58 protein-coding genes and 2 tRNA genes are annotated in these 56,897 nt (G+C 41.1%); 3 read left to right on the top strand and 57 right to left on the bottom strand.

Going from position 1 to position 56,897, the window contains the following annotated elements:
• Positions 1-330 precede the first annotated feature (330 nt).
• The 16 genes from lysS to spoIIE form a co-directional block, all read right to left on the bottom strand.
• On the bottom strand, positions 331-1,830 hold the full coding sequence (lysS, locus tag ACSR9O_RS25465; RefSeq protein WP_202190663.1) for a lysine--tRNA ligase: 1,500 nt from the start codon (positions 1,828-1,830) through the stop codon (positions 331-333).
• Positions 1,831-2,017: 187 nt separating this feature from the next.
• Positions 2,018-3,016 (bottom strand): tRNA dihydrouridine synthase DusB, encoded by a 999-nt coding sequence (gene dusB / locus ACSR9O_RS25460; protein WP_101225932.1) that lies wholly within the window; start codon positions 3,014-3,016, stop codon positions 2,018-2,020.
• A 22-nt stretch (positions 3,017-3,038) separates the two neighbouring features.
• Entirely contained in the window at positions 3,039-3,251 is a 213-nt protein-coding gene (locus tag ACSR9O_RS25455) for a helix-turn-helix domain-containing protein (protein WP_101225931.1), read from the bottom strand.
• Entirely contained in the window at positions 3,203-3,730 is a 528-nt protein-coding gene (gene folK / locus ACSR9O_RS25450; RefSeq protein WP_101225930.1) for a 2-amino-4-hydroxy-6-hydroxymethyldihydropteridine diphosphokinase, read from the bottom strand. Before folK ends, ACSR9O_RS25455 begins: the two co-directional genes overlap by 49 nt.
• A 2-nt stretch (positions 3,731-3,732) precedes the next feature.
• Complete coding sequence (gene folB, locus ACSR9O_RS25445; RefSeq protein WP_101225929.1) at positions 3,733-4,092, bottom strand: dihydroneopterin aldolase; 360 nt, start codon at positions 4,090-4,092, stop codon at positions 3,733-3,735.
• A 1-nt stretch (position 4,093) separates the two neighbouring features.
• Entirely contained in the window at positions 4,094-4,930 is an 837-nt protein-coding gene (gene folP, locus ACSR9O_RS25440) for a dihydropteroate synthase (RefSeq protein ID WP_230178771.1), read from the bottom strand.
• 160 nt (positions 4,931-5,090) lie between these two features.
• Positions 5,091-6,017, bottom strand: coding sequence for a cysteine synthase A (gene cysK, locus ACSR9O_RS25435; protein ID WP_095394505.1), 927 nt, complete (start codon positions 6,015-6,017; stop codon positions 5,091-5,093).
• Between the two features lie 130 nt (positions 6,018-6,147).
• Positions 6,148-7,044, bottom strand: a complete 897-nt coding sequence (locus ACSR9O_RS25430; protein WP_491725296.1) for a peptidyl-prolyl cis-trans isomerase — start codon at positions 7,042-7,044, stop codon at positions 6,148-6,150.
• An 18-nt stretch (positions 7,045-7,062) separates the two neighbouring features.
• Positions 7,063-7,944, bottom strand: coding sequence for an Hsp33 family molecular chaperone HslO (hslO, locus tag ACSR9O_RS25425; protein WP_101225926.1), 882 nt, complete (start codon positions 7,942-7,944; stop codon positions 7,063-7,065).
• Between the two features lie 26 nt (positions 7,945-7,970).
• Positions 7,971-8,750, bottom strand: a complete 780-nt coding sequence (locus ACSR9O_RS25420) for a type III pantothenate kinase (RefSeq protein WP_101225925.1) — start codon at positions 8,748-8,750, stop codon at positions 7,971-7,973.
• A 159-nt stretch (positions 8,751-8,909) separates the two neighbouring features.
• Positions 8,910-10,970 carry an ATP-dependent zinc metalloprotease FtsH gene (gene ftsH, locus ACSR9O_RS25415; RefSeq protein WP_260358020.1) on the bottom strand — a complete coding sequence of 687 codons (2,061 nt, stop codon included), beginning with the start codon at positions 10,968-10,970 and terminating at the stop codon, positions 8,910-8,912.
• 117 nt (positions 10,971-11,087) lie between these two features.
• Complete coding sequence (gene hpt / locus ACSR9O_RS25410) at positions 11,088-11,627, bottom strand: hypoxanthine phosphoribosyltransferase (protein ID WP_101225937.1); 540 nt, start codon at positions 11,625-11,627, stop codon at positions 11,088-11,090.
• Between the two features lie 32 nt (positions 11,628-11,659).
• Positions 11,660-13,054, bottom strand: a complete 1,395-nt coding sequence (gene tilS / locus ACSR9O_RS25405; RefSeq protein WP_491725295.1) for a tRNA lysidine(34) synthetase TilS — start codon at positions 13,052-13,054, stop codon at positions 11,660-11,662.
• Between the two features lie 94 nt (positions 13,055-13,148).
• Positions 13,149-14,147, bottom strand: a complete 999-nt coding sequence (gene prkT / locus ACSR9O_RS25400; RefSeq protein WP_311735959.1) for a serine/threonine protein kinase PrkT — start codon at positions 14,145-14,147, stop codon at positions 13,149-13,151.
• Positions 14,113-14,850 (bottom strand): VWA domain-containing protein, encoded by a 738-nt coding sequence (locus ACSR9O_RS25395; protein ID WP_101225922.1) that lies wholly within the window; start codon positions 14,848-14,850, stop codon positions 14,113-14,115. The genes prkT and ACSR9O_RS25395 overlap by 35 nt, the downstream gene beginning before the upstream one ends.
• 183 nt (positions 14,851-15,033) lie before the next feature.
• Positions 15,034-17,508, bottom strand: a complete 2,475-nt coding sequence (gene spoIIE / locus ACSR9O_RS25390; RefSeq protein ID WP_101225921.1) for a stage II sporulation protein E — start codon at positions 17,506-17,508, stop codon at positions 15,034-15,036.
• Between the two features lie 327 nt (positions 17,509-17,835).
• On the opposite strand from spoIIE, the gene ACSR9O_RS25385 reads away from it, so the two are divergent.
• A tRNA-Met gene (locus ACSR9O_RS25385) sits at positions 17,836-17,909 on the top strand.
• 20 nt (positions 17,910-17,929) lie between these two features.
• Positions 17,930-18,001, top strand: a tRNA-Glu gene (locus tag ACSR9O_RS25380).
• 164 nt (positions 18,002-18,165) lie between these two features.
• On the opposite strand, the gene ACSR9O_RS25375 is transcribed toward ACSR9O_RS25380, so the two are convergent.
• The 30 genes from ACSR9O_RS25375 to metG form a co-directional block, all read right to left on the bottom strand.
• Positions 18,166-18,621: a S1 domain-containing RNA-binding protein gene (locus tag ACSR9O_RS25375; protein WP_101225920.1), complete on the bottom strand. Its 456-nt coding sequence runs from the start codon at positions 18,619-18,621 to the stop codon at positions 18,166-18,168.
• Positions 18,622-18,701: 80 nt separating this feature from the next.
• Entirely contained in the window at positions 18,702-19,088 is a 387-nt protein-coding gene (locus tag ACSR9O_RS25370; protein ID WP_101225919.1) for an FtsB family cell division protein, read from the bottom strand.
• A gap of 13 nt (positions 19,089-19,101) precedes the next feature.
• A complete protein-coding gene (gene yabQ, locus ACSR9O_RS25365; RefSeq protein ID WP_101225918.1) occupies positions 19,102-19,734 on the bottom strand; it encodes a spore cortex biosynthesis protein YabQ in 633 nt (210 codons plus the stop codon).
• Positions 19,731-20,039 carry a sporulation protein YabP gene (yabP, locus tag ACSR9O_RS25360; protein WP_101225917.1) on the bottom strand — a complete coding sequence of 103 codons (309 nt, stop codon included), beginning with the start codon at positions 20,037-20,039 and terminating at the stop codon, positions 19,731-19,733. Before yabP ends, yabQ begins: the two co-directional genes overlap by 4 nt.
• A 76-nt stretch (positions 20,040-20,115) precedes the next feature.
• Positions 20,116-20,379, bottom strand: coding sequence for an RNA-binding S4 domain-containing protein (locus tag ACSR9O_RS25355; protein ID WP_034316386.1), 264 nt, complete (start codon positions 20,377-20,379; stop codon positions 20,116-20,118).
• Between the two features lie 23 nt (positions 20,380-20,402).
• Positions 20,403-21,875 (bottom strand): bifunctional methyltransferase/pyrophosphohydrolase YabN, encoded by a 1,473-nt coding sequence (yabN, locus tag ACSR9O_RS25350; protein ID WP_491725294.1) that lies wholly within the window; start codon positions 21,873-21,875, stop codon positions 20,403-20,405.
• On the bottom strand, positions 21,868-23,490 hold the full coding sequence (locus ACSR9O_RS25345; RefSeq protein WP_491725293.1) for a putative polysaccharide biosynthesis protein: 1,623 nt from the start codon (positions 23,488-23,490) through the stop codon (positions 21,868-21,870). Before ACSR9O_RS25345 ends, yabN begins: the two co-directional genes overlap by 8 nt.
• Before the next feature lie 178 nt (positions 23,491-23,668).
• Entirely contained in the window at positions 23,669-24,205 is a 537-nt protein-coding gene (gene spoVT, locus ACSR9O_RS25340; protein WP_063235918.1) for a stage V sporulation protein T, read from the bottom strand.
• Between the two features lie 188 nt (positions 24,206-24,393).
• Complete coding sequence (gene mfd, locus ACSR9O_RS25335) at positions 24,394-27,930, bottom strand: transcription-repair coupling factor (protein WP_230178761.1); 3,537 nt, start codon at positions 27,928-27,930, stop codon at positions 24,394-24,396.
• A gap of 160 nt (positions 27,931-28,090) precedes the next feature.
• Positions 28,091-28,321, bottom strand: coding sequence for an anti-sigma-F factor Fin (gene fin, locus ACSR9O_RS25330; protein ID WP_034316319.1), 231 nt, complete (start codon positions 28,319-28,321; stop codon positions 28,091-28,093).
• Between the two features lie 105 nt (positions 28,322-28,426).
• Entirely contained in the window at positions 28,427-28,987 is a 561-nt protein-coding gene (gene pth, locus ACSR9O_RS25325) for an aminoacyl-tRNA hydrolase (protein ID WP_101225913.1), read from the bottom strand.
• Between the two features lie 258 nt (positions 28,988-29,245).
• Positions 29,246-29,884: a 50S ribosomal protein L25/general stress protein Ctc gene (locus ACSR9O_RS25320; RefSeq protein WP_101225935.1), complete on the bottom strand. Its 639-nt coding sequence runs from the start codon at positions 29,882-29,884 to the stop codon at positions 29,246-29,248.
• Positions 29,885-30,055: 171 nt separating this feature from the next.
• Positions 30,056-30,808 (bottom strand): ATP-binding cassette domain-containing protein, encoded by a 753-nt coding sequence (locus ACSR9O_RS25315; RefSeq protein WP_491725292.1) that lies wholly within the window; start codon positions 30,806-30,808, stop codon positions 30,056-30,058.
• A gap of 13 nt (positions 30,809-30,821) precedes the next feature.
• Positions 30,822-31,604: an aliphatic sulfonate ABC transporter permease SsuC gene (gene ssuC / locus ACSR9O_RS25310; protein WP_230178759.1), complete on the bottom strand. Its 783-nt coding sequence runs from the start codon at positions 31,602-31,604 to the stop codon at positions 30,822-30,824.
• Positions 31,570-32,742 (bottom strand): FMNH2-dependent alkanesulfonate monooxygenase, encoded by a 1,173-nt coding sequence (ssuD, locus tag ACSR9O_RS25305; RefSeq protein ID WP_491725291.1) that lies wholly within the window; start codon positions 32,740-32,742, stop codon positions 31,570-31,572. Before ssuD ends, ssuC begins: the two co-directional genes overlap by 35 nt.
• Before the next feature lie 12 nt (positions 32,743-32,754).
• Entirely contained in the window at positions 32,755-33,735 is a 981-nt protein-coding gene (locus ACSR9O_RS25300) for a sulfonate ABC transporter substrate-binding protein (RefSeq protein ID WP_491725290.1), read from the bottom strand.
• A gap of 312 nt (positions 33,736-34,047) precedes the next feature.
• Positions 34,048-35,001 (bottom strand): ribose-phosphate diphosphokinase, encoded by a 954-nt coding sequence (locus ACSR9O_RS25295; RefSeq protein WP_061440331.1) that lies wholly within the window; start codon positions 34,999-35,001, stop codon positions 34,048-34,050.
• A 15-nt stretch (positions 35,002-35,016) separates the two neighbouring features.
• Positions 35,017-36,390: a bifunctional UDP-N-acetylglucosamine diphosphorylase/glucosamine-1-phosphate N-acetyltransferase GlmU gene (gene glmU / locus ACSR9O_RS25290; RefSeq protein WP_101225909.1), complete on the bottom strand. Its 1,374-nt coding sequence runs from the start codon at positions 36,388-36,390 to the stop codon at positions 35,017-35,019.
• 637 nt (positions 36,391-37,027) lie between these two features.
• Positions 37,028-37,324, bottom strand: a complete 297-nt coding sequence (gene spoVG / locus ACSR9O_RS25285) for a septation regulator SpoVG (RefSeq protein ID WP_034316332.1) — start codon at positions 37,322-37,324, stop codon at positions 37,028-37,030.
• A 193-nt stretch (positions 37,325-37,517) separates the two neighbouring features.
• Positions 37,518-37,895: a RidA family protein gene (locus tag ACSR9O_RS25280; RefSeq protein ID WP_202190662.1), complete on the bottom strand. Its 378-nt coding sequence runs from the start codon at positions 37,893-37,895 to the stop codon at positions 37,518-37,520.
• Between the two features lie 10 nt (positions 37,896-37,905).
• Complete coding sequence (gene purR / locus ACSR9O_RS25275; protein ID WP_101225907.1) at positions 37,906-38,730, bottom strand: pur operon repressor; 825 nt, start codon at positions 38,728-38,730, stop codon at positions 37,906-37,908.
• Positions 38,731-38,791: 61 nt separating this feature from the next.
• Positions 38,792-39,661, bottom strand: coding sequence for a 4-(cytidine 5'-diphospho)-2-C-methyl-D-erythritol kinase (gene ispE, locus ACSR9O_RS25270; RefSeq protein ID WP_101225906.1), 870 nt, complete (start codon positions 39,659-39,661; stop codon positions 38,792-38,794).
• A 322-nt stretch (positions 39,662-39,983) separates the two neighbouring features.
• Entirely contained in the window at positions 39,984-40,160 is a 177-nt protein-coding gene (locus ACSR9O_RS25265) for a small, acid-soluble spore protein, alpha/beta type (protein ID WP_101225905.1), read from the bottom strand.
• Between the two features lie 151 nt (positions 40,161-40,311).
• Positions 40,312-40,563 carry a biofilm formation stimulator Veg gene (gene veg, locus ACSR9O_RS25260; protein ID WP_061440325.1) on the bottom strand — a complete coding sequence of 84 codons (252 nt, stop codon included), beginning with the start codon at positions 40,561-40,563 and terminating at the stop codon, positions 40,312-40,314.
• A 313-nt stretch (positions 40,564-40,876) separates the two neighbouring features.
• Positions 40,877-41,755, bottom strand: a complete 879-nt coding sequence (yabG, locus tag ACSR9O_RS25255; protein WP_101225904.1) for a sporulation peptidase YabG — start codon at positions 41,753-41,755, stop codon at positions 40,877-40,879.
• Between the two features lie 202 nt (positions 41,756-41,957).
• Entirely contained in the window at positions 41,958-42,836 is an 879-nt protein-coding gene (gene rsmA / locus ACSR9O_RS25250) for a 16S rRNA (adenine(1518)-N(6)/adenine(1519)-N(6))-dimethyltransferase RsmA (RefSeq protein WP_101225903.1), read from the bottom strand.
• Positions 42,829-43,392 (bottom strand): ribonuclease M5, encoded by a 564-nt coding sequence (rnmV, locus tag ACSR9O_RS25245; protein WP_137019647.1) that lies wholly within the window; start codon positions 43,390-43,392, stop codon positions 42,829-42,831. The genes rsmA and rnmV overlap by 8 nt, the downstream gene beginning before the upstream one ends.
• 252 nt (positions 43,393-43,644) lie before the next feature.
• A complete protein-coding gene (locus ACSR9O_RS25240) occupies positions 43,645-44,799 on the bottom strand; it encodes a ubiquitin-like domain-containing protein (RefSeq protein ID WP_491725289.1) in 1,155 nt (384 codons plus the stop codon).
• Positions 44,800-45,078: 279 nt separating this feature from the next.
• On the bottom strand, positions 45,079-45,846 hold the full coding sequence (locus tag ACSR9O_RS25235) for a TatD family hydrolase (RefSeq protein WP_101225900.1): 768 nt from the start codon (positions 45,844-45,846) through the stop codon (positions 45,079-45,081).
• A 208-nt stretch (positions 45,847-46,054) separates the two neighbouring features.
• Positions 46,055-48,016, bottom strand: a complete 1,962-nt coding sequence (gene metG, locus ACSR9O_RS25230; protein ID WP_137023445.1) for a methionine--tRNA ligase — start codon at positions 48,014-48,016, stop codon at positions 46,055-46,057.
• 609 nt (positions 48,017-48,625) lie between these two features.
• On the opposite strand from metG, the gene abrB reads away from it, so the two are divergent.
• Positions 48,626-48,910, top strand: a complete 285-nt coding sequence (gene abrB / locus ACSR9O_RS25225; protein ID WP_048689982.1) for a transition state genes transcriptional regulator AbrB — start codon at positions 48,626-48,628, stop codon at positions 48,908-48,910.
• 46 nt (positions 48,911-48,956) lie between these two features.
• Here the strand turns inward: abrB and rsmI are convergent, their stop codons facing one another.
• The 11 genes from rsmI to ACSR9O_RS25170 form a co-directional block, all read right to left on the bottom strand.
• Positions 48,957-49,841: a 16S rRNA (cytidine(1402)-2'-O)-methyltransferase gene (gene rsmI, locus ACSR9O_RS25220; RefSeq protein WP_101225898.1), complete on the bottom strand. Its 885-nt coding sequence runs from the start codon at positions 49,839-49,841 to the stop codon at positions 48,957-48,959.
• A 1-nt stretch (position 49,842) separates the two neighbouring features.
• A complete protein-coding gene (locus ACSR9O_RS25215; protein WP_101225897.1) occupies positions 49,843-50,103 on the bottom strand; it encodes a GIY-YIG nuclease family protein in 261 nt (86 codons plus the stop codon).
• The gene (locus ACSR9O_RS25210) at positions 50,090-50,833 is read right to left on the bottom strand and encodes a tRNA1(Val) (adenine(37)-N6)-methyltransferase (protein WP_101225896.1); all 744 of its coding nucleotides are present in this window, start codon (positions 50,831-50,833) and stop codon (positions 50,090-50,092) included. The genes ACSR9O_RS25215 and ACSR9O_RS25210 overlap by 14 nt, the downstream gene beginning before the upstream one ends.
• A 178-nt stretch (positions 50,834-51,011) precedes the next feature.
• Entirely contained in the window at positions 51,012-51,350 is a 339-nt protein-coding gene (gene yabA, locus ACSR9O_RS25205) for a DNA replication initiation control protein YabA (protein WP_397315131.1), read from the bottom strand.
• 50 nt (positions 51,351-51,400) lie between these two features.
• A complete protein-coding gene (locus tag ACSR9O_RS25200) occupies positions 51,401-52,231 on the bottom strand; it encodes a PSP1 domain-containing protein (protein WP_101225894.1) in 831 nt (276 codons plus the stop codon).
• 1 nt (position 52,232) lies between these two features.
• Positions 52,233-53,231, bottom strand: coding sequence for a DNA polymerase III subunit delta' (holB, locus tag ACSR9O_RS25195; protein ID WP_491725510.1), 999 nt, complete (start codon positions 53,229-53,231; stop codon positions 52,233-52,235).
• Positions 53,232-53,245: 14 nt separating this feature from the next.
• Complete coding sequence (locus ACSR9O_RS25190) at positions 53,246-53,686, bottom strand: YaaR family protein (RefSeq protein WP_491725288.1); 441 nt, start codon at positions 53,684-53,686, stop codon at positions 53,246-53,248.
• Positions 53,687-53,710: 24 nt separating this feature from the next.
• A complete protein-coding gene (gene darA, locus ACSR9O_RS25185; protein WP_034316369.1) occupies positions 53,711-54,040 on the bottom strand; it encodes a cyclic di-AMP receptor DarA in 330 nt (109 codons plus the stop codon).
• Between the two features lie 101 nt (positions 54,041-54,141).
• Complete coding sequence (gene tmk / locus ACSR9O_RS25180) at positions 54,142-54,783, bottom strand: dTMP kinase (RefSeq protein WP_230178754.1); 642 nt, start codon at positions 54,781-54,783, stop codon at positions 54,142-54,144.
• Positions 54,784-54,822: 39 nt separating this feature from the next.
• Positions 54,823-56,277 (bottom strand): aminotransferase class I/II-fold pyridoxal phosphate-dependent enzyme, encoded by a 1,455-nt coding sequence (locus ACSR9O_RS25175; protein ID WP_491725287.1) that lies wholly within the window; start codon positions 56,275-56,277, stop codon positions 54,823-54,825.
• Positions 56,278-56,502: 225 nt separating this feature from the next.
• A complete protein-coding gene (locus ACSR9O_RS25170) occupies positions 56,503-56,721 on the bottom strand; it encodes a sigma factor G inhibitor Gin (RefSeq protein WP_101225890.1) in 219 nt (72 codons plus the stop codon).
• Between the last annotated feature and the right edge of the window lie 176 nt (positions 56,722-56,897).

The raw sequence follows: 56,897 nt of genomic DNA, 5'->3' as shown, positions 1-56,897 counted from the left end.
GTCTTTCGGAACAGCTTATTTATAATAACATTTTCATTACTGCAAGTCAACAACTTTTTTAAAACTTTTTAAAGTTTGTAATCTGTTTGCAACTCGTTCGTAACGACAGATATAAATATAACACCATTACGTTAACTGCGCAATACCTTTTATAAAGTTTTTTTGAGATAATGTTGTTTTTCTTATAAACCCTAGAATCCACTGTATTGAAAGACATGAAATTATAATTAAAAAACAAAAACCGAATTGGACTTACCAGGATCAAGAGCTACGCCCATGATCCCGGCCATCCGAATTCGGCCCTGCAATCAAAACTCATTTTTGCTTATATTAGCGATGTCTCATTAAAGGGAATAACAGGACGTCACGTATAGAAGGAGAATTGGTCAATAGCATAACCAAACGGTCAACACCAATTCCCAGTCCGCCTGTCGGCGGCATTCCGTATTCTAATGCCTCCAAGAAATCTTCATCCATTTCATGAGCTTCATCATTACCTTGCTCTCGTTCTTTCAATTGAGCTTCAAAGCGTTGACGTTGATCAATGGGATCATTAAGTTCAGTGAAGGCATTTGCGTGCTCCCTACCTACAATGAATAACTCAAAACGATCTGTGAAACGGGAATCTTCCGGATTTTTCTTTGCTAAAGGAGAGATTTCCACTGGATGCCCGTAGATGAATGTAGGTTGAATTAACTTATCTTCGACCTTTTGTTCAAAGAATTCATTTACGATATGGCCGAACTCCATGGATTCCTTAACTTCAATCCCATTTTCTTTAGCAAGCTGCTGGGCTTCTTCTTTACTCATTTCAGTCCAGAAGTCCACACCAGTATATTCTTTTACAGCGTCAACCATGTGAAGTCGTTTCCATTCCGGTTTCAACTCTATCTCATACTCCCCATACTGGATGGTCGTCGTCCCAAGAACTTCTTGAGCTATATGGGCAATCAGGTTTTCCGTTAAGCTCATGATATCTTGGTAATCCGCATAAGCTTCGTACAATTCGATCAATGTGAATTCAGGATTGTGCCTTGTTGACACTCCTTCATTTCTGAAAACCCGGCCAATTTCATAAACTTTCTCCAATCCGCCGACAATTAAGCGTTTTAGGTGCAGTTCAATGGCGATCCTTAAATTCAAAGGCATATCCAAGGCATTATGGTGAGTAAGGAAAGGGCGTGCAGCAGCTCCACCAGCAACAGAGTGCAATAGCGGCGTCTCCACTTCAAGGTATCCATGATCGTCCAAATACCGTCTCATGGCTTGTACAATACGACTGCGCATGATCAACGTATTTTTACTTTCCTCATTTGTAATTAAATCGACATAACGTTTACGATAGCGTTCTTCAACGTCCTTCAAGCCATGAAATTTATCAGGTAACGGGCGAAGCGCCTTAGCAAGGAACACATACTCTTTAGCTTTAATGGAAAGTTCCCCGACTTTCGTTTTGAAGATAACGCCAGTTACCCCAACGAGATCACCAAGATCTGTTTGGTTGAAAATTTGGTAAGAATCCTCCCCTATATTATCCAAACGGACATAGATTTGGATTTGGCCGCTAATATCCTGGATATGGGCAAATCCCGCTTTCCCTTTTCCGCGCTTCGTCATGACACGGCCAGCAATCGTAACTTCAATTTCTTTTTCTTCAAGCTCTTCCTTTTCTAATCCACCATAAGCACTGATTATCTCCTGAGTGTTATGTGTGCGTTCGAATCTGCTCCCGAAAGGGTCTTGTCCATTATCAATCATGGCCTGCATTTTATCGCGTCTTACCTGCAGTTGGTCATTCAATTCTTCATGACTCACGAAAATCATCTCCATCTTTATTAATAAATGCCTTATATAATTAATCAAAAATTCTTTTGCATACATATTTATTCTTACATAAAGTAAAGGAATTCAACAGCTTTTTATCTTAAAACATTGTTTATATACATATAAAAACTGCCAGGATTACTGGCAGTTAAGATAAGCGTATTATAGGAAAATAGGAAGGTAATGTCAAACATCAGACCATTTGGATATTTTGTTGCTTCGCTTCAATATCATCAACAAGTCCATAAAGAAGATTTACAACATCTTCCCTTGTTTCACAAACATTAATTCCTTTGCGAGCCTGAGCATTCCCTTTAACACCCTTTAAATACCAAGAAGCATGCTTACGCATTTCACGAACTGCTACATTTTCATTTTTCAACGCAATCAGTCGATCCATATGAAGCACGCAAACGTCCATCTTTTCACGAACTGAAGGTTCATCCATAAGTTGACCGGTTTCTAGATATTTTACAGTCCTGTAAATCATCCACGGGTTACCTAGGGCTGCACGGCCGATCATGACTCCATCAACACCCGTTTCCTTCAGCATTCTTTCCGCATCCTGTGGAGTTTCCACATCACCGTTACCGATAAGGGGAATATTAATCGACTTCTTCACTTCACGGATGATGTCCCAGTTAGCTTTTCCTTCATACATTTGAACTCGTGTCCTGCCATGCATGGAAACGGCTTTACCGCCTGCACGTTCAACAGCCTGAGCATTCTGAATCGCAAAAACATGCTCATCATCCCAGCCAATGCGCATTTTAACCGTTACCGGCTTTTCAACGGCATCAACCACCGCTGAAACCATCTCATAAATTTTATTTGGATCGAGAAGCCACTTCGCACCCGCATCACATTTAGTGATTTTAGGAACAGGGCAGCCCATATTGATATCAATGATATCAGCATTTGTATTTTTATCTACAAATTGTGCAGCTTCGACCAAAGATTTCTTTTCACCGCCAAAGATTTGCAAGCTTAACGGCTTTTCTCTTTCATCTATATAAAGCATATTCATCGTTCTAGCATTTTGTAAAACGATTCCTTTATCACTGACCATCTCCGCACAAACAAGACCAGCACCAAATTCCTTGACGGTCAAGCGGAATGCCGAGTTGCAGACTCCCGCCATCGGTGCCAGCACTACCGGATTCTTCATTTCTATATCGCCTATTTTTAACACGTTGACCTCCTATAACATTCTTTCATTTATCGTCAGGTGGCTGAAGCTCCTCAATGGAAACATGAAGAATTTCCGCCACTTCCAGTAAAAATGCTTCTGAAGGGTTGCGGTTCCCTCGTTCAACTTCTCCCAGCAAGGAAACGGAAACACCTATTTCCCTCGCAAACCCTTCCTGGGTATAACCCTTTAACTTTCGAAAAGCGCGAATACGCCTTCCCCATTTTTCACCTTCCATAATCGAACTCCTTCTTTATCCGAAATCTGTTCAAGCAGGTCGCTCAAAGGTGCATCCATTTGCGGAAGTGATATATCAGGGTCCACTTCCATTAATGGCACGATAACAAAAGCCCTCTCGTGCATACGAGGGTGCGGGACTGAAAGAATCTCTGTCTCAATATTTTCTTGATTATATAACAAAATGTCAAGGTCTATAGTCCGGGGACCCCACCTAATCTCCCTTTTTCTTCCTAGATCTTGTTCGATTTTCATACACGCGTTAAGTAAGTCTTCGGGTTCTAAATCGGTTTCCACTTTAAGAACAGCATTTAAAAAACAGTCCTGGTCTTCATATCCTATCGGGTCTGTTTCATATAAAGAAGAGCAGGCCATCATCTTGATATGCGGATTCTCAGACAATAATTGGAAAGCTCTTTGGAATGTTTCAAGGCGATCCCCTAAGTTCGACCCTATTGAAAGGTAAGCAATATTTATCACAATCAGCGTCCCCTTACAATCTCTATAGCAACCGACTCATAGTGGCCTGCTATCGGGGGATCTGGTTTATAAACCTTCACGGTGCAAGTCTCGATGGAAGAATATTTATTAAGTAGTTCTGAGGCAATTTTTTCAGCGACAGCTTCCACTAACTTAAAAGGTTCTCCCTCAACAACACTTTTACACACTTCATATAACTCGCCATAGTTGATCGAGTCTTCAAGCTTGTCACTCTTCCCAGCCTTGGCTAAATCAGTCTGAACGATTAAGTCCACTTTAAACCGCTGACCAAGCTTCGTTTCTTCCGGAAAAACTCCATGATAACCATAAAACTCCATCTTATTCACATATATCTTATCCATTTCATTCACCTTTTCCTAATAGAGCGTCCATCATCTTTGCAGCCCGGGCCATTTCCTTCACGTCATGTACACGAACCATCTGACAGCCTTGTTGAATTCCATGGCAAATTGTAGCGGCAGTGCCTTCCATCCTCTCACTAGGCGGCAGGTCCAGAACATGGCCAATCATGGACTTTCTCGATGTCGCCAGCAGCACGGGATAACCTAATGATACCAGCTTATCAAGATTCCTCATCATTTCCAAATTAAACTTTAAATCTTTCGCAAATCCAATACCTGGATCGAGAATGATGTTTTCATCCTTGACTCCCGCATCTTTTACCAATATGATGCTTTCGAATAAATCTTGAAGTACATCCCGGACAAAATGTCCATACTCCATATTATCCCTGTTATGCATCAAGATAATCGGCACTTTATATTCCGCTGCAACCTTTGACATCAAGGAATCAGCTTTACCTCCCCAAATATCATTTAATATATGGGCTCCTGCCTTTACCGCCTCTTCTGCAACTCTTGATTTATACGTATCGACCGATATTGGAACCTCAATATTACGCGATATCGCCTCAATTATTGGGGCGACTCTCTCTATTTCCTCTTCATCCGATATCCTCTCATAGTTAGGACGGGTTGACTCACCGCCTACATCCAATATATCCGCCCCATCGTTGACCATTCGTTCGGCATGCTTCAAAGCAGCATCTATCCGATTATATTTTCCGCCATCCGAAAAGGAGTCCGGCGTAACATTCAAAATCCCCATGATTAAGGTTTTCTTGCTGTAATCCAATTCAAATGAACCGCATTTTATTTTTGGTGCTCCTGCTAATGACATCCAACGTTCTCCTTCGCCTAAAGAAATCTATATATACGAGTTTACCCATTTACATAGGTATAGTGCAAGCTCCATGAAAATCAGGGATACTTCTGCATACTTTGCTACAAAAAGAAAAGCAAAGCCCCATAGGAACTTCGCTTCTCATTTAGTGTCTGTCTTACTCAAAGTTATATAATGGTGTACTTAAGTAGCGTTCACCATTACTCGGTATGATGGCAAGGACCTTTTTGCCTTTACCCAGTTTGTCAGCCACTTTAATGGCAGCTGCAATTGCGCCTCCAGAAGAGATACCGCCAAGGATTCCTTCCTCTTTTGCTGCGCGGCGGGCATAATCAAACGATTCCTCTGTATTTACTTGAATGATTTCGTCATAGAGATCTGTATTCAAAATGCTAGGAACGAAGCCTGCTCCGATTCCTTGGATTTTATGGGGTCCTGGAGTACCACCCGATAATACTGGAGAGTCCGCAGGTTCAACAGCGTAAATTTTAATGTCAGGGAATTTTTCACGCAGGACTTCACCGGCACCTGTTATGGTTCCGCCAGTACCGATTCCGGCAACGAATGCATCCAGGCCTTCATCTCCAAAGGCTTCAACGATTTCAGGGCCTGTAGTGTTCCGATGTACTTCAGGGTTGGCTTCGTTTTCGAATTGCTGTGGAATGAAGTAACCTTTTTCTTTAGACAGCTCAGTCGCCTTTGCGATTGCACCCTTCATTCCTTCAGGCCCAGGAGTAAGAACTAATTCCGCCCCATATGCGCGAAGCAAGTTACGGCGTTCCAAGCTCATCGTCTCCGGCATAACCAGAATTGATTTATAGCCCTTTGCCGCAGCTACCATTGCCAAACCTATTCCCGTATTTCCGCTTGTAGGTTCAATGATCGTATCACCTGGCTTAAGGGTACCATTTTTTTCTGCCGCTTCGATCATCGCAAGGGCGATACGGTCTTTTACACTGCTGCCTGGGTTAAAATACTCAAGTTTCAAATAAATATCTGCACTGTTTTCATTTTGAAGCTTGTTTAACTTAACAATAGGTGTTTGTCCAATTAAATCGATTACAGAATTAGCTATACGTGCCATTTTCTCCACTCCCTTATCATTTCAATACCGAGTATGTTTATTGGTTTTATAATTTTAAAGTTACCAGTTTTAATAGTTCATTGTCAATGATTAAATACTATATTCTAAATTTTCTCACACAACCATTGACCTACTTTTCTTCCTTCAATCCATAAAACCATTCTACATCAAATTCGTCCCAGAAAATTTTCCCTGAGACCGGTGCCTGAATCTGTTCAAGAGCTATTTGGCGGTGAATCTTGTCTTTAACTTCTTCATATTCATACTGCTCGCCCTTTATTCTTTCATGCAGGTAGAGAACGGCCCAGCCATCCTCCGTTTGGATTGCATCACTCCACTTTTTCACCTTCAATTTCTCGGCAGCGGCAATGTATTCCTTGGAGACTTGCTCGTTATCCTGGGATATATAACCCATGTCGCCTCCTTGATTGGCAGTGAATTCATCAAGGGACTTCTCCATTGCCAAGACATCAAAGGAGACACCTTTCTCCAGTTCACGTATGACTTGGTCTGCCTGCTTTTTTGTAGAAGTGGTGATATGGGAAATATGGAAAGCAGTAGGAATTCTATAGATATCCTTATTATTATCATAATGACTCCGCATTGCCGATTCGGAAACCGAAACGTCCTTGGTGAGGAGCTTCTCGAGAAGGAGACTCGACTGAATTTCCTGCCTCAGTTGATCGTTACTTTTATTAAGGTTCTGACCGGCAGTCCCATACATCGTTTTCATCATTTTAAGTTCCCGATCAAGCTCTTCATCCGAAGTCTTCACTTTGTATTTTTCAGCTGCCTGTTTCACTACCTCTTTATCGACCATTTCCTCAAGTACATCTTCCCCATATCTTTTTTCGAGCTCATTAATCCATGCTTCCCGGGAAATATCCTTGGATCCAACCTTTGCGGCCGTTTCTTCCCCAATCACGGATTTTGAAATGATAAGTGGTTTTATGACAAAGATAATGATAGTCAATAGGTTCAACAAGGCAAGGCCAGCAATAATCGCCCGAAGCTTTTGTTTTGGCAAACCCTTATCCCCCGTAAATTATTTTTTTGTTTCTGCCTCTAATTTCTCGAGTTCTTCCTTCGAGAATTGGTAGGTCTGATTACAAAAATGACAATGCGCCTCCGCTTGTCCGTCTGTCTCAATGATATCCCGAATCTCAGCTTGTCCTAGGCTAATCAATGCATTCGCAATTCTTTCCCTGGAACATTGACAGGAGAATTGGACATCCATTTTTTCTAGTATATTCACATTGCCCTCACCTAAAATTTCGATTAGGATTTCTTCAGGAGTCATGCCACTTTGAATCATTTTGGAAACAGGAGTTATCGTGCTTAGTCGATTTTCGATTTTGGAAATCGTATCTTCGGATGTACCCGGCATCAACTGAATGATAAATCCACCCGCTGCAAGAATTGAATTATCCGGATTCACGAGAACCCCAACCCCCACAGATGATGGCACCTGTTCGGAAGTAACAAAGTAATAAGTGAAATCTTCACCTAACTCTCCCGATACAAGCGGTACTTGCCCCGAAAAGTAATCACGAAGACCAATGTCTTTAATAACAGTCAGCAATCCATCGGTACCCACCGCTCTCCTTACATCCAGCTTTCCCTGCTCATTCAAATCAAAGTGGGTTTGCGGGTGAGTGACATATCCGCGGACTTCTCCCTTTGCATTGCTGTCGACCAGGATGGAACCAATCGGTCCACCGCCCTCGATTTTAATCGTCAGCTTTTCTTCACCTTTTAACATTCCGCCCATCATAACGCCTGCCGTCATAGCCCGTCCAAGGGCAGCAGAAGCAGTAGGCCATGTATAATGGCGACGCTGCGCTTCTCCTACGGTGTCTGTTGTTGAAACAGCATAGGCCCGTACCTGTCCTTCATAGCCTAACGCCTTTATTAGATAATCCTTCATTTATTTTGCTCCTTTCAAGCTTTGTATTACTTCTTCACTTGCTCACGATTACGTTTATAAATCAACTGCAGCCCCTTTAAGGTCAAAAATGGCTCCACAACGTCAATAACAGTGGACTCATTGGCAATTAAGGTAGCCAACCCACCTGTCGCTATTACCGTTGGTTCTAGATTACTTTGCGCCTTAATTCGATTAACGATTCCTTCTACCTGCCCAACATATCCATACAAAATGCCAGCCTGCATCGCGGACACCGTATTTTTTCCAATAATCCCTTCCGGCCGGCTGATTTCTATTCTTGGAAGTTTGGCTGCTTTTGAATAAAGTGCTTCCGTAGAAATATTTATACCCGGAGCAATAGCTCCGCCCATGTATTGTTTATCCTCGTTTATGTAGCAATAAGTCGTGGCCGTGCCAAAATCCACGATAATGAGAGGGCTTCCATATTCCTGAATGCCTGCAACCGCATTAACGATTCGGTCAGCTCCCACCTCACGGGGATTTTCGTATTTAATATTCAATCCAGTTTTTATTCCAGGTCCAACTATTAGCGGTTTAATTCCAAAGTATTTTTTGCACATGCGTTCAAGCGCAAACATAATTGGCGGAACTACCGAAGAAATAATGATTCCATCAAATTGATCAAACGAAAGACCCTCATGTTGCAGCAAAGACTTTATGATCATTCCATACTCGTCTTCTGTCTTGTGACGGTTAGTCTCTATTCGCCAATGATATTTTAAAATATCTTCATCGTATACGCCTAATACAGTATTCGTATTCCCAACATCCAATACAAAAATCATCGTTTCATCACTCCGGTAAATTATTCTCCAACATCATAACACACTGTTATTTCCCACGCTATTAGTCGCACTTTTCGAAAGGTACCCCAAAAAACCTTATCATAAAAGTTAAGAAAAGGGTATTTCCGAGGCGGAAATACCCTTTTGAATTAAGTCAACTTAAGACTTTTTATTGTCATCTTCGTTCGGGAAGGAAAGCGGCTGATCTTGAGGTGCACCTTCTTTGATTGGAGGGGTATTCAAACCTTCCTCCGTTATTTCAAGGTCCTCAGGTCCTCTTTTATCCAATGGATCTAATAGGGCCTCTTTTTCTTCCTTCTTCTTATTGATGTTCACCTTGACATTCTCATCAGTGGTTAAATTCCCATTCAGTGCAGTATAATCACGTTCTGGCAATTTACCATTATGGAATAAACTTTTGATTTGTTCAGCATCAAGTGTCTCCACTTCAAGCAAGGTTTTTGCAACCAAATCAAGTTTTTCACGATTTTCAGTAAGTATCTTCTTACATCTTTCGTAAGCTTCCTTGATGATACGTTGAATTTCAAGATCGATTTCATATGCTATTGCATCTGAATAGTTTTGATCATTGTTGAAATCGCGGCCTAGGAAGACCTGACCTTGAGAATTACCGAATTGGAGCGGTCCAAGCTTACTCATACCATATTCCATAACCATACTCCGAGCTATGCCCGTTGCACGCTGGAAGTCGTTATGCGCACCGGTGCTCACTTCTCCGAATGTAACTTCTTCGGCTACACGGCCACCCAATAGTCCTACGATTTTATCTTTAAGCTCAGGTTCCGTCATGAAGAAACGATCTTCTTTCGGCAGCATAACTGCATAACCGCCAGCTTGACCACGAGGGACAATCGTAACTTTATGAACGACCTCGGCATCATCCAGAACCAATCCAATAATGGTATGGCCCGCTTCATGCCACGCTACGATATTTCTTTCCTTTTTGGAAATGACACGGTTTTTCTTGGCAGGTCCAGCGATAACACGATCCGAGGCTTCATCCAAATCGGACATGTCGATCTTCTTCTTATCTTGACGGGCAGCTACAAGAGCCGCTTCATTCAGTAAGTTTTCAAGATCGGCACCAGAAAATCCTGGGGTACGCTGAGCGATCGCTTTCAAATCGACCGTTTCTGCTAAAGGTTTATTGCGTGCATGCACTTTCAGCACTTCTTCACGGCCCTTGACATCAGGTCGGCCTACCGTTATTTGACGGTCAAAACGTCCTGGACGCAATAATGCCGGATCCAATACATCAGCACGGTTAGTCGCAGCAATGATTATGATTCCTTCATTACCACCGAAACCATCCATCTCCACCAGGAGTTGATTCAATGTTTGTTCACGTTCATCGTGACCGCCACCAAGGCCTGCGCCACGTTGACGTCCGACTGCATCAATTTCATCGATAAAGATGATACATGGTGCATTCTTCTTAGCATTTTCAAACAAATCACGAACACGGGATGCACCGACACCCACAAACATCTCAACAAAATCAGAACCACTGATTGAGAAGAAAGGAGTTCCGGCTTCACCAGCCACTGCTCGTGCCAGTAAAGTTTTACCTGTACCAGGAGGCCCAACTAAAAGTACCCCTTTAGGAATACGGGCACCGAGCTCGGCATATTTGCGAGGGTCTTTCAAGAATTCGACGACCTCGACAAGTTCCTGCTTTTCTTCGTCCGCTCCGGCAACATCATTGAAGCGCACTTTTTTCTTATCATCATTATACAATTTCGCCTTACTTTTCCCGAAGTTCATGACGCGGCCACCGCCGCCACCTTGAGCTTGGTTAAGTAAAAAGAAGAAGAGGATAAAAATGATTACAAATGGAATGATGGAAGTGAAAAATGTCACCCAGCCACTTGTCTTTTCTGGAGGTTCGACAGTGATGATGTCTTTATCCAGCTTGGTTACAGCGTCATTGATCCGGCTTTGCGAATACTCACTGAAAGGCACGTACGTCACAAAGAATTTGTTTTCCTCATAACCTTTGAGCTTTCCTGTGATTTCAAATACACTGCTTTCGGGCTGCATCGTAAGTGATGTAACGTCCCCACTCTCCAAATGCTTATAGAATTCATCTTGGGTCAATTTTACGTTTGGTTCATTGTTATTATTAAAAATGCTTACAATCCCAATGATGACCAAAAAGATCAGTAAATAAAATATGGTATTACGGAAGATCCGATTCATCCCTTACCTCCTCCCACGGGTAAACAAACTATAGTAAATACTATCATACAAAATTAATGAATTACAATAATTTAACACCGCTGTTTTTATCTGGTCTTCTCTTTCAAACAGGTACGATTAATTCGAGTAAATTTCAGGCTTCAATATGCCAATATACGGGAGATTACGATACTTTTCCGCAAAATCAAGACCATATCCGACAACAAATGCATCCGGTACGATGAACCCGGCATAGTCCGGAGTGATATCCGCTTTCCTGCCTGTTGGTTTATCCAATAAGGTAACGATTTTAATTGATTTTGCTTTTCGATAACGGAAAAGTTCCGCAAGATAGCTAAGAGTCAAACCGCTGTCGATAATATCTTCGATGATTAAAATATCCCGGCCCTCAACTGATGTATCAAGATCCTTGATGATTTTCACTTCACCGGAAGATACAGTGGAGTTACCATAGCTTGAAACATCCATAAAGTCCATTTCAAGATGTGTATCAACGCGTTTCAGTAAATCTGACATAAATGGCATGGCGCCTTTCAGCACTCCGATGGCCAACGGGAACTTACCTTGGTAATCAGCTTCAATCTGCGCACCCAATTCCCTGATTTTCTTTTGAAGTTCTTCCTCTGTTATTAAAACCTTTTCAATGTCGTTTTGCATGGTCATTGTAATTAATTGCCCCCCATGAAGAATTAAGCTTTTTTATATTCTAAGTAGATTAAAGATTTTTCATCAGAAATTATATCCGGCTCAACATTCGATTTCTTTAAACCAGGCAGCCAAATGACCGTTCCCGTTTGATCGATGATGACCGGCCACACATTTCTTTCTAGCATCGGGATCTTTTCATTAATAAAAATATCCTTTAACTTTTTAGTTCCACCTAATCCCTTGACGGCCATCCGCTCGCCTTCATTCCTGTTTCGGATTGTAAGAGGAAGCTGAACATCTGATTCGGGAAGTATAAAAGAATGATTTCCTCTAAGTACCGGAATTTCTTCTTTTATATAGTGCGCTTTAATCTTATATCCATTCGGAAGAATAGTCTCACCGGGAATTTGTAATTTATAGGAATATTTTTGGCTTTTTTGCCGGAAAAACCTAAACGTGCAAGTTTGATATGATTTTTCCGCAATAAGGCCCTCCGGAAGATGCAATTCTGCAGATGGTTGAGGATTCAAAAACAAAACTAAAAGTTGGTCAATATGTAATGCCGAAAGCGATGAAGGTCTCTCCAAATAAAGATAGTTTAATATTAGTTGAATCGCCCTTCTTTGTAAAGGTTTAGGCATCGCGAGAACCTTATCAATCTGAATAACCGCTTGATCTTTATCCTGTGTGATCCAAACATCGGACATTTTGCTTGAAACCAGGTTCAAAAAAAACTCTTCATCTTCATAAAGCTCTTCACTGAATCGTTGAAAATGCTCATGAACCTTGCCATTTTCTTTTTTTAAAAACGGAAGGACTTCATGTCTAAAACGATTTCTAGCATAGACACCGGTTTCATTGCTCGGATCAAATCTTGGTTCGATATCATGAAGGCCCGCATATTCGATTATTTGGCTTTTCGTGATTTCAAGAAAAGGCCTGATCAGATTTCCGGTATGGAAACGTCTCTTTATAGGAATACCTGCCCTTGCCTTCCCTGTCGCCCCTCTTGTTAAACGCATGAGCATCGTTTCGATTTGATCATCTCCATGATGCCCCAGGACAAGAGTGGAGGCTTGGTGCTTATCCATCAATTCTTCATAAAAGGCAAAACGCAGCTTTCTTGACGTTATTTGTGAACTTTCCCCCGTCTGTTTCATCCGGGCTGGAACATCGATCCTTTTTCCCTCAAATGTAATGCCCCACCGTTCACATATATGCTCGACATATTTATAATCCTCATAGGATTCTTCACCACGAAACATATGGTCAACACTCGCAACAATCATCTCGTAATGAAAAAGAGATTGAATTTCCTTAAGGATATGGAGAAGCACCAATGAATCCGGCCCTCCGGAAACGCCTATTAGCAACTTCGAGTTCTCCTTAATCAATTCGTTTCTATAAATGGTGCTCAGAACTTTTTCCTTTAACATACAATCTTCCTTCTTTATGAACAGGCATTAGTTTTATACGATTCAATCATGAAATGGTTTCAATTATTCCATGGCATTTCACCTAATAACTATATCATAACAACTGTTCATATATGTAAAGAACATAGAGCATCGATATGATGGCAACCAGCAAAAAAGTTTCAAAAAAACCGCCACTTTTCTTTTTTGAATGGTTTTGGGACCTTCTTGCTTGTCTCGTTGCAGGTTGAATTGTTTGTGACTGGCCGGTAGCTGCCTTGGTCGGACCCTTTTTCTTCGAGTGATTTTGCTTACTTAGCACCGTGACCAAATCCTCCCGCATTTGGAGGGCAGAATCATACTGCCCGTGAAGTGCTTTATCCAACATCTTTCTATATGGGTGCAATTCCTTTTTCTGCTTAATCAAGTCGTTAAGCTGTCTATACCCCTCCCCTTGCTTGTGGAAACGTCCAGGATAGGCCGAATTGATTATAATCATCGCCACAGCGAACAAGTCATATTGCGGATCTGCCTTTCTTGATCCAAGTCCCCAGTAACCCCTGTCAAAGAACTCGGTGAATTCTTTAACAGATCGCCCAATTAAGGTGGTTCCGCCTACATCCACGCACCTCACCTTATAGGCTGGTGAAGTCACGATCAAATTCTCAGGTTTTAAATCGCCGAACACCCAGCCATTGGTATGCAAGGCAGACAAGCTGGTTAAAAGCTGAAGCATTAAGACTCCAATCCATGATGACCCTTTCTTATCGATGAAACGCAAAAAATCGTGTCCGTGGATATATTCCATGACATAAAAAGGGAGCTGCTTTCCTGTTTTCATGAAATCATCCGCTTCCAAAAAGGAAGGTCCAAGGGTAGACCCCTGGACCTTTGAAAAGGATTTTAGGATATTCATCTCCGAAATAATGGACGTCCCATTATCACTGAGCTTTAAAGCATAATGACGATTTTTGCTTTCAACCAAATAGACGATCCCGTTCGCTCCACACCCCAATTCCTTAATTATTTTGTACTGGTTTTTATTCCATTTTCCAGTGACCAAACTGCCAGGCAGGAGTTTACATTGATTCCTCAAAGTATTGTTCATCATCATGTGATAACAATCCCCTCAATGAACGTTTTTTATTGAAATATGTTAAAGCTTCACGAATGGCTGGACCTGTTGGAGTGAGTCCCCCTGTACTAAGCTTAGGAAAAGTTGCCGTCAGGGCTTCAAGGTTCGGGGTCCAATCCAGCAACTTTTCAACATCATTTCTTTTCCCAGGAAATACGAATACGGAAAAACTGCTGTCACCCATTCTTGCATTCATGCTAAGGGAAAGATCTAATAAGGAATCTTTTACTGTAGGCAGTTTATGTTTCATGCTTGCACTGGTATCAACAAGAATCAGTACTTCGAGCTTGCTCGTTTCCCCAAGCTCATCGACCACCTCCATCACTTCTCCTCGTTTATCCGGCGGAAGATCCTCCATCGTTTTTGAATCTCCAAGTATTTGTTGAAGTTCGCGATTGATAACTCCCTGTATAGTTTGAGTCATTGCCTTTTGTGTCACCATTTGGACGGTTTGTGACAACTGCTGGGAATAGACTATTTGACTTACGCCACCTCCTGAACCAGCAATCTTCTCGATCTCCTTAAGACCCTTTTCATCTATAACATCATTTTCCATGACACCTATGACATTGATTGTTATGCCTTGCTTCCTTGCTAATTCAGCCATGGCAGACGGCTCCTCACCATGATTTGAACATCCGTCAGTTATAAGCAAAATCTGTTTTAATGTTCCTGCTTTCATGTTTTGCTCTCCCTTCCTATCAATTTGTTACCATAATTGACTAAAAAGGGGGAATTTATACGCTAAGACATCGCATCAAGTCACATCATGGAGTGGAGTGATTGAAAAGTCTCTTTACCTTTTAACCTTCTTCCATTTCACCATCTCATTTTTGGTTTTATTTATTATATATATATAAACGGCCTACTGGGCCTTTTTGCGTTTTGGAGAAACGGGAATGGATGCCCATTTCGGTGTGTTATGCTTGATTTTCGATGTTACCACTGTCATGTCATCATCTATGATCCCTTTTGTTCGGATGACCTCTTCCAATATTAAATCAGAGATTTCCTGCGGATCGTCTGTTTCCATTTCCTTGATTTTCCGTTTAAGCCAGAACTCGATATTTTCAACATGCGAGGGGCCATCGAACACTCCATCGCTCATCATGATTAGTATGTCCCCTGCCTTGAGCTCTTCTGATACAACATCAACATCGAAATCCTGGATGATTCCCATAGGGAGGTTACTTGATTCAATTTTTATTATCCTATCCCCCCTTTTAATGAAACTCGGTATTGAACAGATTTTTAAAAACTTAGCCTTTGCGTCCTGAAGATCAATCATTGCCAAATCAAGAGTCGAAAATATTTCATCGGTAGTGCGTAGAGATAATACGGAGTTTACGGATTTAATGGCTATTTTTTCTTCAATTCCCGATTGTAAAAATTTTTGAAGCAGCTTCAATGTCTCTGTACTTTCAAAATGGGCCCTTTCCCCATTTCCCATTCCATCACTAATGGCTATTGCGAATTTGCCGCAGCCAATTTCCATGGTCGTATGACTATCTCCTGATACAAGCCCTCCCCCCTTGGCAGCATGAGCAACACCCGTTTCGACCGTGAATTTTTTTGCTGACCTAAATATCACCTCACATTGCCCGTTTGGATACGTTGCACACTCTTCTGAATGAACGACTATCGTTTCCCCTAAAATGTCAGAAAGCATAGGTGCAATCAATTTTTCACATTCCCCTCTGCCCTGGCAGTATGGGACACTCATTTCTATATCAACATTCCCTTGTTCTAGACTGTATATTTCTACATACCCTATGTGCAGTCCAAAATCCTGGATGGCTTCCAAAATGGATTCTTCATGTACATGATGATTCTTCCTTTCCCTTTGAATTTCTTTCGCAAAATCATCCATTACTGCCGAAACTCCCCGCAATTGATCCGCAACTAGCTTCCGGCTTTCCTTCACCTGCCTTTTTAATTTTTGGTTGGCTTCAAAATAAGTAAGCTCCTGTGATATCGCCCCAATGACCTGAGGGCCGCGGCTACAATATTTCCCCCATTCCTTCGAAGTCTTTTGGGGAAGCTGACCATTATTTTCACTTAATTGAAGCATAATTTCCTGCATGCCGTCATAGGTTGTATTAAAGTTCTTGGACCAGCACTGTTCCTTTTTAAAACAAAGCTGGCACGTCTTTTCCGTTACATTACTTAAGAAGTAGTCGAATTCTTTCTCATCTTCCTCCAATCTCCCCCTTTCATCCACTTGGGAAAAGCTATTTGAGAGCGCCTCAAATACATGTGAGAATTGCTCCACCCTTTGAGCGGTGACATCCCTCACTTTCCGGGCATACTGCTGCTGTTCATCAGAATTCTCGACTGTTCCCGGTATATGTTTCGCTATTTTGTTGATTATGGATGACGGTGTCAATATAAATAGGGCCACAGCTATAATTGATTCATAGAGGGTCACCATAATATTGCCGGTGCCCTCACCATATAAACCTATCAGTAACGTAGCAATCATGAGGCCCGCGGCAACCCCTATCTTCCTTCCCTCCTTCAACAGACCGCCCAGAAGCCCGGAAAAAGCGAGAAGGCTCATTTGATAGAGACTAGCAATACTTGCCAGGCTGAATATCAATCCAGTAACTACACCTACAGTGGAGCCTATGGCGGCCCCTCCCGCCAGCCCGAAGAGGAGGACCAAGTATCGCGAGAATATATGGTCGAGTGATAGATCGTATATCATCCAGCCTATGGTTCCGGTCATCACCGAAGCCAGCAGGATGATGATGCTGACGATTTCCTCCGTCTTTAATGATTGGGACTTTGTCCGAATGGTCAGCAGCGGGATGGACTGTATGAAGATTAAGGTTAAGATCATTGCGAGTCCCGCCTCTACTCCTATCATCATTAAGTCGTACAGCTGAATCGTTCGGAATACCAGATATTGCTCGGCCAGGTTGACCAGGAATAGTGAAGCAAAAACGTACATCGACATCGTCTTGAATTGTCCTTCCACGGCGGGCTTCTTGATCTTATGAAATAACAGGAGCAGAAACGCCGATGCAAAGATGACTAAACTATTAGAATAGTGAACGGTCAGCCCACCTGCAATCAATCCGAATAAAGCAAGTGGTGCCCTGTCACGTCTCATGAGAAACACGGCTGCGAAAAACGGAAGTCCAAATGGTGCCAGCTGTGAAAGAATTAATGCCCGTCCTAATAAAAAACCAATAATTGCTAAAGAGATACCTTTTTTTATGAATATGTCTTCCGTCTTCATTTGCAGTTGTTGGATCCAATTGATGGCCCCTGCCTTCGCTTCTTTTAACTGAACATCACCAAGAGGTTCCATCATAGGTCTTTCTACTTTTTCCATTTCAACACCCCATTCGTATTAGTGATTTTTATTATATAGAGGGCTTGTTTATTTTTTTGTCAGAATTTTATAAGCGGATAAGAAAAACGTTCGACGAAATTCTTCTTGAACAATCATTTGTATACAGGTTTTTGTGCCTTTTTTTCCAATACAGAAACGGGTGTTCTTTTTTTTTTGAAGAAAAGCAAAGTTTTTAGGTTATTTTTGCGGAAAATAACACGAATAAATAATCAGGAAATGGAAACCGACAAACTTTATTTTTTTTGTTGACATTTATTCTTCACGAATGTAAGATATAACTTGTGCTTCAGTAGCACTTATCATTATGGCGGCGTAGCTCAGCTGGCTAGAGCGTACGGTTCATACCCGTGAGGTCGGGGGTTCGATCCCCTCTGCCGCTATCTTTTTTCATGAAAATAATGGCCCGTTGGTCAAGCGGTTAAGACACCGCCCTTTCACGGCGGTAACACGGGTTCGAATCCCGTACGGGTCATCAAATACAAAAGCGCCTCTTTACACTTAACTCAGTAAGTGTAAAGAGGCGCTTTTTTTATGTTGTTGATAATTAAAAGAAGACAAGCCGGCAAGCTTGCCTTTATCTACACTATGAATAATTTCACAGGAAAAGTTGCTAAACTATTATTTTCAGCAGCAGTTTTATCCGCGTCTTCCTCCTCGACCTCCCCGTTTCGTTTCGGTGCTACGTTTAAGGGTCGTTAAGCGGTCTTCGCTATCTTTTAAGAATTTAGCCATTTTTTGCTCAAAGTTTTCCTTCGGTTGGAAACCATTACCTTTCGAGCGGAAGTCTTTGGAACGGCTGTCATTCCCTCTTCCTTGGCGCGGACGTGGTGTGTATGCAGGTTTTTGCTCAGCTTCAGGACGGTCTATCGCTTTTTTTATGGACAAGCCAATCTTGCCATCTTTAACATTGATGACTTTCACCTCAACTGTATCGCCCACTTTTAAATGATCATTGATATCCTTGACATAGTTATCAGCCACTTCACTTATATGGACAAGACCGGTTGAACCTTGAGGTAGCTCTACAAATGCACCAAAATTAGTTATGCCTGTTACTTTACCTTGTAACTTGCTGCCTACTTCGATTGACATAAAAAAAATGTTCCTCCTTAGAAATGTTAAAAAATCTCTTCACTCTATATTATAACGAAAGTAAAAAAACAGTGTCAATATTAGTCACTATCTTCCTTCCCTTTTGGAAGGGTAAATATGATTTCGCCTTTTTCAGATAAGAAATAATCCCGTCTGGCTATTTTCGCTATATAGTCGTCGTCATTAAGCTTTACGATTTCTTCTTTAAGAAGGGTCTCGTCTTTTTTCAATTCAGCTAACTTTCCCTTCAATTCTTCCTTCTGTTGTACTTTCTCATCCAGTGCAACATTTTGCGTTATGAGGGTGGAAACGGCAAAAATCAAAAAGACAGCGGCGAAAACTGAGTAAAGAGTTAATCTACGCATTAGACCACGCTTCTTTTTTTCTACGGTTTGTACTTTTTTCTCTTGTTGAGCGACGTAGGGATTTTCTATTTTTGCCACTTTCCTTTTACGCAGGCTACTCATTTTTTATCGCTCCTCATTTCTTTTTATTTCTCCATCTATTTAGCGTTCTAAATATAGAATTCTTTATTTTCAATAAAATCCCTTTTCCTTTATTATAAAACTTCCCGACGTTTTTCGTAACAAAAACCGGCAATAAATTCCATATATAGATCAAAATCCATTTTAATGGCCTCCAGAAAATATTCAAAATGAAAAGAAGTATTTTCCCCGCCCATTTTAATAATGCTAAAACGAACTTACATATCCCGAAGATAATGGCTATTACAGATACTATTACCCATTTTATCGGAACAAATATCAGCATGTGAACCGAATTCGTTATAAATCTCGCCAACTTTATCACAAGTATTATCAAAAACTCTAAAAAACGTTGATAGAAGCCTTTGAAAAGTGCTTGATAAGCTGAAAAACCGCATAATAAGGCCAAAAATAAATAAAGGCGAAACTCTCCCTCATTCACTAAAAACAAAACATAAAAAATAAGGAGACCCTGAATGATCCAGAAAAGGAAGTCATGGATGAATACAATCCACCTTTTCCTTTCTGATCGTTTCAGGAACCGGCTATACGTATCCAGGGCAGCTCCAAAGCCACTGCCCATGCCTATCATCGCAAGCAACGTATAAAATTGAATCGTTAAGGTCATTTGAACAATTTGCCAAAGAAGCCTTTAGCTTTCTCCCCTGATTGCTCATCTAAATAAACAAGGTCGAAAATCTTTCCCTTAATGGAGACGATGCCTTTATCAACGTCTAAATTCTTCATTTGCAAGTTTTGGCCCCGGATAGATAGGAATCCCATTACAGTTTCGAGCAGAAACTCCTCATTATCAAAACTTTCAACTTGTTTGACACCGGTAATATCAAGCAAACGGCGGCCTTTCATCGTTACATCGTGCTCTTGGGTCGTTCCCTTTGTGTAACCAGCATTCGGATCATTATATTGGCTCATTTTTTCATCCCTCACAGTACCACTGATTTTGTACAAGTGTATGTCCGTAAGAGCGGAATTAGAACCAAGCCTGTCCTTACTCCTCCGCTAGCTTTTCTTCCTTTACGATGGTATACATATCTGCAGCCGCTTCTTTTTTGGTCGTTTCTTGAATTTTATCGACACGTACCGTAACGAGCTTTTGACCGAATCGTACAGTCAATTCATCGCCATCTTTCACATTTGAACTTGCTTTGGCCTGTTGTCCGTTAATCGTGATTCTCCCTTTATCGGCAACCTCTTTCGCAAGTGTGCGGCGCTTGATCAATCTTGAAACTTTTAGGAATTTATCCAATCTCATCGACATTAAAATCTCTCCCTTAATTAAAGTCCTTTAGCTTTTGCTTCATCCCAATATGAATCCAGTTCTTCCAATGTATATTCCTCAAACTTTTTGTCTGCCCTTTGAATGCACTCTTCTATATATGTAAAACGCCGGTGGAATTTCTGGTTTGCTTTGTAGACGGCTTCTTCCGCTTGTATGTCATAATAACGTGAAATGTTGACAAGCGCAAAAAAGAGGTCGCCCAGCTCTGATTTTATTCTTTCTACATCCATTTTCGGGCTTAATATTTCAGCTTCCAATTCCTGCACTTCTTCCCTGACCTTTTTCCAGGCTTCGGAAACCTCATCCCAATCAAATCCAACCTTCGCAGCCCTTTTTTGATACTCTTCGGCCCGAAGTAAGTTTGGCAGCGATTTCTCAATCCCATCAAGTATGGATTGCGATGCTTTTGTTTCGCTCCCTTTTTCATTCTCTTTGATTTTCTGCCAGTTCACTAATACATCTTCCTCGCCGTTCACTTCAACATCTCCGAATACATGAGGGTGGCGTCGAATCATTTTCGCCGTAATGCCTTCAATCACATCGTCTATCGTGAACATGCCCTCATCTTCACCGATTTGTGAATGAAGCATCACTTGAAGCAGGACATCCCCAAGTTCACCAACCATGCCCTCATCGTCCTCTTCATCGATGGAATCAATCAGCTCATATGCCTCTTCTATTAGATATTTCTTCAAGCTTTCATGAGTTTGTTTCTTATCCCAAGGACATCCGTCAGGACCTCTAAGTTCTGCGATGACCTGCCGCAGCTTAGAAAACTCCCTGTATCGTAAAGCTTCTTCCCTAACAGGCGGGACATAAACACTCGTCAAGTTACTTAACTCCATCTGACGGTCGAGCTCGAACAGAGCGCATCTTGTCACTTTTTCCTGACTGCTTCCTGCCGCTGTAACGATATATACCTCGTAGTCATCCGGTAGCTTTTCCATTAAAGTCAGCTTCACATTGGACGCACTGAATGCGTCATACACCTGTCCGATTATCATATGCTGGGTAATGTGCAAATCATCTGGTGAAAGATCTGTTCCATCCAATAGCTGGAACCCTTCAATTGGATCGATTTTAACAGCCTGAAACAAGGGATCAAGGAAACTTTGCCCGCCTTCCAGCTTAATGGCTATTCCAAGAGCCGGACCCTTTTCGAGCAAAAGCTGAACCGTTTTTTCCGCTACCATAGGATGCCCCGGAACTGCGTAAAGAACGGAACGCTTTGAAGCCTCCTGTAATAATGTTCCGGCAATTTCTTCATATACCGCTTCAAATTGGTCGTGCTTTTCATATATCCCGTCAAACGCCGTGAAATTGATTCCTTCCTTTTTCAAATCCCCGATAACCGGATGATCAATAGTTCTGATGAAGCATTGTTCTGTTTGCAGCAATTTTTTATAAATTCCTAGTGGAAGCTGATCTAAATCCCCTGCACCAAGGCCTATTATCGTAATCTCATTCATGATTTCGTATACTCCTATTCGTTATAATAAATCGTTTAAGCTTTGAACCTGCAGGTATAAGTGCAAGTTCTTCTTCACCAAATAAGCCTGAACGAATGGCGGTCATCACAAAAACGGCTGCACCGATCCCTACACCGGTCAAAGCTTGAATCGTAGCTAACAACCGGCTCTCGCCTGAGGACATCAATTCGAATAAGCCATTGAATATAACAACCGCCGTACCCATGTAAACCGTACTCTTCAAGATTATTAACACGTGCTTCTTTTCAATTAATGTCTTTTTAATATGCACTCTCAATACCACATAAAATAATACAGACATGATCATAAACGCAAGCACTGTTGCCGAGGCTGCTCCCGCGATTTTGTAATGAGGTACCAGGACAAGGTTCAAAGCCCACTTGCTGACCACACCCACAAGCGTAATGATCACCGGTATGAACGAATAACCTAAGCTTTGAATCACTGCCGCTTCTGCCATTATGACGGATGTGAATAAAATCGATAAAGAGAAAATTGCTAAAGTAATGGTCCCTTTAACATCCGTGAACAGCATATGATTGACAGGCTCCATCGTCACCACCAGCCCGATCGCAGCGGCGAGTCCTATCGTCGCGCTTACACGAAGCGCCAATTTGATTTTATTCAATAATTCATGTTCACTTTTCCTCTGAACGAATCCGGATATTACAGGTACCAGTGCCAATGCAAAAGAATTAGCCACGACTGTACCTAGCTGAAGCAAAGGCTGTCCCCGGTCATATACCCCTTTCCATTCCTTGGCTTCCTTTTCCCCCATCCCCGTTTCCCTTAGTAGGGAATATAGGTGCAGAGAATCGACAAACTGAAACAAGATAAGGATCAAGCCAGTTATACAAAAGGCCAACCCTTGGAAAACCAGGACTTTGGAGATTTTGATGAAATTTACCGGTTTGATTCTCATCCGTAAAAAAAGCTTCCATTCTTCTCTTAAAATAACGAAAGCAATAAGCAGTACCAGGCCGGTCATGCCTCCGGTTATCGAACCGAGGACCGCTCCCTTGCCGACCACATAAGGAGAGTAGCCCTGATTCACGAATATCGTTGAAAGAACCAGTATCGTCAACACACGGATGCATTGTTCAGCGACCTGCGAACTTGCTGTCGGTAACATGTCGTTTATTCCTTGAAAATAACCTCGTAAAACAGATGAAATCGGCATTAATAGATATGAAAAGGCAACGATTCTCAGCAGACTGGCTAAACGAGGATCCTTCATCCATCCTGCTATCCAATCAGCGCCAAGGAATAGTGCAGCAAACATCATGACTCCTATCGAACTTAAGACGACGAATGATGTCATTAAAATGTCGTTGACCGCAAAGTTATTTTTGGAAGACTCCCGTTCAGCAATAAGTTTGGATATGACTACCGGAAAGCCGAGTGTTGATAATGTAAAAGCAACACCGTAGAAGGGGTAGACCTGTTGATAGATATAAAACCCGATGTCACCCGCAATGTTCTGATAAGGAATGCGATAGGCCGCACTCAATACTTTTACGATAATCGCAGCTGCGCTCAAAATCAGCGCACCTCGAAAAAGTTCATTTGATGTTTTATTAGGCTTTTCAGCCATTCTTTTTCCCCTTTTCACTCATATGTGGTAGTTATTATAGCATAATTCTAATGGTTATTTTTCAATTCCAGCCATACTGTTAATTAATTTCCATATCCACTTCTTTTTTAGAAATTGCAAAAAGGACAGCGCGATTGCTGCCCTTTCCACCTTTAAAAATATAATGGCATGTCCAAGGTTACTGTTCCATTTGTCTAGCTAGGAAACTTGCTGCTGTTTCAACCGATTTCTGTTCCACTTCACCAATGGTACTATCTTTAGAGAAAATCAAGACGGCACCAATCGGGTCGCCACTCGCAATGATCGGAGCTGCAGTATAAGATTGGACCTCTTCATCATTGGAATCAACGAATGAAATTTGTCCATTTGGAGACTCCAGGACAGGATTTCTTTCTTCCATGATTTTTTCCACTAGTTCACTAACGCTTTTATTTAAGTATTCTTTTTTGGAGCCGCCTGCCACTGCAATGTAAGTATCCCTATCACAAATCATAACTGGATTTCCAAGGCTATCATAAAGTGCTTCTGCATATTCCCTAGCAAAATCGCCTAATTCACTAATAGGAGAGTATTTCTTAAGGATGACTTCCCCATCCCTATCCACAAATATTTCCAGTGGATCTCCTTCACGGATACGGAGGGTCCTGCGAATTTCTTTCGGGATGACGACTCTTCCTAAATCATCAATTCGGCGAACGATACCAGTTGCTTTCATCTAATGTTGCCTCACTTTCATCTAATTGATTTGATAAATCCTCATTTTGTAGCAAAATCATCACCAGCTATTGTACTTAGTATTTTTCTAATGGTAAGTTCTATGCACTTTGAAAAAATTTTTCTTTTTGTTGCATTTTTTTACCATGGTACCTAAAAAAATTTCTTCAAGAGGACTATCATTCAATTTTAGTTTTTTGTGGCTTGAGTCTCTTTTTTTACATACTGTAAACCCTTGGTCATCTCAAATAAGATATTAAGCCATTTGCTTTGTTCTACGCCCTTTATGTGCAGGACCAGCTTCATTCTATTGCCGTCCATGCCGAAGCCGACCATACGGCCATACTTCGATCCCAGCTCGAACACCTTTTGTCCATCCACATCGCTGCTGACCTTTTCCCTAAGGATAATGCTGATTTCCTGCTTTAATTGTTTAATGCTTTCAATTCCGGCCTTTTCAGCATATACCTTCATTTCGGCAATCATGAATAAAAAGGAAACTTCGTCTGGATACTCTCCGAAACGATCGATCATTTCATCCTGTAATTCTTCCACTTCTTCAAGCGAAGCAATACCTCTGAACCTTTTATACATTTCTATTTTCTGATGTCCATCCATTATGTAGGCATCAGGGATATAAGCATCCACTTCAACATCAATTTCAAGGGTGTTCTTTTCTTCGGCTGGCTGGTCATTACGTTTCGCATCTACCGCTTCTTTCAGCATTTGTGAATACAGATCAAAACCGACTGAATCGATGAAGCCATGTTGTTGAGCCCCCAAGATGTTTCCAGCTCCCCTGATGGATAAATCACGCATCGCGATTTTGAACCCTGAACCCAATTCTGTAAATTCCTTAATGGATTGAAGACGTTTTTCTGCCACTTCAGTCAACACTTTATCTTTCCTATAAGTGAAGAATGCATATGCCACCCGATTGGATCGTCCTACACGCCCACGCAGCTGATAGAGCTGTGAAAGTCCCATTCTATCCGCTTCATTCACGATAAGCGTATTGACATTCGGGATATCAACACCCGTCTCTATAATGGTTGTACTCACCAAAACATCATATTCGCCTTCTAAAAAGCTGAACATGACGGATTCCAGTTCTTGCTCTGTCATTTGCCCATGAGCATAGGTGACACGGGCATCGGGCACAAGCATGGAAATTTCTTCTGCTTTTCTTGCTATATCCTCTACCCGATTGTAAAGGAAGTAAACCTGACCATCCCTGGCCAATTCCCGTTCTATCGCTTCCGTTACCAACGAGCCATTATACTCCATGACATAAGTTTGGATCGGGAACCGGTTCTCAGGCGGTGTTTCGATGACGGACAAATCCCTCACGCCCAACATGGACATATGAAGGGTTCTTGGAATCGGCGTCGCAGTCAAAGTCAGTACATCCACATTAGTTTTTAACCGTTTGATCTTTTCCTTATGTGTAACGCCAAAGCGCTGTTCTTCATCAATGATTAGCAATCCCAAATCGCGGTACACGATATCTTTGGATAAAATCCTATGCGTACCAACCACAATATCCACCGTGCCGGCCTTCAATCCTTTAATCGTCTCGGTTTGCTGTTTTTTAGTCCGGAAACGGCTCATATGACCAATCGAAATCGGATAATCTTGAAAACGCTCCCTTAATGTTTCATAATGCTGCTGGGCGAGGATTGTGGTCGGAACAAGAAATGCAACTTGCTTGCCATCCATTATGGCTTTAAAAGCGGCCCGGATGGCCACCTCTGTCTTCCCATATCCAACATCACCGCATAATAAACGATCCATCGGCCGTTCCCGTTCCATATCCTTTTTGATTTCGACGATGGAACGTAATTGATCTTCCGTTTCGTTATAAGCGAATGATGTTTCGAATTCCCTCTGCATATCACCATCAGGTGAAAAGGCATAGCCCTTTGCCGCTTCTCTTTCTGCGTATAACTTGATTAAATCATCGGCAATATTCTCAACGGATGATTGAACCTTGCTTTTGACACGTTTCCATTCCGTTCCACCTAGCTTATAAAGCTTCGGTTCCTTTCCTTCAGAACCGACATATTTTTGGACAAGATCAATCTGGTCGACAGGTACATACAATTTGTCATCCGCTTGATAACGAATATTCAGGTAATCTTTATGGACCCCGTTGATCGTAAGGGTCTCAATACCCAAGTATTTACCGATTCCGTGGTTAACATGAACGACATAGTCACCGATCTTCAGTTCGGAATAACTTTTGATTCGCTCCGCATTCGATAGTTTCTGTCTCCGTATTGATTTCTTTGACTTCTTATTGAATAATTCCGTTTCCGTTATGATACTGAATTTTTGCATAGGTAATTCAAAGCCGCTATTCAGACTGCCGCGTAAAATCTGTACTTTACCTGGAAGAATGCTGTCCGCATTAAACAGTTCTGCGGCCTCTATATCATAATCGGCCAAAACCGAATGCAGCTTTTTTACCCGTTCTTCATCCTGTCCAAGTATGACGACTGTGTATTTACCTTTTTTCCAACGTTCCAGTTCAGCTTTGAACACATTCATCTGTCCATGGAAATTTTGCATTTGTTTACTGGCAAAATTCAGGATATTCTGAGGATTCGTATGCGGTACATGCCGTAAAAACAATGAAAGGTATACAAACGGCCTGCTGGATTTCACTATTAATTCCTGCATGGGATGAGCCAATTTTATATCATGGATAATTTGTCCCTGACTTAAAAGGTCTGTGTACCACCCAGCCTCTTCCTTTTCCAAAGAATCATTGATTTCCTGGATTCTACTGATTTCATCTAAGAAAACCAAACCATTTACCGGTAAATAATCTATTAAACTAGCTGGATCCTCATACGCTAAACTTAAGTATTTAAAGATTTTGTCAGGTATATTTCCCATTTTCAGCTGTTCAAGTTCATAACTGATCGTTTGAACCAGCTGTTCCTTAGTTTTCTCGTCTTTAAGTTTTTTCAAGCTTTTACTTAATCCGCTCTCGAGCCTTGTTATGATTCTTTCGATATGCTCTGTCTCTAGCAAAGCCTCACTGACGGGACCAATCGTCACCTTCTTGAGTTTCTCGATGGATCGCTGATCTTCGCTTGAAAAGGTCCTTATTGAATCTATTTCGGTATCGAATAATTCAATTCGTATTGGATTAGGTTCGGTGATCGGATAAATATCGATTATGCCGCCCCTGATACTGAATTCACCTGGAGAAGCAACCATTTCAGACCGGTTATAACCCATGGCAATGAATTTATTAAGCGTTGATTCAAGCTCGATGTCTTCCCCTAAATTAAATGCTAGCTGATGCCTCTTCCAAATATCCTTTGGAGGAAGCACACGACGTACCCCTGGAATTGGCGCAATGACAATCCCTTTCTTTCCTTCCGCCCAAAAGTTCAATGCCTCTACACGTTGAGCCCTTAATTCCGGGCTGGCTACACTCAAATCAGCCGCTATCAATTCATTGGCTGGATATATATATAATTCTTCCTCGGGAATGAAACTGGATAAGTCCTCATGGAATTTTTGTGCTTGCAATAAATTATGGGTAACCAATAAAATAGGCCTATTCGTCTTTTCATATACGGAAGCCAGCAATAGTGATCTCGAGGAACCTGTCAGACCAGAGACGATTTGCTCCTTAAGTCCTTCATCGATGCCGGCTATTAACGAATGAACATCATCTTGTTTGGAAAACAAGTTCTGTAATCCATTCATTTTATTTCCCCCCTCTCTTAACGTGCAAAAAACATTTGAATTCTTTGTATTAGAACTTGGCCATTTAACCAAGCGTCCTTTTTATTAAAGGCACTTTTTTGTGCCCTGGATTCCAGACAAACGGAAAAATGCTTTGGATTTTGTCCAAAGCCCTCTCCCGCTAATGAATAATATAATCGTTTTCATATAAATCAGGGTTCCTTTGCAGCGATTCATGACAGTCTTCACATATCGCCCTTACATGCATATCCCCTTCAGAATCATAAACGATCATCTCTTGTCGCTCTTCATCGGTAAGTTGATTAAAACCTAACTGCTCCGTACTCAGTGAGTGTGCCTCGATTGAGCCCAGCTTAGTTCCGCAATGTCGGCATCGATAATGGAGAGCCATTTGGTAACCCCCTATTTTAGTAATAGTGTTAGTATGTACAAAAATAGAGGGGTTTTATTCAGCGAAACAGGAAGATATTATTCTTTACTTATATCTACTCTCTGCTTATTGGTTATATTCGTTCATTACCTGTAGAAATGGTTTTTCCAACCAGGCTTCACAAGAAGCTGCACTTTTTTCGATCGTTGCACCGACATGATCCCATTCTTCAGGCGAAAAGCGCCCTAAGACATAGTCAGATACCGGAATACGGCCAATCGGGCGGCCAATCCCTATTCTGATTCGATTGAATTCTTGCGTACCCAAATGGGCAATTGAAGATTTTATCCCATTATGACCGCCTGCACTTCCTTTTTGACGAAGGCGAAGCTTCCCTGGAGGCAAATCAAGGTCATCATATATAATGACAACATCCGCGATATCCACCTTAAAGAAATGCATGACAGCCGAAATGGATTCTCCTGACAAATTCATGTAGGTTAAGGGTTTAAGCAATAAAACCTTTTCTCCCTTTACCATTCCTGCACCATAGATCCCCTTATGCTTTGCTTGATCAAGTGGGATCGACCATCTTTTGGATAACTCATCTATTACTTCAAATCCGACGTTATGCCGAGTTTTTTCATATTGTTTACCTGGGTTCCCTAACCCTACAATAATTTTCATGATTCACACTCCGTCATTACGGTTATTTAGGGAGTTACGCTGGGACGAAGTTTTTCCAAGATCATTGACCTTAGAAAAATAGTACCCTAATTTCAACCTTGCCTGCAAGCTACCGGAGAACTAATTAGTAAAAACCCTATTAAAGGAGTCGATCACGAAAAAATGGTCCGGCTTAAATGGATGATCCAGAGATTGAAAAGACGTAACTCGTTAAGAGCTACGCCTATTATATCACGATTCACTTGTTTAATCCCGGCATCATGACTCTGGTGATGCCTTGGTTTCCCTGCCTTCTTCATTTTCAGGGATACCGCCATCTTGCTGTTCACCTGTACTTATTTCCTCTTCCTGACGAGGAGCCAGAACAGATGCAACGACTTCTTCACCATCGTTGTCGATTGTAACTTGTTTATTCGTTTGAATATCGGATATGTAGATTGTATCTCCTACCTGAAGTTCGGTAACGTCAACATCGATGGAGTCAGGAATGTCATTAGGTTTAGCTGTAACCGTCACTTCATGAAGAGACTGCTGAAGGACCCCGCCGTCTTTCACGCCTTTACAAACACCTACAAGGTTAACGCGTACTTGTGCCTGTAATTGGGCGGACATATCTACAATTAAAAAGTCTGCATGATAAATGGAGTTCTTTATTGGATCCTTTTGATAGTCAGAGAGCATGACTTTATAATTCTTACCTTCCAAGTCCAAAGAAATGATTCCATTACGGCCTATTTCCTTGATTGTCTTTTGAAGCTCAATATTATTGACTGAAATGGCCGTACTGTCATTTTTATTGCCATATACTATCGCAGGGATTTCGCCGCTTTCTCTCAAATTCCTTAAATTAGAGTGTTTTGAATCCGTACGTTCTTTTGCAGCTAATATATTACTCATACATCCTCCGCCTTCCTGAATATGAATTGCAAGTTTCTCTATATTTAACATTTCCCTAAATGGCGAAGCATTAAACATGAAAGGTAAAATCCAAAGGAAGCAAGAAGGTGATAAACATATGGTAAACATAGGAATTTGCTACAAAAAACTTTTTTCATTTTTTTCTCTGATTCAAGCGTGAATCGCCTTTTTTTCCATTTCCCCCTCAACTTGCATCACCCGGTTAAGGATTTGGGCTGCTAGTGATGAATATTGAATGCTATCCTTTTTCCGCGGTCTCGGCAGATTAATTTCCTTATTCATGACGACTTTGCCTTCTTCGATTAATAAGACACGATCGGCAAGCATTACGGCTTCTTCAACATCATGTGTAACAAGTAAGGCAGTAAAGTCCCTTTTCCTCCATAGTTCCTCAATCAGCCTTTGCATGCCAATTCTAGTCAAAGCATCCAATGCCCCTAGCGGCTCATCCAAGAGGAGTATGTCGGGTTGGTTCACCAATGCCCTCGCTAATGCCACCCTTTGTTTCTGCCCCCCAGATAAAACGGACGGCCACTCATTTGCTCGATCGGCAAGGCCCACTTGCTCCAGTAATTCCATAGCACTTGGCTTCCAATCCCCTTTTAAGCCTACACCAATATTTTCAAGGATTTTTTTCCAAGGAAACAGCCTTCCATCCTGAAACATCGTACGTGACGATTTATTTAATCCATTCAAAGGCTTTCCATTCACCAGTATCTGCCCGCCCGTCGGCTTTTCCAGTCCTGCCACAAGACGAAGCAATGTGCTCTTTCCACATCCACTTTTGCCGACAATGGCTACGAATTCCCCTTTTTTAAAGGTGAGGTCCATTCCCTTTAATACTTCAAACTCCCCAAAATTCTTTCTTACACCCTGCAACTCCAACGAATTTCCACTTTTCATGCAAATGACCTCCTCATTGGTATGATGGATGCCACTTTAAGCATCTTTTTTCAATTATTTTGGCCGCAACGTCCGATATTTTTCCCAATAAGGCATATAAGAGAATACTGAGAACAACAATATCCATCCTCATGAATTCCCGGGCATTCATAGCCATATATCCTATTCCGGAATTGGCGGATATAGTTTCTGCTACAATTAATGTGACCCACATGATTCCAAGGGAGAAGCGGATACCCACCAAAATGGAGGGAAAGGCTGCAGGGAGGATCACATTCCAGAATAAAGAAAAACCACTTAACCCATAAACCCTCGCCGCTTCGATTAATTCCTTATCCACCGATTTCACTCCATGAAATGTATTTAAATAGATAGGAAACAGAACCCCTAGGGCGACAAGGAAGATTTTCGCTTCTTCTTCTATACCAAACCATAGAATCACCAGCGGTATTAAAGCTAAATGCGGAATGTTACGTAACATCTGAAGCGATGTATCGAATAAGGTTTCTGCAATGGATGATAATCCATTTAATAAACCCAGTACAAAACCAATGACACCGCCTATTAAAAAGCCGATGAAGGCACGCTGAGCACTGATGCCGATATAATCAATAAGTTCACCTGTCTCCAATAAAGCAACACCTGCTTGAAATACTTCAGTCGGGGCAGGCAATATCCGATCCGACAAAATCCCCCACAATGACAGCAGCTGCCAAGTTACCAAAAGGAGAATGGGCACAAGCCATGATATGAGGTGGAACCTATTGAACTTTTTGTTTAACTTTTTCTGCATCATCAATTTCACTTCCTTTTGTAGGGTAGTGGTCATTAGCCAGTATTTCCCCGAATGGGCTCGTAGCTTTTGAAACGGGAGCTTGCTGCTGTTCAACAGGGAGCAAAGGGAATAATAATTCAGCAACTCTATACGCTTCTTCCAGGTGAGGGTACCCGGATAAAACAAAGGATTCTATTCCGATTTCTTCATATTCCTTCATTCTGGCGGCAACATTTTCAGCACTTCCGACTAGTGCTGTACCGGCGCCCCCGCGCACTAGACCAACACCCGCCCATAAGTTTGGACTGATTTCGAGTGAATCCCTGCTTCCTTTATGAAGTTGCGACATCCTCTTCTGTCCCACTGAATCAAACCGTTCAAAAATCTTTTGTGAATTTTCAATCATTTCATCATCCACAAATTTAATGAGTTCGTCCGCTGCCTGCCAAGCTTCTTCTTCCGTTTCTCTTACGATGACATGCATGCGAATGCCGAATCTGACTTCACGTCCGTACTCTGCTGCCTTTTTACGTACCTTTTCAATTTTTTCAGCCACTTGCACCGGCGGCTCACCCCAAGTCAAGTAGACATCAATATGCTTTCCCGATATATCGATGGCTGGATCGGATGAACCTCCGAAATAGAGCGGTGGGTACGGTTTTTGTACAGGTGGCAACAGAATATTTCCACCTTCAACCTTTAAGTGCTCCCCTTCATATTCCACACTCTCACCAGACATTTCCCTTCTCCAGATATCGAGAAATTCATTTGTTTGCTCATAGCGTTCCCCATGATCCAGAAATACGCCATCACCTGCCAATTCGACCGGGTCCCCCCCAGTTACAACATTGATCAAAAGACGGCCATTCGACAACCTGTCGAAGCTTGAAGCCATACGCGCAGCTAAGGTTGGCGACATTAAACCTGGACGGATAGCAACTAAAAATTTCATTCTTTCCGTTGCAGAAATCAATGAAGAACCAACTACCCAAGCATCCTCACAGGATCGTCCCGTTGGAAGCAAAGCCCCTTCAAATCCCAAATGATCAACTGCCTGTGCAATTTGTTTTAAATAAGGAAGTGTAATCGCTCTCCCTCCCTTTGTCGATCCTAAATAGCGACTTTCCCCATGTGATGGCAAAAACCAAAATACTTTCATTTTATTTCCCCCTTAATTTTTTTTAACATCTGCAGATGCATCTAGAACATTAATTTTGCTTGGAATTAATTTAAGATTGTAAAATGTATCGGCAATATTTTGTTGATCATCCAAAACCGTACTGGAAATCTCCTCAAGTCCGTATTCTTTTCTATTTAATGTTTTTTCTAATGCCTCCACACTCATTCCAATTTCCGGAGATAAAAACTCAGCGACATCCCCTGGGTTTTCTTCAATCCATTTATCAACTTTTATCAGTTCTTCTTTGATGATCTTCAAAGCCTCTTCGTTCCGGACAAATGAATCAGTTGCCAAGAAGAATTCTCGATTCGCAACCAGTCCTTCTCCATCCCGGATCGTTTTCGTTTCAAGCTCCAATTCCGCCGCTGATAAAAATGGATCCCATATTACCCAGGCATCGATTTGGTTTCCTTCAAAAGCAGCTCTCGCATCAGCCGGTGGCAAGTAGACGGGCTGAATGTCATCAAGAGTAAGACCTGCTTCCTCTAACGCTTTGACCAATAGGTAATGAACATTTGAACCTTTATTCAAGCCAACCTTCTTTCCCTTTAACTCTTTCACATTTTTAATGGGTGAATCCTTTTGTACGACTATAGCCTCTCCTGATGGGTTTGCCGGTTGATTGGCAATGTAGACAAGTGGTGCCTTGGCTGCTTGTGCAAATATCGGCGGCGCCTCCCCTGTGTGCCCAAAATCAATGCTGCCGACATTCAAGGCTTCAAGCAGCTGAGGTCCTGCAGGGAATTCAGTCCAATCGACGGTATATCCCACTTCTTTTAAACGTGTTTCCAGATTCCCTTTTGATTTTAAAATATTTAATGTCCCGAATTTTTGATAACCGATTTGGATGGTTTTCTCTGATTCTTTTGCGTCAGCACTTGTGGAGCTGTTCTTTTCCTGCCCACATGCACTCACTATCAGCATGAAGATGCTAAAAATGGATAGGAGCCATATCTTTCGTTTTTTCTTCATATTCTGCACACCCTTCTTAAACTATTTATATAAAAATAAAAGGCTCCTTTCCTTCACCGATAAGACAATAGGGCAAAATGATGCCCAATGTTTTATTGGTAAGTGAAAAGGAGCCTTCGGTAGTCCGATCGGCGTTAACCAGTATGTACCTGCGTTAGTACAGTTTTTCATTCCATGAATATGAATTGAATTTGTATAGCTATTTTATTATTACTATTCTCATCTGTCAACTAAGAATTAAGTATTTTCTGAAACTTTTAAACAAAAACACGGCGAGCCCGATGGCCCGCCGTGTTTTTGTTTATTATGTTATCAATCGAATAATGTGCTGACTGATTGTTCCTCATGCACACGAATAATTGCCTCTGCAATCAATGGTGCTACAGAAAGTCCAACAATTTTATCGATTTTCTTATCTTCAGATAGGGCAATCGAGTTAGTCACGACCAATTCCTTGATCGTTGAATTTTGAATCCTTTCGATGGCAGGACCTGAAAGGACTGGGTGTGTACAACAAGCATAAACTGCTTTAGCGCCATTCTCCACAAGGGCATTGGCCGCTAGTGTGATAGTTCCTGCAGTATCGATGATGTCATCAATCAGTATTGCTGTCTTCCCTTCAATATTACCAATGATGTTCATGACTTCAGCCACGTTCGGTCTTGGACGGCGCTTATCGATAATGGCGATCGGCGCTTTTAGGCGATCGGCCATTTTACGGGCACGAGTTACACCGCCATGATCTGGGGAAACGATGACGATATCACTTAAATCTTTTTCCTTGAAGAAATCAGCTAAAATCGGAACAGCAACAAGGTGATCGATCAGAATATCGAAGAAACCTTGAATTTGTGGTGCGTGAAGATCTAATGTGATTACACGGTGGGCACCAGCCGTTTCTAAAAGATTTGCGACAAGTTTAGCTGTAATTGGTTCACGCGCACGCGCTTTACGATCTTGTCGGGCATAACCGTAATATGGCATTACAATATTGATCGTTTTAGCTGAAGCACGTTTAAGAGCATCGATCATAATTAAAAGTTCCATTAAATTTTCATTGACTGGTTGGCTTGTTGATTGGATTACGTATACGTCACAGCCACGAATACTTTCTTCAATATTAATCTGAACTTCACCGTCACTGAAACTTGTTACGCTACATTTTCCAAGTTCAACACCGATTGCAGCAGCAATTTCCTGAGCTAAATCGAAGTTTGAATTTAAAGAGAATACTTTTAAATTAGGATCTAAATACTGATTTGACATGATGACCTCCGTCGGTTATTTATTAAATTTCAAATTCTTTACATAATCTTCTTTGTTAACTTGACGAGCCCGGGCAACGGATAGGGCATCCTGCGGTACATCTTGCGTGATGGTTGACCCAGCAGCTACATATGCTCCTTCTCCTACCGTTACAGGTGCAACCAGATTAGAATTGCAGCCTATGAAAACATTATCTTCAATCTTCGTCAAATATTTATTTTTCCCGTCGTAATTCACGGTAATAGATCCGCAGCCTATATTAACATTCTCCCCAACCTCTGCATCACCAATATAACTCAAATGCGATACCTTGCTTCCTTTGCCAAAAACGGTCTTTTTAATTTCGACAAAATTACCGATCTTAACGGAATCCTTAATATCTGATTGAGGTCTAACATGTGCGAATGGACCGATTTTTACAAAACTTCCAATACTGCTTTCATGTACAACCGATTGGAGGACTTCCGTTCCATCACCAATTTCACAATTACTGATTTCCGTATTCGGGCCAATTAAGCAATCCTGCCCGATAATACTTTTTCCTTTAATGAATGACCCAGGGTTAATGACTGTATCCTGCCCGATTTGTACATCCGCTTCAATGAACGTAGTAAGCGGATCGATGATCGTTACACCATTCCTCATATGCTTTTCATTGATGCGTTTCCTTAAAACCTGCTCAGCCTGTGATAAAGCCACACGGTCATTCACACCCAATGTTTCCTCGAAATCACTGGATTGGAAGGCCGTCACCACTTCGCCTTCCTGTTTTAAGATTTCAATAACATCCGGTAAGTAATATTCTCCCTGGACATTTTCATTTGAAACTTTTTTCAGCGCGTTAAACAATGCTTGATTGTCGAAGCAATATGTACCGGTATTTATTTCCTTAACATATCTTTCTTCATCAGAGGCATCCTTATGCTCTACGATTTTTTCTACAAGTCCGCCTTCACCGCGAAGGACCCTTCCATAGCCAGCAGGGTTATCTGCATATGCTGTTAAGATTGTTGCTTTCGCCTGACTTTGCTCATGCAATGCTATAAGCTCTTTCATCGTTTCCGCTTTAATCAGAGGCGTATCACCGCAAATAACAAGGGTCGTACCACTTTTTACGGATAAAACGCTTTCCGCTTGCATTACAGCATGTGCCGTACCTAATTGCTGTTCTTGTAAGGCATACTTGCATGAATCACCAAGTTGTTCTTGAACTTTTTCAGCTCCATGGCCGATGACTGTTACAATTTCTTCTATTTGAAGTTGATTGACTTGATCGATAACATGTTGTACCATTGGTTTCCCGCAAACAGGGTGCAAAACCTTATAAAGCTTAGATTTCATCCTAGTACCTTGCCCAGCGGCCAATATTATTGCATAGCGATTACTCATAACAGGCCTCCATTTTCACCTTTTTATCCACTAAAAATATTATCTCAAATAGTGATTCTTTTCAAGGTAACAATTAAAAGTACATATAATTGTCAACCGATCAGGTGAAAAAAGTTCGATTTTCGACAAGGTTATAAATGTTATTATTGGACCTTGGAGAATTATTTTACATCATGGTCGATGTCATTTTCATTAACAGCATAATACAGAAACAATGTCTCCTGCCTTTTATAACACCAGCCAACCCCATTATCCCAAAACACTATCATGGTGCGCCATACCCTATGTCCAAGCCATTTGGGCATACTTCACCCTTTGTTAACTCCCATTCCGAAATCAGGTTACCAAATCATTTCATCTTCAACCAGATGGCTAGATTAAGTGGCATCCCTTTAATTCCACTTACAGGAATTTCAATATCTGGGTGGACAAAAAAGGTTTAAAAATTAAAAAGGACGGGTACTTAAACTTTTGAAGATAACAACGTAGGTTTATAAATTCATTAGGGTAAATATCTGCATGATGAGCGGACAAGTTCTAAACTTATCCGATTTTGAATAAATAAAAAAGAGCACTACTTATGAAGTAGGCTCTAGATGCACGAATTATAATTTTAAAGTTTAAAAGTAATGTTATTTTAAGAAGCACCTGCTCCAGCTTCCTCTAATTCAGTTTCAAGTTCTCCCAATCGATGATATTCTGTCAAGACAGCTTCTTGAATTTTCCCGCGTGTCGAGGAATTGATTGGATGAGCGATATCCCGGAATTCTCCATCTGGAGTTCGTTTACTTGGCATTGCTACAAATAAACCATTGTTTCCGTCGATCACACGAATATCATGAACCACAAATTCATTATCCAGTGTAATTGATGCGATAGCTCTCATACGACCGTCCGTATTCACACGGCGTAATCTTACGTCAGTTACTTCCATTTAAGCTCACCATCCCTTTTTGTTGTTGTTAAAACTTAAAGTACATATTCAACAAAAAAACGTGAACTCCTTCTATTATCTGTAATTTTTTTAGAAAATTCAGCCTAGTTTTTTAAAATACTAAAAATCACCCTTATATTAAAGGAAAATTACCCATTACGAATTGCCTTTAAAAAAATAAAAAAACGCCCGTTTATTTAACGAGCGCTACTACTTCTATTTCCACTAGTGCGTCTTTCGGAAGCCGAGCAACCTCTACACAAGAGCGAGCAGGTTTGTGAGCAGAAAAATATTCTCCGTATACTTCATTAATCGAACCGAAATCGTCCATACTTTTAATGAATACTGTAGCCTTAATGACAGTTTCCAATGAAGCCCCAGCTTCTTTCAATACAGCTTGGAGATTCTTAAAGACCTGGTGTGTTTGTTCCTTGACATCCCCTGTCACCATCTCACCAGAAGCAGTAAGTGGGATCTGTCCTGAACTGAAAAATAACTTATCCACGATCACGCCTTGTGAATATGGTCCGATCGCTGCCGGTGCTTCATCCGTATGTATCGTTTTCATGATATGATTCCCCCTATTCCTTTTTCGTAAAATAATTCCCTCGGCTGACATTGATTTTCTTGTCTCTTTCAACTACCTGCGTCAACTTGATTAATGAAACATAGTCCTCGACAAGACACTCCTCCGTATGTTCGGATTCGACCAGCACCGCAATTCCGGCAACTGTTGCCTTGAATTCATCCAATAGACTGACCATACCGTTGATGGTACCCCCAGCCTTCATGAAATCGTCTACAATTAATACATTCGAACCCTCAACCAAGCTTCTCTTAGAGAGTACCATAGTCTGAATCCTCTTTGAAGAGCCAGAAACATAATTGATGCTCACTGTAGAACCTTCCGTTACTTTGTTATTCCTTCTTACAATGACAACTGGAACATTCAAATAATTTGCCACGGCGTATGCTAATGATATCCCTTTGGTTGCCATTGTCATGATGACTGAGACATTTTTCTTGGCATACATTGAGGCGATTATCCTTCCAACCTTATTCACGGTTTGCGGATGTCCTAATATGTCTGTCATATATAGATAACCGCCAGGAAGCAACCTTTCGGGACTAGCAATCGTATCGCATAATCCGTCAATGAAGGCATTGGCTTCTTCTTCCTTGATGGAAACAATATATTTCACTCCACCGGCCGCACCTGGAACGGTTGTTAAAGATCCTATCCCGCGTTGTTCAAAGGTATCTTTGATGATCGTCAAATCTTCACTGATAGAGGATTTTGCCGAACTATACCTTTCAGCAAAATAAGTCAGCGAAACAAGTTCCCCCGGATGTTCTAATAAATAATTGGTCATATCGACTAGCCTCTCGCTGCGACGAAATTTCATTGAGACACCCCCTTTGTGAATTCCGAATATTATATAGCAACTATACCACTAATGTACGTTTCTATTCAAGATTGTTTCGATCACCCAGTAAACGGACTGCATAGACTTGATCACAAAATCCGCGAAGTCCATTATAAATTCTTTGCATGCGCGAATCATGTTCCACCAAACCAAAAACGGTCGGACCACTTCCGCTCATCAAGACCGAATCTGCTCCAAATGTCTTCATTTGATCTTTAATGTTCGCAACCTCTGGGTATAACTGCAATGTCACCTGTTCCAGAACATTGCCCAATCCCTCGCATACATCGTGATAATTGTTTTCCATAATAGCCGTAATCATTCCAGGTACATCCGGATGCTCCATTTTTGAAGTTTGGAGCCTTTTATATATATCCGCTGTCGAAACGCCAATCGTCGGTTTGGCCAAGATGACCCAGCATTTTGGCGGTGCAGGAAGATGCGTGATTTTTTCCCCGCGCCCTCTGGCCAACGCCGTACCTCCGTATACACAAAATGAAACATCGGAGCCAATTTCAGCTCCTATTTCCGCAAGTTCATCCATGGAAAGACCTAGCTTCCACAGTCTATTTAAGCCCCTCAATGTAGCTGCGGCATCACTGCTTCCACCAGCAAGCCCTGCGGCTACAGGTATATTTTTCTCTATAGTTATAGAAACACCTTTATTGATTCCAAAACGTTCCTTTAGAATAAATGCGGCTTGATAAGCTAAATTCCGATGATCATCCGGAACAAATCGATTATGGGATAGAATTTGGATATGATTCCCCTTTATTTCCTTTAGTTCAATTCTATCGGCAAGGTCGACTGTCGTCATGATCATTTCCACCTCATGATACCCATCAGGCCGTTTGAAAAGCACATCCAAAGCCAAATTAATCTTAGCCGGGGCTTTTTCCATAAGCTTCAATATGTCCACCTACTTTAACGTTCTTAAAAGTTCTTGTCCTATTCTATCATATTTGTTTATATTCTAAAGGTTTTTTCATCGTAATTTCAATGTAATGAAGCTAAGATTGGCCTTTAGAGGGGAATAGACACATGTAGGCACATGGGAGAGCAGCCACTTCCTGAATCCCAAAAGACTTGCTACAAATCCAAATAGCAATTACCGATACATAAAAAAACCAGACTCCTTAACTACAATGTAAGCAAAAATGAATAGAGCTATACATCGCATAAGAAGTCTGGCTACTTTCAACATGACGGCATGATACAATTAAGTGTTTATCTTACTCCTTGTTCACCAATTGACGTTGTGCTTTTTCGATAGCAAGTTTTACCATGTTACCTGCGTCCCTGGCCCGGATTCCTCCCCAGCCTTCTTTCTGGACAACATCGTAAAATCCAAGTTCTTTAGCCAATTCCTCTTTAAGACCATTTGACATAATCCCTTTTTTCCTGCTCAAGCGAAGCAACCCCTTTCACATGCCGTCACATGCCTAGTGTTTGCATCATAAGCTATTTCATTACATCCTTTTTAAGCCTTTATTGGGGCTCACAGGATATTTTATACAAAACAAAAAGCAGCAAACATAGTTGTTCGCTGCCTCGTCTAAGTTAAATCTCTTGTTGTTTGTTTAAAAATGTTAGTTCTACGGTTTCCGTTAAAACATCCGCATAGCTGTAAGATACTCTTTCAAACGCATTTTCATCTTGGTCGAGCTCAATTACAAAAACAGCCGGATAAGTTTCCGCCAAAGTTCCAAATCGTTCTACAGTCTTTCTTCTTCCACCGTTTGCTTTTAAGAGCAATCTTTTACCTAGGTTTGAATCAAGTGCAGTTTTAATATCAGCTAGAGTTTTTGGCATTTTCGGTCCACCTCACTAAGTTAAGTATATCACAATTTACAAATATACGCAAACAAAATAATAAATTATATCAGCACTTAAAAATGTAGTCAATATATTTTTATCTGAAATCCGGCAAAATCGCGAACAATTTTATTATATCCTGGGAAATGAAAAATTATGTAAACGAACTTTTTCATTAATTATTAAACCGAATTTTCGTAGTTAAATCATTACTTAGTGACATTACCAAACAAAAAAACCGTTTTTTTGTGAGGATATCCGAATTCTTCCCCACCAAAAGCAAGCTGCATTCTTTTAAAATGCAGCTCGTTCATTCTTCCTGAAATGGCTTGAAAGGCAACCCGGTCCGTAACACCCCTTTAGTCTCAATTCCCCCCAACCCCTTCTCTCCCGTTAATGTATTCCGAAGGACATCCCAAACATGAATATGATCGGAAAAAGGTGTAAAGCTTATCTTTCCGACGATATATACCGGATCAAGAGCATGTATATTAACACGGGAGGGAGAACTTGCAAAATTAGCCCCCGCTTGGATTAATGATTCAAAATGCGATTGACAAGCCCCGGCAAATATAATCAGTTGGTCTAAATGGGAAACCCTCCTTCGTGCTTCTCTAACTGTCTGTACAAAATCCTTTGAGTGACGGTAGGCATTGATATCGGACATCGGTCCTTTTGATTTTGAATAGGCATCATGACCGGTGACAACAAGAATGTCCGGCCGATAATGGTCCAACAACCCCCCGATTCTTTGGGGCATTTCCTTTTCATTGCAATAGATGCCATTGACCGGAATACTGAATTTCTGATATAGTTCCATGCATTTCCTTAAGTAAGACGCATCCCCATCAACATGGAGGACCCTCCCTGGTATCTGAAAATATTCACCGCTATACCGATAGCCATTACTCGATTGATAGCCATTTTTTTGTTGTTGCAGCTCTAGATCTTGTGTTAATAATCGGTAAGATTGTTCTTGAAGTACCTCATTCGATTTTTGTCGATCATTTCTTTCATTATCATTGATGATCATTAAATCTTGAAAAGGTGCATCTGCAATCAGTCGGATATCTTCCCCATAAAGAATAGCTTCACGCCTTCCGTCAATATCACGGATATCGATTACCCGGAACAACACGTCGCATTTATAAGAAACCCGACCGACAATATCGTTTATTTGAATATTCATGGCCTCACCCCATGAGAAGACTTATTTTCAGCCCGCCCTAGTTTATTTTCATTCTTAAGTTATGCGAACCATTCTTGAATGGTGAAAGGTTGGGATTGATTACATTTTTGGGTACGGTTCCATCATGGTATGCCGATATCAAAATAAAAAAAGCCGGAAGCTGGGAGTGACCCCATTCCGACTTTAATCTTTCACATTATCTTTATTTGAAATTCGGCAATAACGCATCACTTAAGCGGCCAAATTCTTTGATGCTCAGTGTTTCTCCTCGTCTGGAAGGATCAACTTCTGCGGCTTCGAGAGCGGCAAGTATGAGCTCTTTTTTCGACTTACCATCCGGCAGCTGACTGATTAGGTTATTTAATATCGTTTTCCGGCGCTGTGCAAAGCTCGCCCGGGTCACAGTGAAGAAGAAATCCTCATCCAGGACCTCAACGATTGGCTTATCGCGCAAGGTAAGGCGGATTACGGCTGAATCAACATTAGGCTGAGGCATGAATACCGTTTTGGGTACGATCATCACTGTTTCGGCTTCGGTATAATATTGAATCGCAATGGATAAAGAACCATATTCCTTTGTCCCAGGTTTTGCGGCAATTCGATCAGCCACTTCCTTTTGCAGCATGCACACGATGCCTCTAATGGGCAGGTCCTCGGACAATAGCTTTAAAATGATCGGCGTCGTGACATAGTATGGCAGATTTGCAACAACCATCAGGTCCGAGAAGCCAGCGAATTCTTCCTCGATTACCTTCTTGACATCTGCCTTGAGAACATCCCCGTGAATGATGTTTACATTGTTATAGGGAGACAGTGTATCCGATAAGATGGGCAGTAGACGCTGATCAATCTCAAAGGCCGCAACCTTTTTGCTGCTTTTCGCTAGTTGTTCCGTCAATGCCCCGATTCCCGGCCCAATTTCGATGGCGCCGCTTTCCTCTGTCAAATTGGCATGTTCGACAATACGTTTCAAGATATTCGTATCGATTAAAAAGTTTTGTCCTAAGCTCTTTTTAAAGGAGAATCCGTATTTCTTTAATATTTCTTTCGTTCTGACAGGGGTTGCAATATCCTTATTCATTATTTTCCTCCTGAATTATCTGTACCATCGCTTTCTCAAAAGCATCAGTTGATATTTGGAACATTTTTAGTCTCTTATATAACTGTTTACCATTGGTAAACCCGATTTTTAAAATAGATCCAAGTTTTTCCCTTCGTTCCTTGGCACCGGACCCGCCGATTAAACCTGCATCTATTAAATCCTGCTGTGAAATCTCTTCTGAAGCCTCTTCATCCATTAACTGGGCATCCTTTAAAGCATTACGAATCGCCTCAGGAGAAGCATGTTCCACACCAATTCCTCTACCTGACTTAGGAAGGGCTTCCTCCTTCGTTAAAAAGGCGTGTTTACAGCCTTTTACTTGTTCTGAAATGATGTTCCTGATTTTTTGACCAGGAAAATCAGGGTCCGTGAAAATGATGGCTCCACGCGTCTTTTGTGCAAGCCTCACCTGCTCGATACAGGACTCATTCACCGCGGAACCATTGGTTTCTATTGTATCAGCATTAACAGCCCTTTTTATCGCTACCGTATCGTCTTTTCCTTCTACAACAATAATCTCTTTAATCTTCTTCATGGTTTCCTCCATACAGAAAAGCGCAAGCGCTTTGATTAGCTCTTGGATAAACGTAACCGGTCCCCCGTAAAATTTTTCTGGATAGAGAATCCAGTCAAGATCATTTATGAAAGTTTACACACATAAATTGAAATCTTATGGAATAGTGAGACGTCTATCTTATTAAAACAGTTTTACATAGGGTTTTTCAACAAGTGGAAAATAAAACGCAAAAAACAGGAGACGAATTCATCTCCTGCGAGAGAAACCTTATTAGTCCAATACGCGAACCTTTACTCTCTTTACACCCCAACGATAGGCATCATTTTTCGAGGAAAAGAAGACATCAATCCTATTTCCCTTTATTGCTCCGCCTTTGTCAGCAGCTACAGCATAGCCGTATCCATCTACATATACTTTCGACCCCAAAGGAATCACGCTTGGATCGACAGCAATGATCTTTGCACCCGGATTACTCTTAAGATCTACGCCTGTAGACGTGACACCGGAACAGCCCTTACAACTGGCAGTATAAGCTGTTGATGATACGTATATTTCTTTTCCACTTGAAGAACTAACGTTAGTTACTCCGCGTGATGCCTGGGCAACTGTCGTTCGAGTTCCGACCGTTACAACTTTATCCTGCTTTTTATTAACTACTCTTTCTGAAAGTAATTCTCTTTTGACCTCTTTGCCATTTTCCTTAACAACTTCATATTTCTTGGAAATGAGTCCGTCTTTTCCTTCTTTGACAATTTTCTCTTTCCCTTTTGATAAAGAGTCATCTTTTTTTGTTATGACAGCAAAGTCAACTGGTTCTTCCACTACATCGGTGACTTTTTCAATTCGAACTACGTTTACCGTATTCTCAGCTTCAACTTTTTCGGTTAATTTTGGCTCAACTCGATCCAAATCATTGAGTTTTACTCCTTGTTGCTTTAAAAAGTCAGCGACAGTAGTCGAAGTTGACCATACCTGCTTTTCGTTTCCACCTACCACTAATTTCAGTGAAAAGGCTTTGTCTATGGCAACTTCCATATTCGCTTTCAGCTTCGTATTTTTTGAAGGGGTGATCTTATCCTGTTCCTTCACACTAAGATCTTGATCTTTTAAAAGATCTTCTACCGTTTCGGCAGTGGACCAGACTTCCTCCGTCTTACCATCCTGTACCATGACGATTTTTTGTGCAGGCTTCCAAACCACCTCTAAATCATCATCAACCTTCGTGGCCCTTGATGGATGGACATAGTCTGCGGCTTGAACGGTAATCTCTAAATCTTCCAACATATCATTTACAGTAGCCGCGTGTGTACGCACTACCTCTTTTTTTCCGTCTAGCATGATTGTTACTGTATCCTTTGTACCTTGATATATTAGTATTCCCAATGCTGTAGAAACAAGAATAGCACTGCAAATGGCAATTGCCATTCTCTTCTTCCCAAAAGGTTTGGGAATAAGGTTTTTCATAGTTTTTAATAGAATGAAAAACTCCTCCTTCCTCCCGGTGATTATATAGACTTAGTTATCAAGCTGTCAACCCATTCACTTCTCATTCAGGAAATTACTACCTATTATGCATATTCCATATTGAAAAGGAAAGGGTGACTTCTCGACATAATAAGCCTATAGTTGGAGCGAGATTTGTAGAAACTTTAAAATAATACGATTTTAGCTAGCGAACCCCGGGAGATATTGTAAAATAAAATGTCAGTTAATGCCGAATAATTTTTTGGCATTTTCTGTTGTCGCCTGGGAAACTTCCTCGATTGTAAGTTGTTTGATTTCTGCAATTTGTTCAGCAACAAGCTTCACATACGAAGGTTCATTACGCTTCCCCCTATAAGGATGGGGAGCCAAATATGGACAATCGGTCTCTATCAGTAAACGGTCTAAAGGTACGGCCGCTGCCACTTCCTTTGGTTTTTTTGCATTCTTGAAGGTTACAGGGCCACCCAATGAAATATAAAAATTCATATTAATGCATTCCAAAGCCGTTTCCGCACTTCCGCTAAAGCAATGCATGATGCCTCCAACCCTTGATGCCTCTTCTTCCTTGAGTATGTTCACGATATCCGCGGTCGCTTCCCGATTATGGATGATAATGGGCAGCCCAACCTTTTTTGCCAGACGGATTTGCTTCCTGAATACCTCCATTTGAACATCTTTCGGTGATTTATCCCAATGATAATCCAGGCCCATCTCACCAATGGCCACAACCTTTGGATGGTTGGATAATTCCTCGATCCATTGTAAGTCCTCTTCTGTCATATCTATAGCATCGACAGGATGCCAGCCGACTGCGGCATACATGAAATCATAAGCTTCTATCAATTCCATTGCCCTTATAATAGTAGGCCGGTCAAAACCAACGACAACCATATTATTGACTCCTGCTTCCTTAGCTCTTTCTATTACTTCTTCGAGATCCTCGTTGAATTGTTCCGCATTAACATGTACATGTGTATCAAATAACATTATTTTTCTTCCTTTCTAGCACTATTTTATAAAAAAATGAAAGTTTTATGTTTCACATTTAGGTAACAAACAGATTACAAAGGACCTTATATGCCCAACTAATAATCCAGCACTAAAAACAAAACCTGTATAAAAGTACTTTTTCCAAAAGCATAAAGAAAAAAACATAAAAATGTTTCATATGAAACACCTTTATGTTTTCATCGGTTTATTTCACCTTTGAACCATTTGGAATCGATGAATCTATTGTAGCGACTGAGAGTACACCATCTTGGCTTCCCGCCAAAATCATTCCTTGCGATAGCTCGCCACGAAGTTTAACAGGTTTCAAATTCGTTACGCATATCACCTTTTTGCCCACTAAATCTTCGGGTTTATAATGCTGTGCAATGCCTGAAACGACTTGCCGTTTCTCATAGCCCAAATCAAGCTGAAGTTTAAGAAGCTTATCCGCCTTCTTTACTGGTTCAACTTCCATGACCTGAGCAACACGAAGCTCCACTTTTGTAAAGTCATCAATAGTGATTTCATCAACCTCGGGAATCTCCACTTCCACTTTTTCCTCGGCCTTAGGTGCATCGCCCTGCATTTGTTCTTTAATATATAAAACTTCCTCTTCCATATCCAAACGAGGGAAGATCGGATCTCCCTTCAAAACTTTTGTTTCAGCAGGAATTTGACCGAACTCCGCTAAACTGTCCCAGGATTTCAACACATCATCTTTGATGCTAAGCTGAGCAAAGATTTTTTCCGGTGTTTGCGTCAAGAACGGTTTCAAAAGGATTGCCGTCCTGCGTAATGATTCCGCCAAATGAACCATGACACTAGCAAGGTCCGCTTTCCTTGATTCATCTTTAGCAAGAGTCCATGGCTGGGTTTCATCGATGAATTTGTTAGTTCTGCTCACTAATTGCCAAATGGATGTTAGTGCAACTGAAAATTCCATGTTTTCCATTGCTTCCTCATACTTGCCTACCGTTTCTTGGTTCATTTCAAGCAAAGCCTTTTCGAATTCACCATTGGATCCATCGTAATTTGGAATTACACCATCAAAATACTTATTGACCATTGCAACTGTTCGGTTTAATAAATTCCCTAAATCATTTGCCAGGTCAAAATTGATCCGTTCAACAAACCCTTCCGGTGTAAATACTCCATCGGAACCAAATGGAACTTCACGCAATAAATAGTAGCGTAAAGAATCCAAACCGTAACGATCAATCAATGTAACGGGATCCACTACATTTCCTTTTGATTTGGACATTTTACCATCTTTCATGAGAAGCCATCCGTGGGCAAAGACTTTCTTTGGAAGCGGCACATCAAGAGCCATTAACATGATCGGCCAATAGATCGTATGGAAACGCACAATTTCCTTTCCGACCAGATGTACATCGGCCGGCCAATAATTCAAGTATTTAGAATCATTATCCGTTCCGTACCCCAATGCCGTTATATAATTGGTCAAAGCATCTATCCAGACATAAATAACATGCTTTGGATCTCCCGGCACCTTGATGCCCCAATCGAAAGTAGTACGTGAAACGGCCAGATCTTCCAATCCAGGCTTGATGAAGTTATTGATCATTTCATTTTTGCGGGATTCCGGTTGAATGAAATCCGGATTTTCCTCATAAAACTTCAGTAACCGATCCGCATATTTACTCATCTTAAAGAAGTAAGATTCCTCTTTCACCTTCTCAACAGGCCTGCCGCAATCAGGACAGTTTCCATTGCTTTCTTCCACCTGACGTTCCGTGAAGAAAGATTCGCAAGGTGTACAATATAGCCCTTCATATTGGTCCAAATATATATCACCCTGGTCCAATAGCCTTTTGAATATCTTGGCTACAACCTCTTTATGGCGATCTTCCGTCGTCCTGATGAAATCATCATATGAAATATCAAGCTTTTCCCAGAGCTCTTTAATCCCTGATACGATATTATCTACATATTGCTGTGGAGTGATTCCTTCCTCAGCCGCTTTACGCTGGATTTTTTGACCATGTTCATCAGTGCCTGTTAAATACATGACATCGAAGCCACGCATCCTTTTATAACGAGCCATGGCATCCCCTGCAACTGTCGTATACGCGTGCCCTATATGTAAATTACCACTCGGATAATATATGGGTGTCGTGATATAGAATGTTTTTAATTTATCTTGCACTACGTTCCCTCCTCATCTTTTGAAAAACCGGCTAAAGGATTGACCCAAGCCATAAGAATATATTTAAGTTATTATCTCTATTTTAACGCTATATGCGACAATAATCACTAATCTAATCATCGTGTTAATAGAATTAAAAAATTATATTTAAAAATAAGTGATCTGGACGTGACTACCCTTATGACAGCATTACCTCTTACCTCAACAAAATATACCTAAATTTCTTTTTTTGTGCAACAACTCACATATTCGTAAAGTTTTTCAGAAAATTATCCTTAATTCAGAACTTTTGTTTTGAAACTAAATTATATTAAACATATAATGATGAAGTATGTTTTATATGCACACTTTGTCGAAATCTGGTGAAGTGAGGGGTTCCTTGTAGTCTAGCTATTTCTTTACTTTTAAAGGCATAACCGATTTTTTCTCTTTAAAAGCCTTTTTGTTACACAAAATGAGCCATGCTATTTCTTACAAAAAAATGAAAATAAATCATTGACGAATTTGGGAATGGCTGGTATTATAAATTTATAAAAAAATTTGTCGAATAATGGCGAAAAAAATAGAAAATAGGGTACTAGATTGTAACTGAGAGGAGAAATTATAAAAATGAAATCTACAGGTATTGTTCGTAAAGTTGATGAGTTAGGCCGGGTGGTTATTCCAATCGAACTTCGTCGTACATTGGGTATCGCTGAGAAAGACGCTCTTGAAATCTATGTTGATGATGAGCGCATCATCTTGAAAAAATACAAACCAAACATGACTTGCCAAGTTACAGGTGAAGTTTCCGATAACAACCTTACACTTGCTAATGGTAAATTGATCCTTAGCCGTGAAGGTGCAGAATTACTTATTCAAGAAATTCAACAAAACTTCACTGCTTCTAAATAAATGATATAAAAAAAACTTCCGACCTTCGGAAGTTTTTTTATGTTTATTATTCTTGTATATCAATATGATACGCTTGATATACATCCCGTTTTTGCATATTGCGATCTTTTGCGACCTGCTTGATTGCGTCCTTTGAAGTGAATTGCTTGGTTTCCATATAATGATTAACATGACCGACGATGTCAAGGACCATCCACCAAGCTTCTTCAGGTTCCTCCTCCGACCATTGCCCTCCTTCTATTATTAAACAGAACTCTCCGCGAATTTCGGATTCCGTCGCCCATGTCAATGCTTCACTCACAGTCCCTCGAATGAACTCTTCAAATTTCTTGGTCAATTCACGGCATAATACTATACGACGGTCACCTAAAATTTCATGCATATGTTTTAATGTATCTTTCAATCGATGTGGCGATTCATAAACGATCCAAGTCGATTCCAATTTTTTTAATTTTTCCAGCTCCTGCTTTTTTTCTTTTGCTCCCCGCTGTAGAAAGCCATAAAAGTAAAAGGGCTGCGGAATCAGTCCAGATGCGATCAATGCAGTTAATGCAGCATTTGCCCCAGGCAACGGGATGACTTTAAACTGTTCGGCAATGGCTTCTTTGACCAGTTCATATCCCGGATCGGATATCGTCGGCAAGCCCGCATCACTTACCAATGCAATGACCTCTCCAGACCGAAGCCTCTCAAGCATCTGCTTTCCGCTATATTCCTTATTATGTTCATGGTAACTGACGATAGGTGTCGAAATTTCAAAGTAGTTGCATAATTTCTTTGTATTTCGCGTGTCCTCAGCAGCAATGACATCCGCTTCCTTTAAGATTCTTAAAGCCCGGAAACTCATATCCTCAAGGTTTCCTATCGGTGTAGGAACCAGATATAGAGCTGGCTCCAATCCTTCTTTTTCAAAACTCTTTTGCTGCCACATATCATGTATCCTCCTTTGCCATCCACTTTTGCTTTTGTTTTCTGGTTAATTGCTTGAATTTATATTCAGCCTGCATGGCCAATGTCTGTGTTTCGAATATTTCATGATAAATCAGTTCAACCGGGGTCCGGCCACGTGTATACTTTGCACCCCTGCCTTGATTATGAGCATCAATCCTGCGGTCCAAATTATTGGTATACCCAGCATAATAGCTTCCGTCCCTGCATTTTAAAACATAAAAATAATGCTTATTCCTCTCCATATAAAATCCTTCTGATTTCCGGATTATACTCATTTTGATCATTATATACAACAAGCGGAGGAAGAATCTTCAAATCAGGGTTGCCGTCCTTTATCCCTTCAATAAGAATCGTATTCGCTTCTTTTGAACTCTTTGGATAAACGAATTGCAGTCGCTTCGGTTCAATTCTGTACATCCTCATGAAATGGAGGATATCCATCAGACGGCCAGGTCTATGAACGAATGCCGCTTTCCCACCTTGACGCAACAACTGACTTGAAACACGCATGACGTCCTCTAGATTACACATTAATTCATGTCGGGCAATTGCAAAATGCTCATTTTTGTTAATTTCCTCGATAGATGGCGTCGGGAAATAGGGTGGATTGCAAGTAACTACATCATACTTGCTATACCCTATCTGTTTTGGTATTTCCTTTATATCCCCATGAATCATCTCGATCTGCGAGGATACTCCATTATAGTCCATGCTCCTCTGGGCCATATCATATAACCGCTCTTGAATTTCAACACCGGTAATTTGCCCTTTCGTTCTTGTACTCAGCAGCAAAGGTATGACCCCATTCCCTGAGCAAAGATCTACGATTTTCCCTTTTTGGATCGGGACATTTACGAACCTTGATAATAAAACGGCATCTAATGAAAAAGAGAACACCGACGGGCTCTGGATGATCCTTAATTTCTCAGCCAATAGATAATCCAGGCGCTCATCTCCTTTAAGTTCCACCATTGCTGTTACCCTCCTAATCATGTATGGAAAAAGCATGTATAGGGTACATGCTTCGACATAACTATCGTACAAAAAGGGGCCTGACTCATAGTATGCGTCAGACCCCGAATCACTATATATTGTAAACGGTCTATCTATCACGTAAAAGAGATGGAACATCTTTTATATTATTCCATTATCACTTCTTGTTTAAAAAAGATAAACAGAACAAGCAATCTCCTTCTTTTCTTAAACTGCCAAAATGCAGATTGCAAATGTGAAAGCCTTCTTGATAGATACGGGCTAAATTATCATAGCCTTCCCCGATATCCATAACCTTGTCCGCACTTGCAGTACGGTTTTTCACTTTTTGTTTGACCTTTACTGCAGCAGGAGCAGTTTCGACTTCCACAAGGCCCAACCGATGGCGCAAATGCTCGTTCTCCAGCTTGATCGACTGATTTTCCTCAAGGATTTCAGCTAAGTTCTGCTTCAATTCTCCAAGCTGCTTATATAATTGGCCTATCTGGGTTTCCATATTGGTCACCGACTCAAAAATATCTTTCTTATCCACGCTCTCCCACCACCTTAATAATCTGTGGCTTGAATAGAAACGGCTCCCTCTTTAAGAATCTCATCTAGAGTATACTCTAATACTCTTTCTTGCTCGATTAGTTCAATCTGAAGTACGCGTTCTAGAATATTAAGCCCCACTACCTTGCCTTTGCCACCAGGCGTATTAATCATTTCACCTAAATCAGGAAGCATTTCCTTCGCACTTTCATACTCATCATTTTCATATTTCAGACAGCACATCAATCGACCGCATAAACCTGAGATTTTTGTAGGATTTAATGATAAATTCTGATCCTTCGCCATTTTGATGGAAACCGGTTCAAAATCCCCAAGAAATGTGGAGCAACAAAGCATTCTGCCACAAGGTCCGATGCCACCAAGCATCTTTGCCTCATCCCTAACCCCAATTTGGCGCAGTTCTATGCGAGTTCTGAATATGGCAGCTAAATCTTTGACTAAATCACGGAAATCCACGCGACCATCCGCTGTAAAATAAAACACGACTTTATTTCTGTCGAAAGTATATGACACATCAACCAGCTTCATATCCAGTTTATGCTCCACAACCTTTTGACAACATATAGAGTAAGCCTCTTCTGCAGCCGCCTTGTTCTCGTCTACAATCAGCTTATCTTTTGCATCAGCGACCCGAAGTACTTTTTTCAATGGCAGGACAACATCGTTTTCATCTACTTGTTTACGGGCTGTAACGACTCTACCGAATTCAACACCGCGGACAGTCTCCACTATTACAAAATCGTCCTTAGGAATAGTGAATTCACCCGGATCGAAGTAGTATATTTTGCCCGCCTTTTTAAAACGGACACCTACAACATCATACAAATCATGATCCCTCCTGCAAATTCAGCACAAGCTGTTCCATCAACAGCTGTGGATTCGTGTTGGACATCAGCTTCCTTTTTGCTTCCAAAATGCAACCCATATGTTCAGCAAGGCGTCTTGGGGAAAGATGAAGAGCGTGAGTTTCAAATTCCTTCAGTTTATTTTGGAATACAACGAAGTCCTTTTTGTCCAACTGAATGTATAATAAATCCTTATATATAAGAAGTAACAAATCAAGACCTCTGTCAACCTGTTCTCTTTCTTTAAAGTGTGTGGACCAATCCGTCTGAAGGTACAGCAATGCCTTCAAGGAATTGATTTTTAACACTTCATATAATTTTACCACTATTTTTTGAGCTTGTACAAACCATTCATCATGGCTAAGCTCGATTCCAGCTTCCAGATTCTGTGTTATGTGTGCGATGACCGAGGCCAGCTGTGGTTCTAACTCCTGTTCTATCAGCTTCCGTCTCACATTCTCCGGAGATAATGGTTTGAATGAAATCACTTGGCACCTAGATAATATAGTCGGTAGAATCCTCTGAAGCTGTTCGGTCATCAATATTGCTACAGTATCAGCCGAAGGTTCTTCTAAAAATTTCAATAGACTGTTGGCTGCCCCCACCGACATTTTGTCCGCATCGGCAATCATATAAACCTTTCGATCTGCCTCTACGCTTTTTTTCGAAAACTCTTCCTGCAGCCCCTTGATTTGTTCTTTCTTTATTGAGAGACCGTCTTTTTCTATCAAATGGACATCAGGATGATTCCCACTTGAAATCCGTTTGCAATTCCGACAAAGTTCGCATGGCTTATAACCTGCTGTCGGGGCTTCACATAGTAAGCTTTTGGCAAAGGCAATGCTTATCTCTTGCTTACCTGTCCCTTTTTCCCCTTCAAATAAATACGCATGAGCCACCCTGTTCTTCGTTATGCTATTTTGCAGCATCGTCATTACCTGCGGCTGAATTTCACTCATGTCCTGCCATGTTTTATCCAAAACCATCAACTCACTTAAGTATATAAATTAATCAGCAAACCTTTAATCTCGCCAATCATTTCCAATATTTCAAGCGAGCTTTTCTCTTTATTAAGAATTTCCTCGCTTAACTCAACTAATCTTGCATCTATCGTTTCCACGGTTTTCAACGGCCGGCTTTGTCCATATTCGTTCCAGCTCGTAGATTGTTTCAGTTCCAGTCCATATTCAACCGCTTCTTTAACAAACCGTTTCACCAATGCTTTATATTTTGCCAATTCCCTAAAAGTACGTGACCTTACTAAACGATGACCCGCACCTTCAATATCGCCTATCAAACGGTTTAATGTTTGGATTTGCATCTTTTGATCCTGTGTCTGAACCATTTGTTGAAATCTTCCATTCCCAGTTTGGAACTGTTTGGCATCCTGACGCGATTTATCAAGCTTAATAGGGATATCATGGTTGATTTTCATAATGAACCTCCCTGTAACTAACCGTTAAAATTGTAAAAAGTTTTCAACCGGCAGAACAAAAATGGTCGCACCGCCTACTTGAATCTCCACTGGGTAAGGTACATAGGACTCGGCATTCCCGCCCATCGGTGAAACCGGTGATACTAATTGGGATCGTGACTGACAATTCTGTTTGATTATCTGAATGGCTTGGTCAACGCGTTCATCCTCTGTGCCAATCATAAAAGTCGTATTACCTGATTTTAAAAACCCGCCAGTGCTGGCTAGCTTGGTCGTTCCGAAATTATTTTCCACTAATTGATTCAGCAGGCGATGACTATCCTTGTCTTGAACGACAGCAATGATCATTTTCATTCTCATCATCCTCCGGTTACTCTGAATTTTTACTAACTCTATTATATCAACTAGTCCTTGCCTGGAATAGTATTGGTTGAATAATATGGAAACCTATATATTCAGTTTCCCGTTTTTGCTAAAAAATCCAACAAGCTGGCTTTCGTTTCTTCAAGTACTTCATCTATTGTCCGGCCTGCATCCACGATGATGAAACGGTCTTTCCATCTATTTATAATGAATTGATACCCCTCACAAACTTTTTTATGGAAGTCGAGGGCTTCAAGATCCAGCCGGTTCACTTCCCTTTCCCCATTGGACTGGATACGTCTTAATCCCTCTTCTGGGTCGATATCAAAAAAGAGCGTGGCATCTGGCATCATATCTCCAATTGCGAATTTATTGATATTGTAAACTTCTTCTATATCCAAACCCCTTGCATGGCCCTGATAGGCTAACGAGCTGTCTATAAATCTGTCACAGAGGACAATTCCCCCTCGTTCCAACTCAGGAATGACCACTTCCACTAAATGCTGACGCCTTGCTGCTGCGTATAATAAAGCCTCTGTTCTCGCGTCCATGGCTGTATTATCTTTATTAAGGATCACTTCCCTAATTTGTTCCGAAATGGGTACTCCACCTGGCTCACGCGTTAATAGTACTTGGTAGCCTTCTTGTTGCAGAGCCTTGCCAAGCATTTGGGTAATTGTTGTTTTCCCGGCACCCTCAGGCCCTTCCATTGTTATAAAAATACCACGTTTCATCGATGTACCTCCAAGGTTCTTTGTTTGTAGTATAACATTTTAACCAGTCTGCCCGCTTTCATAAACGATCAATTCTCCGTTTGAAAGGGAGGAACAGCCATGAAACCTTGATCCCAGTTCTAGCAGGCTTCTCAAAGTGGATATATGTTCAGGAGTAATCATTTCCCCGGACATAATCAAAGGGATCCCTGGTGGATAAGGAATGACCATCTCGGCAGATACCTCACCCACTGCTTTGTGTAATGCGACAGGTTTTGATTTACTATGTTTCATGACGGAGTATGGCATTTCAAGTCCTATCATTGACCTTCGTTCAGGCAAGCTTTCCCCAAGATTCTCTTCCTTGAATCCAATTCTGCCTTCAGTGGCACTTTTTATAGTTTGAACGATTTCATGAAAAGGAAATTCGGCATCCATTTTTAATAAGGGTAAAATCAGTAATAAATTATCACGATCAGCCAATTCCGTAAAAATGCCTTCGGCTTCACATAGCTGCTGTAACTCAAACCCGCTTAAACCATTTGTTGATTGAATGACCACTTTCAACGGGTCCGCCGCGATGCCTAGTGGCGCCTCCAGCACCCTTACTGTATCCAGGGCACCTAATTCGCTTCTGAAATCTAATATCTTTTCAATAAGGGAACTTTTATCTTCTGATGTAAAAGCGGCTAAGTAGGCCCTGGCCAAGTCGAGCGATCCCATAATCGGGTAAGATGGACTGCTCGACTGAAGCATTTGTAAATAGAAGGCTACTTGATCGACATCAACTAAGGATGAATTCACATGAAGAAATGACCCCATCGTCATGGCCGGAAGTGTTTTATGCGCAGAATGGACAACGGCATCTGCCCCTGCCAATATGGCCGGCTTTGGAAACGGGCTTCCTAACTGAAAATGAGCGCCATGTGCCTCGTCCACCAGCACCGGAATCCCCTTTTGATGTGCGAGTCTTACCATTTCCGTCAAGTCTTCACCAAGACCATAATAATTAGGATAGGTAACAATGATCGCTTTTACATCTGGATGTACACTCAAGGCTTCTTCAATTAATTTTGAACTTACACCGCCAGCAATGCCCCATTTCACATAATAAACCGGTTGTAAAAAGATCGGTTGTACATTCGCTAACATCAATCCATGTAAAATTGATTTATGGCAGTTTCTTTGGACAAGGACCTTATCGCCTTCCCTGCAGGTAGCAAGAATCATGGCAATGTTGCCTACGGTTGACCCATTAACGAGAAAATAACTCCGCTTTACCCCATATAGGTCAGCGAGTAGTTGCTCGGACTTTAAAATGGCGCCCTCTGGAGCATGCAGGTCATCTAAACCACTTAACTCCGTGGCATCAATACCAAGCAGGGAGTTATATAAAGCTTGGCCCTTTTTACTAAACACCCATCCATTTTTATGTCCTGGGACATGCAGGGATATTGGGCTTTTTTTTTGAAATTCACTCATTGCATCGAACAATGGTGTCTGAGATTGATTCATTTTTCTCTTCCCTCACGTCATAGTATTTTTTCATTTTATCAAATAAGTTCAATTTTATCTCATATTACGACAATAGGAAGGCGATTATGTATCCCCGAACAGTCTGATTGCAGCTTGAAGCGTGTTGGCAAGCATTCTTCTAAAGTACCAAAAAAAGAATCAGAGACTAAAGAAACACACCATTTCTTTTTTCTCTGACTCTTTAACTTTCCACAAACTATTTTTTCATGATAATATTTCAGGATTAGTGATTTTTCTTAATTTCTTTAAGTAATATTGGTACTTGGGGTCGTTCGTATCCGTCCCGATCATATCCCTTTCGCATTCCTCGCAAATAAAAGTCGTATATAGATGTATACCCATCCCTTTTATTTCTTCACAAACCGCGCATGTTTCCCCTGCCGTTGTTTTGGTTGTTGTTGTCCCCAACATCTCCACCTCCATACCTGCATTCTCCCCAAAAACCATTGTTCGCATACATTAATTTAAATAGTTTAAGAGAACCGGGGATGCTTTTTACAATGTATGATGAAGAATTTCATTACGTGTATGTCTTTATAAAAGTTTCCATAATTGATAATCCCTTTATATCCAATGATTTTTCTTAGCATTAAACGAAG

This window comes from Peribacillus sp. B65 (assembly GCF_058513295.1).
Note: the sequence above shows the minus strand (reverse complement) of the source record. Positions and strands in the feature narration are given on the sequence as shown.

Bases quoted from the DNA above. Each gene is read 5' to 3' on its own strand.
- ACSR9O_RS25455 (WP_101225931.1), bottom strand. From the start codon at position 3,251: ATGGAAGGTGAAAAATGGGGAAGGCGTATTCGCGCTTTTCGAAAGTTA.
- yabG (WP_101225904.1), bottom strand. From the start codon at position 41,755: ATGAATATTCAAATAAACGATATTGTCGGTCGGGTTTCTTATAAATGC.
- ACSR9O_RS25420 (WP_101225925.1), bottom strand. From the start codon at position 8,750: ATGATTTTTGTATTGGATGTTGGGAATACGAATACTGTATTAGGCGTA.
- spoVG (WP_034316332.1), bottom strand. From the start codon at position 37,324: ATGGAAGTAACTGACGTAAGATTACGCCGTGTGAATACGGACGGTCGT.
- ACSR9O_RS25300 (WP_491725290.1), bottom strand. From the start codon at position 33,735: ATGAAGAAAAAACGAAAGATATGGCTCCTATCCATTTTTAGCATCTTC.
- ftsH (WP_260358020.1), bottom strand. From the start codon at position 10,970: ATGAATCGGATCTTCCGTAATACCATATTTTATTTACTGATCTTTTTG.
- fin (WP_034316319.1), bottom strand. From the start codon at position 28,321: ATGGCTCTCCATTATCGATGCCGACATTGCGGAACTAAGCTGGGCTCA.
- ssuC (WP_230178759.1), bottom strand. From the start codon at position 31,604: ATGATGCAGAAAAAGTTAAACAAAAAGTTCAATAGGTTCCACCTCATA.
- ACSR9O_RS25375 (WP_101225920.1), bottom strand. From the start codon at position 18,621: ATGTCAATCGAAGTAGGCAGCAAGTTACAAGGTAAAGTAACAGGCATA.
- spoVT (WP_063235918.1), bottom strand. From the start codon at position 24,205: ATGAAAGCAACTGGTATCGTTCGCCGAATTGATGATTTAGGAAGAGTC.
- ACSR9O_RS25345 (WP_491725293.1), bottom strand. From the start codon at position 23,490: ATGGCTGAAAAGCCTAATAAAACATCAAATGAACTTTTTCGAGGTGCG.
- ACSR9O_RS25170 (WP_101225890.1), bottom strand. From the start codon at position 56,721: ATGGAGGTGGAGATGTTGGGGACAACAACAACCAAAACAACGGCAGGG.
- rsmA (WP_101225903.1), bottom strand. From the start codon at position 42,836: ATGAATAAGGATATTGCAACCCCTGTCAGAACGAAAGAAATATTAAAG.
- folP (WP_230178771.1), bottom strand. From the start codon at position 4,930: ATGTCATTAGCAGGAGCACCAAAAATAAAATGCGGTTCATTTGAATTG.
- ACSR9O_RS25235 (WP_101225900.1), bottom strand. From the start codon at position 45,846: ATGTTATTTGATACACATGTACATGTTAATGCGGAACAATTCAACGAG.
- yabA (WP_397315131.1), bottom strand. From the start codon at position 51,350: ATGGAAACCCAGATAGGCCAATTATATAAGCAGCTTGGAGAATTGAAG.
- ACSR9O_RS25240 (WP_491725289.1), bottom strand. From the start codon at position 44,799: ATGGCAATTGCCATTTGCAGTGCTATTCTTGTTTCTACAGCATTGGGA.
- hslO (WP_101225926.1), bottom strand. From the start codon at position 7,944: ATGAAGGATTATCTAATAAAGGCGTTAGGCTATGAAGGACAGGTACGG.
- glmU (WP_101225909.1), bottom strand. From the start codon at position 36,390: ATGAGTAATCGCTATGCAATAATATTGGCCGCTGGGCAAGGTACTAGG.
- ssuD (WP_491725291.1), bottom strand. From the start codon at position 32,742: ATGAAAGTATTTTGGTTTTTGCCATCACATGGGGAAAGTCGCTATTTA.
- tilS (WP_491725295.1), bottom strand. From the start codon at position 13,054: ATGTTAAAGGAAAAAGTTCTGAGCACCATTTATAGAAACGAATTGATT.
- purR (WP_101225907.1), bottom strand. From the start codon at position 38,730: ATGAAATTTCGTCGCAGCGAGAGGCTAGTCGATATGACCAATTATTTA.
- abrB (WP_048689982.1), top strand. From the start codon at position 48,626: ATGAAATCTACAGGTATTGTTCGTAAAGTTGATGAGTTAGGCCGGGTG.
- prkT (WP_311735959.1), bottom strand. From the start codon at position 14,147: ATGATGATGAACAATACTTTGAGGAATCAATGTAAACTCCTGCCTGGC.
- rsmI (WP_101225898.1), bottom strand. From the start codon at position 49,841: ATGTGGCAGCAAAAGAGTTTTGAAAAAGAAGGATTGGAGCCAGCTCTA.
- mfd (WP_230178761.1), bottom strand. From the start codon at position 27,930: ATGAATGGATTACAGAACTTGTTTTCCAAACAAGATGATGTTCATTCG.
- darA (WP_034316369.1), bottom strand. From the start codon at position 54,040: ATGAAAATGATCATTGCTGTCGTTCAAGACAAGGATAGTCATCGCCTG.
- ACSR9O_RS25315 (WP_491725292.1), bottom strand. From the start codon at position 30,808: ATGAAAAGTGGAAATTCGTTGGAGTTGCAGGGTGTAAGAAAGAATTTT.
- ACSR9O_RS25190 (WP_491725288.1), bottom strand. From the start codon at position 53,686: ATGAAAATCAACCATGATATCCCTATTAAGCTTGATAAATCGCGTCAG.
- ACSR9O_RS25210 (WP_101225896.1), bottom strand. From the start codon at position 50,833: ATGGTGGAACTTAAAGGAGATGAGCGCCTGGATTATCTATTGGCTGAG.
- lysS (WP_202190663.1), bottom strand. From the start codon at position 1,830: ATGGAGATGATTTTCGTGAGTCATGAAGAATTGAATGACCAACTGCAG.
- yabP (WP_101225917.1), bottom strand. From the start codon at position 20,039: ATGAGCCAATATAATGATCCGAATGCTGGTTACACAAAGGGAACGACC.
- yabN (WP_491725294.1), bottom strand. From the start codon at position 21,875: ATGAATGAGATTACGATAATAGGCCTTGGTGCAGGGGATTTAGATCAG.
- pth (WP_101225913.1), bottom strand. From the start codon at position 28,987: ATGAAAATTATTGTAGGGTTAGGGAACCCAGGTAAACAATATGAAAAA.
- veg (WP_061440325.1), bottom strand. From the start codon at position 40,563: ATGCCAAAAACTCTAGCTGATATTAAAACTGCACTTGATTCAAACCTA.
- ACSR9O_RS25370 (WP_101225919.1), bottom strand. From the start codon at position 19,088: ATGAGTAGCCTGCGTAAAAGGAAAGTGGCAAAAATAGAAAATCCCTAC.
- folB (WP_101225929.1), bottom strand. From the start codon at position 4,092: ATGGATAAGATATATGTGAATAAGATGGAGTTTTATGGTTATCATGGA.
- ACSR9O_RS25295 (WP_061440331.1), bottom strand. From the start codon at position 35,001: ATGTCAAATCAGTATTTAGATCCTAATTTAAAAGTATTCTCTTTAAAT.
- ACSR9O_RS25395 (WP_101225922.1), bottom strand. From the start codon at position 14,850: ATGAAAGCAGGAACATTAAAACAGATTTTGCTTATAACTGACGGATGT.
- ACSR9O_RS25355 (WP_034316386.1), bottom strand. From the start codon at position 20,379: ATGAGATTGGATAAATTCCTAAAAGTTTCAAGATTGATCAAGCGCCGC.
- rnmV (WP_137019647.1), bottom strand. From the start codon at position 43,392: ATGAAGAAGATTAAAGAGATTATTGTTGTAGAAGGAAAAGACGATACG.
- cysK (WP_095394505.1), bottom strand. From the start codon at position 6,017: ATGGCACGTATAGCTAATTCTGTAATCGATTTAATTGGACAAACACCT.
- yabQ (WP_101225918.1), bottom strand. From the start codon at position 19,734: ATGACCTTAACGATTCAATTTTATACGTTGCTTGCGATGATAGGCATG.
- ACSR9O_RS25320 (WP_101225935.1), bottom strand. From the start codon at position 29,884: ATGAGTAATATATTAGCTGCAAAAGAACGTACGGATTCAAAACACTCT.
- spoIIE (WP_101225921.1), bottom strand. From the start codon at position 17,508: ATGGAAAAAGTAGAAAGACCTATGATGGAACCTCTTGGTGATGTTCAG.
- ACSR9O_RS25175 (WP_491725287.1), bottom strand. From the start codon at position 56,277: ATGAATCAATCTCAGACACCATTGTTCGATGCAATGAGTGAATTTCAA.
- ACSR9O_RS25215 (WP_101225897.1), bottom strand. From the start codon at position 50,103: ATGGAGAGGAATAAGCATTATTTTTATGTTTTAAAATGCAGGGACGGA.
- tmk (WP_230178754.1), bottom strand. From the start codon at position 54,783: ATGAAACGTGGTATTTTTATAACAATGGAAGGGCCTGAGGGTGCCGGG.
- hpt (WP_101225937.1), bottom strand. From the start codon at position 11,627: ATGCAAAACGACATTGAAAAGGTTTTAATAACAGAGGAAGAACTTCAA.